This window comes from Anabaena cylindrica UHCC 0172, assembly GCF_034931625.1.
GTDB classification, from domain to species: Bacteria; Cyanobacteriota; Cyanobacteriia; order Cyanobacteriales; family Nostocaceae; genus Anabaena; species Anabaena cylindrica_A.
On sequence record NZ_JAYGGY010000022.1, the window covers coordinates 1 to 57226 of the forward strand.

At 38.6% G+C, this 57226-nt stretch carries 63 protein-coding genes and 1 other RNA gene (1 of these 64 cut by a window edge); 34 read left to right on the forward strand and 30 right to left on the reverse strand.

From position 1 onward, the window contains the following. Positions 1 to 60: 60 nt before the first annotated feature. Positions 61 to 276 carry an addiction module protein gene (locus tag VB713_RS08215; RefSeq protein WP_323311132.1) on the reverse strand — a complete coding sequence of 72 codons (216 nt, stop codon included), beginning with the start codon at positions 274 to 276 and terminating at the stop codon, positions 61 to 63. 196 nt (positions 277 to 472) lie between these two features. Here VB713_RS08215 and VB713_RS08220 point away from each other — a divergent pair, with 196 nt between their 5' ends. Both VB713_RS08220 and VB713_RS08225 read left to right on the forward strand, forming a co-directional pair. Next, entirely contained in the window at positions 473 to 736 is a 264-nt protein-coding gene (locus tag VB713_RS08220) for a type II toxin-antitoxin system ParD family antitoxin (protein WP_027401152.1), read from the forward strand. Between the two features lie 2 nt (positions 737 to 738). Then, positions 739 to 1005 (forward strand): type II toxin-antitoxin system RelE/ParE family toxin, encoded by a 267-nt coding sequence (locus VB713_RS08225; protein WP_323311076.1) that lies wholly within the window; start codon positions 739 to 741, stop codon positions 1003 to 1005. Positions 1006 to 1423: 418 nt separating this feature from the next. Here the strand turns inward: VB713_RS08225 and VB713_RS08230 are convergent, their stop codons facing one another. Then, positions 1424 to 1699, reverse strand: a complete 276-nt coding sequence (locus tag VB713_RS08230; RefSeq protein ID WP_323311077.1) for a type II toxin-antitoxin system PemK/MazF family toxin — start codon at positions 1697 to 1699, stop codon at positions 1424 to 1426. Next, positions 1693 to 2007, reverse strand: coding sequence for a hypothetical protein (locus VB713_RS08235; protein WP_323311078.1), 315 nt, complete (start codon positions 2005 to 2007; stop codon positions 1693 to 1695). The genes VB713_RS08230 and VB713_RS08235 overlap by 7 nt, the downstream gene beginning before the upstream one ends. A 337-nt stretch (positions 2008 to 2344) precedes the next feature. Here VB713_RS08235 and VB713_RS08240 point away from each other — a divergent pair, with 337 nt between their 5' ends. From VB713_RS08240 to VB713_RS08250, 3 genes are all read left to right on the forward strand, one after another. Continuing rightward, a complete protein-coding gene (locus tag VB713_RS08240; protein WP_323311079.1) occupies positions 2345 to 2599 on the forward strand; it encodes a DUF2281 domain-containing protein in 255 nt (84 codons plus the stop codon). 105 nt (positions 2600 to 2704) lie between these two features. Continuing rightward, complete coding sequence (locus VB713_RS08245; RefSeq protein ID WP_323311080.1) at positions 2705 to 2863, forward strand: hypothetical protein; 159 nt, start codon at positions 2705 to 2707, stop codon at positions 2861 to 2863. Between the two features lie 233 nt (positions 2864 to 3096). Continuing rightward, positions 3097 to 3333 (forward strand): ribbon-helix-helix domain-containing protein, encoded by a 237-nt coding sequence (locus tag VB713_RS08250; protein WP_323311081.1) that lies wholly within the window; start codon positions 3097 to 3099, stop codon positions 3331 to 3333. Positions 3334 to 3414: 81 nt separating this feature from the next. Here the strand turns inward: VB713_RS08250 and VB713_RS08255 are convergent, their stop codons facing one another. Next, complete coding sequence (locus VB713_RS08255; RefSeq protein ID WP_323311082.1) at positions 3415 to 4317, reverse strand: NAD(P)-dependent oxidoreductase; 903 nt, start codon at positions 4315 to 4317, stop codon at positions 3415 to 3417. Positions 4318 to 4401: 84 nt separating this feature from the next. Next, positions 4402 to 5145 (reverse strand): tetratricopeptide repeat protein, encoded by a 744-nt coding sequence (locus VB713_RS08260; RefSeq protein ID WP_323311083.1) that lies wholly within the window; start codon positions 5143 to 5145, stop codon positions 4402 to 4404. Between the two features lie 321 nt (positions 5146 to 5466). Between VB713_RS08260 and VB713_RS08265 the strand changes: the two genes are divergently transcribed. Continuing rightward, positions 5467 to 6432, forward strand: a complete 966-nt coding sequence (locus tag VB713_RS08265; protein WP_323311084.1) for a protochlorophyllide reductase — start codon at positions 5467 to 5469, stop codon at positions 6430 to 6432. Positions 6433 to 6659: 227 nt separating this feature from the next. Further along, positions 6660 to 8012 carry a pentapeptide repeat-containing protein gene (locus VB713_RS08270; protein ID WP_323311085.1) on the forward strand — a complete coding sequence of 451 codons (1353 nt, stop codon included), beginning with the start codon at positions 6660 to 6662 and terminating at the stop codon, positions 8010 to 8012. Between the two features lie 44 nt (positions 8013 to 8056). Here the strand turns inward: VB713_RS08270 and VB713_RS08275 are convergent, their stop codons facing one another. The 4 genes from VB713_RS08275 to VB713_RS08290 form a co-directional block, all read right to left on the reverse strand. Beyond that, complete coding sequence (locus tag VB713_RS08275) at positions 8057 to 8800, reverse strand: retron system putative HNH endonuclease (RefSeq protein WP_323311086.1); 744 nt, start codon at positions 8798 to 8800, stop codon at positions 8057 to 8059. Then, on the reverse strand, positions 8797 to 10107 hold the full coding sequence (locus VB713_RS08280) for an AAA family ATPase (RefSeq protein WP_323311087.1): 1311 nt from the start codon (positions 10105 to 10107) through the stop codon (positions 8797 to 8799). The genes VB713_RS08275 and VB713_RS08280 overlap by 4 nt, the downstream gene beginning before the upstream one ends. Before the next feature lie 253 nt (positions 10108 to 10360). Beyond that, positions 10361 to 11125 (reverse strand): type I methionyl aminopeptidase, encoded by a 765-nt coding sequence (gene map, locus VB713_RS08285; RefSeq protein ID WP_323311088.1) that lies wholly within the window; start codon positions 11123 to 11125, stop codon positions 10361 to 10363. Further along, positions 11122 to 12129 (reverse strand): Gfo/Idh/MocA family oxidoreductase, encoded by a 1008-nt coding sequence (locus VB713_RS08290; RefSeq protein WP_323311133.1) that lies wholly within the window; start codon positions 12127 to 12129, stop codon positions 11122 to 11124. The genes map and VB713_RS08290 overlap by 4 nt, the downstream gene beginning before the upstream one ends. A 492-nt stretch (positions 12130 to 12621) precedes the next feature. Between VB713_RS08290 and VB713_RS08295 the strand changes: the two genes are divergently transcribed. Then, positions 12622 to 12915, forward strand: a complete 294-nt coding sequence (locus VB713_RS08295) for a ferredoxin (protein ID WP_323311089.1) — start codon at positions 12622 to 12624, stop codon at positions 12913 to 12915. A gap of 207 nt (positions 12916 to 13122) precedes the next feature. On the opposite strand, the gene VB713_RS08300 is transcribed toward VB713_RS08295, so the two are convergent. Further along, complete coding sequence (locus VB713_RS08300) at positions 13123 to 14724, reverse strand: SpoIID/LytB domain-containing protein (RefSeq protein WP_416242417.1); 1602 nt, start codon at positions 14722 to 14724, stop codon at positions 13123 to 13125. A gap of 186 nt (positions 14725 to 14910) precedes the next feature. On the opposite strand from VB713_RS08300, the gene VB713_RS08305 reads away from it, so the two are divergent. From VB713_RS08305 to VB713_RS08320, 4 genes are all read left to right on the forward strand, one after another. Beyond that, entirely contained in the window at positions 14911 to 15174 is a 264-nt protein-coding gene (locus VB713_RS08305; RefSeq protein ID WP_323311091.1) for a sulfiredoxin, read from the forward strand. A gap of 108 nt (positions 15175 to 15282) precedes the next feature. After that, on the forward strand, positions 15283 to 15771 hold the full coding sequence (locus VB713_RS08310) for a Dps family protein (RefSeq protein WP_323311092.1): 489 nt from the start codon (positions 15283 to 15285) through the stop codon (positions 15769 to 15771). Between the two features lie 51 nt (positions 15772 to 15822). Then, positions 15823 to 16482: a nucleotide exchange factor GrpE gene (gene grpE, locus VB713_RS08315; RefSeq protein ID WP_323311134.1), complete on the forward strand. Its 660-nt coding sequence runs from the start codon at positions 15823 to 15825 to the stop codon at positions 16480 to 16482. 444 nt (positions 16483 to 16926) lie between these two features. Continuing rightward, on the forward strand, positions 16927 to 17253 hold the full coding sequence (locus tag VB713_RS08320) for an STAS domain-containing protein (RefSeq protein WP_323311093.1): 327 nt from the start codon (positions 16927 to 16929) through the stop codon (positions 17251 to 17253). Here VB713_RS08320 and VB713_RS08325 read toward each other — a convergent pair. The 4 genes from VB713_RS08325 to VB713_RS08340 all read right to left on the reverse strand — a co-directional run bounded on the left by VB713_RS08325 (position 17250) and on the right by VB713_RS08340 (position 21020). Further along, positions 17250 to 18386 carry a PP2C family protein-serine/threonine phosphatase gene (locus VB713_RS08325; protein ID WP_323311094.1) on the reverse strand — a complete coding sequence of 379 codons (1137 nt, stop codon included), beginning with the start codon at positions 18384 to 18386 and terminating at the stop codon, positions 17250 to 17252. The two genes, VB713_RS08320 and VB713_RS08325, sit on opposite strands and share 4 nt — an antisense overlap. Positions 18387 to 18638: 252 nt before the next feature. Continuing rightward, on the reverse strand, positions 18639 to 19406 hold the full coding sequence (locus VB713_RS08330; RefSeq protein ID WP_323311095.1) for a DUF1350 family protein: 768 nt from the start codon (positions 19404 to 19406) through the stop codon (positions 18639 to 18641). Positions 19407 to 19739: 333 nt separating this feature from the next. Continuing rightward, positions 19740 to 20459, reverse strand: coding sequence for a hypothetical protein (locus tag VB713_RS08335; RefSeq protein ID WP_323311135.1), 720 nt, complete (start codon positions 20457 to 20459; stop codon positions 19740 to 19742). A gap of 192 nt (positions 20460 to 20651) precedes the next feature. Then, positions 20652 to 21020, reverse strand: coding sequence for a hypothetical protein (locus VB713_RS08340; RefSeq protein WP_323311096.1), 369 nt, complete (start codon positions 21018 to 21020; stop codon positions 20652 to 20654). Between the two features lie 277 nt (positions 21021 to 21297). Between VB713_RS08340 and VB713_RS08345 the strand changes: the two genes are divergently transcribed. From VB713_RS08345 to VB713_RS08365, 5 genes are all read left to right on the forward strand, one after another. After that, positions 21298 to 21666 (forward strand): hypothetical protein, encoded by a 369-nt coding sequence (locus tag VB713_RS08345; RefSeq protein WP_323311097.1) that lies wholly within the window; start codon positions 21298 to 21300, stop codon positions 21664 to 21666. A gap of 94 nt (positions 21667 to 21760) precedes the next feature. After that, positions 21761 to 22117, forward strand: a complete 357-nt coding sequence (locus tag VB713_RS08350; RefSeq protein WP_323311098.1) for a YtxH domain-containing protein — start codon at positions 21761 to 21763, stop codon at positions 22115 to 22117. A 117-nt stretch (positions 22118 to 22234) separates the two neighbouring features. Next, a complete protein-coding gene (locus VB713_RS08355) occupies positions 22235 to 22786 on the forward strand; it encodes a DUF948 domain-containing protein (RefSeq protein WP_323311099.1) in 552 nt (183 codons plus the stop codon). 274 nt (positions 22787 to 23060) lie between these two features. Further along, positions 23061 to 23870: a TPM domain-containing protein gene (locus VB713_RS08360; protein WP_323311100.1), complete on the forward strand. Its 810-nt coding sequence runs from the start codon at positions 23061 to 23063 to the stop codon at positions 23868 to 23870. A gap of 211 nt (positions 23871 to 24081) precedes the next feature. Beyond that, complete coding sequence (locus VB713_RS08365; RefSeq protein WP_323311136.1) at positions 24082 to 24711, forward strand: precorrin-8X methylmutase; 630 nt, start codon at positions 24082 to 24084, stop codon at positions 24709 to 24711. A gap of 160 nt (positions 24712 to 24871) precedes the next feature. Here the strand turns inward: VB713_RS08365 and VB713_RS08370 are convergent, their stop codons facing one another. Next, on the reverse strand, positions 24872 to 25549 hold the full coding sequence (locus VB713_RS08370; RefSeq protein WP_323311101.1) for a phosphate ABC transporter permease: 678 nt from the start codon (positions 25547 to 25549) through the stop codon (positions 24872 to 24874). A gap of 128 nt (positions 25550 to 25677) precedes the next feature. Then, positions 25678 to 26514: a 4-hydroxy-tetrahydrodipicolinate reductase gene (gene dapB, locus VB713_RS08375; RefSeq protein WP_323311102.1), complete on the reverse strand. Its 837-nt coding sequence runs from the start codon at positions 26512 to 26514 to the stop codon at positions 25678 to 25680. Positions 26515 to 27183: 669 nt separating this feature from the next. Here dapB and rnc point away from each other — a divergent pair. Both rnc and VB713_RS08385 read left to right on the forward strand, forming a co-directional pair. Then, a complete protein-coding gene (gene rnc / locus VB713_RS08380; RefSeq protein WP_323311103.1) occupies positions 27184 to 27906 on the forward strand; it encodes a ribonuclease III in 723 nt (240 codons plus the stop codon). Positions 27907 to 27954: 48 nt separating this feature from the next. Next, entirely contained in the window at positions 27955 to 29010 is a 1056-nt protein-coding gene (locus tag VB713_RS08385) for a Gfo/Idh/MocA family oxidoreductase (protein ID WP_323311104.1), read from the forward strand. 45 nt (positions 29011 to 29055) lie between these two features. Here the strand turns inward: VB713_RS08385 and VB713_RS08390 are convergent, their stop codons facing one another. Beyond that, the gene (locus VB713_RS08390) at positions 29056 to 31056 is read right to left on the reverse strand and encodes an ATP-binding protein (RefSeq protein ID WP_323311105.1); all 2001 of its coding nucleotides are present in this window, start codon (positions 31054 to 31056) and stop codon (positions 29056 to 29058) included. A gap of 724 nt (positions 31057 to 31780) precedes the next feature. On the opposite strand from VB713_RS08390, the gene VB713_RS08395 reads away from it, so the two are divergent. From VB713_RS08395 to queF, 7 genes are all read left to right on the forward strand, one after another. Beyond that, a complete protein-coding gene (locus VB713_RS08395; protein WP_323311106.1) occupies positions 31781 to 32965 on the forward strand; it encodes a GNAT family N-acetyltransferase in 1185 nt (394 codons plus the stop codon). A 106-nt stretch (positions 32966 to 33071) separates the two neighbouring features. Then, a complete protein-coding gene (locus VB713_RS08400) occupies positions 33072 to 33455 on the forward strand; it encodes a DUF4346 domain-containing protein (RefSeq protein WP_323311107.1) in 384 nt (127 codons plus the stop codon). 332 nt (positions 33456 to 33787) lie between these two features. After that, positions 33788 to 34054: a YciI family protein gene (locus tag VB713_RS08405; protein ID WP_323311108.1), complete on the forward strand. Its 267-nt coding sequence runs from the start codon at positions 33788 to 33790 to the stop codon at positions 34052 to 34054. Positions 34055 to 34092: 38 nt separating this feature from the next. Beyond that, positions 34093 to 34189: signal recognition particle sRNA small type (gene ffs, locus VB713_RS08410), an RNA gene on the forward strand. Positions 34190 to 34214: 25 nt separating this feature from the next. Beyond that, positions 34215 to 34598, forward strand: a complete 384-nt coding sequence (locus VB713_RS08415) for a phasin family protein (RefSeq protein WP_323311109.1) — start codon at positions 34215 to 34217, stop codon at positions 34596 to 34598. A gap of 157 nt (positions 34599 to 34755) precedes the next feature. Next, positions 34756 to 35181, forward strand: coding sequence for a hypothetical protein (locus tag VB713_RS08420; protein ID WP_323311110.1), 426 nt, complete (start codon positions 34756 to 34758; stop codon positions 35179 to 35181). Between the two features lie 42 nt (positions 35182 to 35223). Then, on the forward strand, positions 35224 to 35646 hold the full coding sequence (gene queF, locus VB713_RS08425; protein WP_323311111.1) for a preQ(1) synthase: 423 nt from the start codon (positions 35224 to 35226) through the stop codon (positions 35644 to 35646). Between the two features lie 98 nt (positions 35647 to 35744). On the opposite strand, the gene VB713_RS08430 is transcribed toward queF, so the two are convergent. Then, positions 35745 to 37886 (reverse strand): NHLP bacteriocin export ABC transporter permease/ATPase subunit, encoded by a 2142-nt coding sequence (locus VB713_RS08430; protein ID WP_323311112.1) that lies wholly within the window; start codon positions 37884 to 37886, stop codon positions 35745 to 35747. Between the two features lie 170 nt (positions 37887 to 38056). Here VB713_RS08430 and VB713_RS08435 point away from each other — a divergent pair, with 170 nt between their 5' ends. The 6 genes from VB713_RS08435 to VB713_RS08460 all read left to right on the forward strand — a co-directional run bounded on the left by VB713_RS08435 (position 38057) and on the right by VB713_RS08460 (position 40842). Continuing rightward, the gene (locus VB713_RS08435; RefSeq protein ID WP_323311113.1) at positions 38057 to 39649 is read left to right on the forward strand and encodes a hypothetical protein; all 1593 of its coding nucleotides are present in this window, start codon (positions 38057 to 38059) and stop codon (positions 39647 to 39649) included. Positions 39650 to 39834: 185 nt separating this feature from the next. Further along, on the forward strand, positions 39835 to 39996 hold the full coding sequence (locus VB713_RS08440; RefSeq protein WP_323311114.1) for a hypothetical protein: 162 nt from the start codon (positions 39835 to 39837) through the stop codon (positions 39994 to 39996). Between the two features lie 22 nt (positions 39997 to 40018). Then, entirely contained in the window at positions 40019 to 40174 is a 156-nt protein-coding gene (locus VB713_RS08445; protein WP_323311115.1) for a hypothetical protein, read from the forward strand. 21 nt (positions 40175 to 40195) lie between these two features. Then, on the forward strand, positions 40196 to 40351 hold the full coding sequence (locus tag VB713_RS08450; protein WP_323311116.1) for a hypothetical protein: 156 nt from the start codon (positions 40196 to 40198) through the stop codon (positions 40349 to 40351). A gap of 30 nt (positions 40352 to 40381) precedes the next feature. Then, positions 40382 to 40528, forward strand: coding sequence for a hypothetical protein (locus VB713_RS08455; protein WP_323311117.1), 147 nt, complete (start codon positions 40382 to 40384; stop codon positions 40526 to 40528). 155 nt (positions 40529 to 40683) lie between these two features. Next, a complete protein-coding gene (locus tag VB713_RS08460; protein ID WP_323311118.1) occupies positions 40684 to 40842 on the forward strand; it encodes a hypothetical protein in 159 nt (52 codons plus the stop codon). Between the two features lie 114 nt (positions 40843 to 40956). Here VB713_RS08460 and VB713_RS08465 read toward each other — a convergent pair whose 3' ends face one another. The 8 genes from VB713_RS08465 to VB713_RS08500 all read right to left on the reverse strand — a co-directional run bounded on the left by VB713_RS08465 (position 40957) and on the right by VB713_RS08500 (position 50532). Then, positions 40957 to 43083 (reverse strand): NHLP family bacteriocin export ABC transporter peptidase/permease/ATPase subunit, encoded by a 2127-nt coding sequence (locus tag VB713_RS08465; RefSeq protein WP_416242418.1) that lies wholly within the window; start codon positions 43081 to 43083, stop codon positions 40957 to 40959. A 290-nt stretch (positions 43084 to 43373) separates the two neighbouring features. Further along, on the reverse strand, positions 43374 to 43595 hold the full coding sequence (locus tag VB713_RS08470; RefSeq protein ID WP_323311120.1) for a hypothetical protein: 222 nt from the start codon (positions 43593 to 43595) through the stop codon (positions 43374 to 43376). Between the two features lie 97 nt (positions 43596 to 43692). Beyond that, positions 43693 to 43881: a hypothetical protein gene (locus VB713_RS08475; RefSeq protein ID WP_323311121.1), complete on the reverse strand. Its 189-nt coding sequence runs from the start codon at positions 43879 to 43881 to the stop codon at positions 43693 to 43695. Between the two features lie 234 nt (positions 43882 to 44115). Continuing rightward, the gene (locus tag VB713_RS08480) at positions 44116 to 45564 is read right to left on the reverse strand and encodes an NHLP bacteriocin system secretion protein (RefSeq protein WP_323311122.1); all 1449 of its coding nucleotides are present in this window, start codon (positions 45562 to 45564) and stop codon (positions 44116 to 44118) included. A gap of 47 nt (positions 45565 to 45611) precedes the next feature. Continuing rightward, the gene (locus tag VB713_RS08485) at positions 45612 to 46313 is read right to left on the reverse strand and encodes a serine/threonine protein kinase (protein ID WP_323311123.1); all 702 of its coding nucleotides are present in this window, start codon (positions 46311 to 46313) and stop codon (positions 45612 to 45614) included. A gap of 53 nt (positions 46314 to 46366) precedes the next feature. Beyond that, positions 46367 to 47734 carry a cytochrome c biogenesis protein gene (locus VB713_RS08490; protein WP_323311124.1) on the reverse strand — a complete coding sequence of 456 codons (1368 nt, stop codon included), beginning with the start codon at positions 47732 to 47734 and terminating at the stop codon, positions 46367 to 46369. A 2-nt stretch (positions 47735 to 47736) separates the two neighbouring features. Next, complete coding sequence (locus VB713_RS08495; RefSeq protein ID WP_323311125.1) at positions 47737 to 48477, reverse strand: cytochrome c biogenesis protein CcdA; 741 nt, start codon at positions 48475 to 48477, stop codon at positions 47737 to 47739. 387 nt (positions 48478 to 48864) lie between these two features. Beyond that, positions 48865 to 50532: a SulP family inorganic anion transporter gene (locus VB713_RS08500; protein ID WP_323311126.1), complete on the reverse strand. Its 1668-nt coding sequence runs from the start codon at positions 50530 to 50532 to the stop codon at positions 48865 to 48867. Between the two features lie 490 nt (positions 50533 to 51022). On the opposite strand from VB713_RS08500, the gene VB713_RS08505 reads away from it, so the two are divergent. Then, the gene (locus VB713_RS08505) at positions 51023 to 51466 is read left to right on the forward strand and encodes a YidH family protein (protein WP_323311127.1); all 444 of its coding nucleotides are present in this window, start codon (positions 51023 to 51025) and stop codon (positions 51464 to 51466) included. Between the two features lie 157 nt (positions 51467 to 51623). Here the strand turns inward: VB713_RS08505 and VB713_RS08510 are convergent, their stop codons facing one another. Further along, on the reverse strand, positions 51624 to 52541 hold the full coding sequence (locus VB713_RS08510) for an AAA family ATPase (RefSeq protein ID WP_323311128.1): 918 nt from the start codon (positions 52539 to 52541) through the stop codon (positions 51624 to 51626). 398 nt (positions 52542 to 52939) lie between these two features. Between VB713_RS08510 and nifJ the strand changes: the two genes are divergently transcribed. Then, positions 52940 to 56527 (forward strand): pyruvate:ferredoxin (flavodoxin) oxidoreductase, encoded by a 3588-nt coding sequence (gene nifJ / locus VB713_RS08515; RefSeq protein WP_323311129.1) that lies wholly within the window; start codon positions 52940 to 52942, stop codon positions 56525 to 56527. Positions 56528 to 56607: 80 nt separating this feature from the next. Here the strand turns inward: nifJ and VB713_RS08520 are convergent, their stop codons facing one another. The 3 genes in view from VB713_RS08520 to vap15 are tightly spaced (at most 32 nt apart) and all read right to left on the reverse strand, a layout consistent with a single transcriptional unit that may run on beyond the window. Next, entirely contained in the window at positions 56608 to 56748 is a 141-nt protein-coding gene (locus tag VB713_RS08520) for a hypothetical protein (protein ID WP_323311130.1), read from the reverse strand. Positions 56749 to 56753: 5 nt separating this feature from the next. Further along, entirely contained in the window at positions 56754 to 56990 is a 237-nt protein-coding gene (locus tag VB713_RS08525; protein ID WP_300006370.1) for a UPF0175 family protein, read from the reverse strand. Between the two features lie 32 nt (positions 56991 to 57022). Next, positions 57023 to 57226: the 3' portion of a type II toxin-antitoxin system VapB15 family antitoxin gene (gene vap15 / locus VB713_RS08530; protein ID WP_323311131.1), read on the reverse strand. It continues 45 nt past the right edge of the window; 204 of the gene's 249 nt are visible here — the last part of the coding sequence; its start codon lies off the right edge, out of view; it ends in the stop codon at positions 57023 to 57025.

Genomic DNA, 57226 nt, shown 5'->3' on the forward strand with positions numbered 1-57226 from the left:
AAACTGGTTTACTAATTGCTGTTACTGTACCTCATAACAGCGGGAAGTGCTGTATATTAACTAACGATTAAATTTTTGTTTCACTTCCTCCCAGCTAGAAACTTGATGAGGATTTTGATAATAAAGTTCTAAACGTCTCTCCAATTCCTGTTTTTGAGCATCACTAATAGTTACATCATCAACATCTACAGTGATACTATCCCAAATATCTTGGACTAATTGGATTCTTTCAGCAATACTTAATTGTAAAATGTTTTGAGGTAGTAAGTTCTCCATAAATCTTCCCACTTGAGTAGACAATATTTTCATTTTAACTCATCATTAGCAAGTAGGTTAGGTTGAAACTAAATTTGGTGATTTTGAAAACTCATTGATTAATATTTACAATACTTTACAAATCATCACTGTTATCATGACAGAAAATGACAGAAACTGCCATACTATAGAAAAGAAGATTCACTGAAATCACATTATGAAAAGTATGAATATTTCCTTACCTGACACCATGCGCGATTATATAGAAGAACAGGTAGCGCAAGGTGGTTACAGCAGCGTTAGTGAATATTTTCGGGAATTAGTGCGACAAGACCAAAAACAGAGAGCAAACGAACGTCTACAAACCATGCTTTTAGAAGGATTAAACTCAGGAAATGCAACAGAAATGACTGCACAAGATTGGGAAGATATTCGTCAAGCAGTTCGTGAAAAAACTAACAAACGTCAAAGTGCAATTTAGCCATGATGTTTGCAATTAAAAAAAGACCTCAAGTTATCCGCGATTTGATAGATTTAGCAACCTATATAGCAGAAGATAGTTTAGACGTTTCTGACAGCTTTTTACTAGCAGCAGAAACAACATTTAAACAATTAGCTCAAACTCCAGCTATGGGAAAAATCTGTCAATTTTATCATCCCAATTTAGCAGATATTCGACAACAATCTATCAAAGGATTTAGAAAATATCTCATTTTTTATCGTATCACTGTAAGAATTCAGGTGAAGTGATAAGATCCCCGACTTCTTTTATTTATTATCTCCATAAATGATAAATTGATCTCAGAAGTCGGGGATCTGGGTATCAACAAGTGCTATAGCTGAATACTTACGTATCACTGAATCAGAAGTTGATATTTTGCGAGTTATTCATGGTGCAAGAGACATTGAAACAATATTAGATGAGGATTTAGAAATATAAGTTAAGTAGGTTGGGTTGACGCAAGTAAACCTAACAATACAATACCCACCATTAATAACACACTTATTGCAACCCAAAAACCCTGTATCTGTTGACATCATATCATCCAACCATCACAGATACACCTGGAAATATTCACCTATTTTAAATTCACTAAACCCAAACTAATCTGAATTGCTTTATCTACCTGTTCCATTGTGACTGGTTCCAGAACACCCAACCGTTTAATTAATCTTTAGAACGAATTTGATTAAGAAGTGCAACAGAATCAACCTGTAAACCTCCTTCTGGTACTTTAATTAGCACCTCAGTAGGATACAAAGGTTCTGTAAACTGAGAAGTAAGAGCAGCTACAATAGTTATAGGACTATATTGATTAGAAACGTCATTTTGTAAAATTAAAGCTGGTCGTGTTTTTTTGATTTCTGAACCTATAGTTGGATCAAAATTAACCAAGTAGATTTCACCACGCTGGGGATAGATTATTTTTCCTTTACTTAACACGCTTCCTCTTCCAAATTAAACCACTCTTCAACTAATCCTAAATCACGTTCTGCTCTTTTGATAGCTCCTTGCTTCAACTGTTCTTTGATATTACTAAATTTACTATAATTACTATTTACATATTCATCACCGACTAATTGAATTTCTTTTTTAGTTTCTTCATCTTCTTGCCAATTTTCCTCTTCAGCATCAGCGATTGCTTCATTAAGAAGCTGCGAAATCTGCCGTTTGTCTGATAAACTTAGCGCATTTAAAGAATTAATCAGCAACTCCATTGGAATGAATATATTTAATCCAGTTTGTGACATGGTTCTTATCATGATGCGATCATTGTTCTACATTATATCAAATGATGGTGAATTAGTCTCTAAAAACCCTGTATCTGTTCACATTATCTCACCCAACCATTACTAGCGATTACTGGGGCGATAGCGTTCGCGGAGCGTCCCGGAGGGAACTAGCGCTGCTGCAAGCAGTTCGCACCTGAAAACCTTACCCTGTATCTGTTTACGTTATCTCACTCAACCATTATTAGGGATTAATGGGGCGATCGTGTAAATATTCACCGCACTTGAGAACTATCACCCAGGGCGTAGTTTATAATAAAATCATGCCGAAAAAATTTACTCAATTGAGGAGTTAATCATGGTAATAAAAATTGCAGAAGTATCTAAAGATATTGACACCTTACCAGAAGAAGCCCAAATTTTACTACTAGATTTTATTCAATTACTTAAAAAACGTTATCCACAACCAGAAAATCATCATCAAGAAAAAAGTATCTATGAAAAATTTGATGAAATTGGATTAATTGGTTGTTGTGCTGTGGAAGAAAATTTATCAACCACATATAAAGAAGTTTTATATAATACATTACCAAACAAATATGATCATAGTTGATACAGGATTTTGGTTAGCTCTTATTGATCAAAAAGATACATACCACGAAACAGCAAAACAAGCTTTAATTTAGAGCCTCACCATACTCCGCAAATTATTAAATTAATGGAAAGATATGCTAATTTGCCAATGGATTTAGCTGATGCTTCCCTAGTAATTTTAGAAGAAGATTTGGGACATGGGCGAATTTTTTCAGTAGATCAGCGTGACTTTAACACCTATCGTTGGAAGCAAACTTATCCTTTTGAAAATTTGCTATTTTGAAGTAATTACCTGTATCTGTTAACATCATCTCACTCAACCATCACTAGGGATTGATTACTAGAGCGATGCCTCCGGTGTTCGCGTAGCATCTCGAAGAGAGCAAAGCTATCATGTAAATATTCACCTCACTTGAGAATTATCACCCGAACTAAATCAAATCTTATATTTACAAACTACTAGACTAAAAATATCAAATTAGGCTATGCTACTTATAGTATGACTGTGGGTAGGATATGGCTAAAATCTCAATTTCATTGCCAGATGAACTACTAAATTACATTGACCAAAAAGTTGAAAACCGTAGTGCGTTGATTGAAAATCTCTTGAAACAATGGCAAGAAAAACAACAAGATGAAGCACTAGTCGCAGCTTGCGCTTTGGTTGATGAATTAGAATTAGGTTGGGAAAGTGAATGGCAAAACATTTTGCGGAGATATCTTAGTTTAAACAGCAATCAGCAGCAGAAATAGTCAAAGAGATTTATGATAGCCGTACTATTTCTAACTATGATATTAGCTTATAAATTATTTATTAGATTGGGACTATATAAGTTACATTTTATCAAAAAAATCAGATGCGTTTCTCCTGGTGCAATATATTTCTAATTCTTCTCTCACAGATAATGGTTGATAACCTAAAGCAAAAGCTTTTGAACTATCTAAGGAAACATCTTTTGGTCTGGGTGCTGCCATTTTTATATCAGTTTGCAAACATGATTTTAATTTATCAGTAGGAAGTTGCAAGACTTCAACTAATATTTTACCAAATTCATAACGGGAAATTCTTTCTTTCCCTCCTAAGTGAATTATACCGTTAACTTTTTCTAATGCTAATAACAAACCTTTGGCTGCTGTATTTGCGCTAACTGGTGTCCGAAATTCATCTATAAATAAACTAAGTTTTTTTCCATTTTTCAATGTTTTGATAAATGGCTGAATAAAGCTTTTAGCTGTGGGTGTTTGTTTCCCAAACATTAATGGCATTCTACAAATTGCTGCTTGGGGATATACTTTTAATATACCTGTTTCGGCTTGTATTTTTTGCTCACCGTAAATGTTGACAGGTGATACTGTATCTGTTTCTTTATAAGGTGGTTTTAATCCGTCAAAAACTAAGTCGGTAGATGTAAATACTAATGGTAAAGAATTGTCTGCACAAAGTCCAGCAAGATTACATGATGCTGTAACGTTGATTGTATAGGATTCTTGGGGATGAAGTTGACAATAGTTAGGTTGAGATTGGGCTGCTGTGTGAATTACTGCATCCGGTTTGATATCATTGAATATATTCTTTAATTCCTGAAAGTCTGTTAAATCAACTTTCAAGATTTTGATATTAGGAATTTCTAGAAAATGGGTTGAATATGCACCATACACTTCCCATTTTTGTTGTGCTAATTGGCAAAGATGCCAACCGAGAAAACCACTGACACCAGTGACTAGGAGTTTCTTCATATCTCCTAAATATAATCAATTACGTTTTTTCAACCTGATAATACAGGTTTTGTTTATGTAAATGCAAGAGATAAACAAGTATCTTTATTTTAATAATGCCTGAAAGCGTTTCTCATTTCTGACTTTATCAAAATCTGAGTCGGTTTTGGCTAATTGCTTGTACTTATCAGGAACGAGTTGAATGGCTTTTTCTAGGTTTTCAATTGTTAATTCAATGTTGTCTTGTAAAGCATAATTACAGGCTTTGTTGTAATATGCTTGATGTAAATTTGGTTTGAGGCTGATTGCTTGATTATAAGATGCTAGGGCTTCTTTGTAGCGTTGCAATTTTGTCAACGCAATGCCTCGATTTATCCAAGCTTCAGATTTGTCTGGGTGAATTGCGATCGCTTCGTCGTAGGCTTTAACTGCTTCCTGGTAACGGTTTAGGGCAGTTAGAGCGTTTCCCTTATTATACCAAGCTTCATTTTTATTTGGTCGGATAGCGATCGCTTTTTCGTAAGATGCCAAAGCTTCTTCATAACGATGTAAAGCTGTTAAGGCATTACCCCGGTTAACCCAGGTTTCTGGACTGTCGGTTTTAATAGCGATCGCTTGATCATAGAATGATAATGCCTCTTTGTAACGATCGCCATCTAAAAAACTATTGCCTTGATGTAACAATTTATCAGCTTTTTGGCTATCCTTAACTTCTGTTAATAGTTGAGTGACATTACTTTCTTGTACAACTTGTTTGGTATTTTCTGCTGATGATATTGCCAAATCACCACAGCCAATTGTCAAAAAACTCATAAACCCACAGGCAATAAAGCATCGCCGAATAACCATGCTGCACCTACACAACTCATAAGATGATGTTAAGACTTTTTGATATTTAATAATCGTATCGAAATCAACCAAAGTGTTATTATTATCTTTTGTTTTATTGAGGAAAAAATGAAGATTCGGATAAGTTCTATTTAAAGCCTATGTATCATATCATATTTAGGTAGAATTAATCAATTAATTTACTTAGAGGCCTGTTCCATAACTGTTACCTATTGCTGACACCAGGATATAGGTCATAATATCTCCTATGTCTGCTAGTGATCATGTTGTGAGAACATATAAAAATAAAAACTCAACTACAGTCAACGCAGTCTGAACAGAATGGAACAACATCAGAAGTCAACCGTCGTAATTACGGGCGCATCCTCAGGTGTCGGTTTGCAAGCCGCAAAAGCTCTAGCTCAAACTGGTAAATGGCACGTAGTAATGGCCTGTAGGGATATCTCAAAAACAGAACAAGCAGCCCAAACAGTGGGAATACCACAAGACAGCTATACAATAATTCATATTGACTTAGCCTCTTTAGACAGTGTTAGGAAGTTTGTGCAAGATTTCCGCGCCACTGGTAAGCCATTAGATGCTTTAGTTTGCAATGCGGCAATATATATGCCTTTAATTAAGGAGCCGTTATGGAGTCCAGACGGATACGAGTTAAGTGTAGCTACAAATCACCTCGGCCATTTCCTTTTGTGTAACTTGATGTTAGAGGATTTGAAGAAATCATCAGCTTCAGATCCTCGACTGGTTATTTTGGGAACTGTAACACACAATCCCAAAGAGTTAGGTGGAAAAATTCCCCCCCGTCCAGATTTGGGCAACTTACAAGGCTTTGAAGCAGGATTTAAAGCACCCAATACCATGATTGATGGTAAGAAATTTGAACCCGTCAAGGCTTACAAAGATAGCAAAGTTTGCAATGTCCTGACGATGAAGGAACTGCACCGACGCTATCATGAATCTACCGGTATTACCTTCAGTTCTCTTTATCCTGGATGTGTAGCGACAACAGCCCTATTCCGTGACCACTATCCATTATTCCAGAAACTCTTCCCGCTATTTCAGAGGTATATTACTGGAGGGTATGTGTCAGAAGAGGATGCTGGTAAACGAGTTGCAGAAGTCGTTGCTGATCCTGCATACAATGAATCTGGGATGTATTGGAGTTGGGGGAATAGACAGAAAAAAGATCGTAAATCTTTTGTACAAGAAGTTTCCAACGAAGCCAGCGATGATGATAAAGCCAAACGTTTGTGGGAACTGAGCGAAAAATTGGTTGGACTGGCTTAAAAAATTCTTTTTTGTTTTCTCAAAATAAACTTACACCCCTAGCACTCTGAGATTTAAGATAATTTCAGGGTGCTACCCTCTTATCAGAGTCAGATTTATCTTCTTTCTTCTCTTTCTTCTCTTCGCGTCTTTGCGGTTCATTTCAGTATTTTCCTGACTCCTGACTCCTGACTCCTCAAAGTACATTTGTTAATCTTGGTTAGCAAAAGTATGGGAAAATAGAATGTATGACGATTGAATCTAATTCCTCTCATCCACCTCAACCAGAACCCAAATCGGACGATGACTTGCAACCAGATGACTTTGACGGTGGTGCAGGTGAAAATGGACTAACAGCAGAAGGGTTGGCTGCAAAACAAGTTTTGTCCGCAATTTCGTATTTGCAATCTTCCCAAAATACAAATGCCCTGAAACGCACTACATCTAACTTTAAAGAACAGTCTAGTCAAAATATTATAGTTAAACCAAGGGCATTAATTTTCACTTTATTAGCGATCGCTCTCACTTTTATTGGTATTGCTATTAATAACTCGTTTCTAGGCATCTTGGGAACTCTCATAACCTTGGTTTTATCTATAGCCATGCTTTTACCTTGGCTGCAAGATATCATCCAAGAATGGTTTTCTCCCCAAGATAGAACGGTTTTAGTCGGTTTTATGGGTGTATTAGTAGGCATTGCTGGCATCTTTAGATTTTTTGGATTTAGTGATAATCTCCTGCGTTGGGGACGGAGAATTAACTGGGATGCTTCGGGAACTTTAGCTGAATGGTTCGGTGCTTTAGGGCAAATTTCCATCGCTATCATCGCCGTTTATGTAGCTTGGCGACAATATGTGATTTCTAAAGACTTAACAATTCAACAAAACTTGCTAACAGCCCAGCAAAATATCATTACCCAACAGCAAACCATAGATTCCTACTTCCAAGGTGTTTCCGACTTAGTGCTAGACGAAGAAGGATTATTAGAAGATTGGCCACAAGAAAGAGCGATCGCAGAAGGACGCACTGCCGCTATATTTAGTAGTGTAGATGGTAGTGGTAAAGCTAAAATTCTCCGGTTTCTCTCCCGTTCTAAGCTGCTCACACCATTAAAACGCGATCGTCGTTTAGGTAGAGCCATTCTCGACGGTATCGGTGGCTACGCTGAAGACCGATTAGAAGGTGTCCGCGTCATCGACTTAGGAGTAATGTTAGCAGGTTCAGACCTAGCTGAGAATGATCTACGTTGGACTGATTTAAGTGAAGCTAATCTAGTTCGTGCTAATCTCAGCGGTTGCGACTTAGTTAAAGCCAACCTATCCCGCACCATTTTATATGATGCCAATCTCAGCCATGCTGATTTAAACGGAGTGCGTTTATTTTACGGTTCAGTAGAAAAAGCCACACCCCGCAGTCGCACCCACCCACCAATATATGAAACAGGTGAACACACCGGCGCAGTCGTCGAAAATGCCGATTTCACCAACGCACAAAGAATGTCTGAATCAACCCGTTACTACTGCTGCGCTTGGTGTGGTGAAAAATCCAGAGGAACAATTCCCGGTGGTTGTGAAGGAATTCCTAATAAATTGGGACGTTAAAATAATTCGTAATTAAAATAATTTCTATGCTGCGACAAAACAGATTAACCTAAATAAGAAATATTAGTAAGGTGTTTTTCTGCACCTGCACCTAAAACCCAGCGATAAGTTGTGAAGAACCGAGGCCAATTATCTGTACCATCACCAAGATATTCGGCTGCAACTTTCTCTTCTAAATCATTTATATCAATTGTCTCATCATCAAGTTCTTTATTAATTTCGTCAATTATAACTAATCGTTGATCCTTCAATCGTAGAACATTTAGTCCCAGGATATCAATAGTAAACTGAACATTTTCAACAGGAATCCCAACCTTTAAACAAGCGATTTCATCAGGTCTAATTTCACCATCTTCACTACTGAATTTGAATAAACGTAATGTTGGTAAAGTTAGAGGATTTAATAATTTATTATCAGGGATGTCACCATCCTTTTTTTTACCACAACATGGTGAATTGTTTAGCAGTTGTAAATTTTCTAAATCATCATCTTTCATTCCACCTGGAGGAAGACAGATACCAAGCATATTTTGCCAATCTAGATCATGATTATTTTCTTTTGTTGATTGGTTACGAGGCATAAAGTGTTCAACAGAGCGATTTTTTTCATGAAGAGACATTTCACAGTAAGCACAAAGTCCTTTTTGATCAGATGCTAAAGTATCACGAATTGCATTCAAAGTTTCTCTATTCTTTTTTAAATCACTCCATCGTCTGAACTGAGAAGAATATTGCTTTCTATACTCTTTAATTTTTTCCGGTTCTGGGGATTTACAAACATTTTTCACACTGCATTCCTCCGTTCCAAGCGACGGATTTGCATATCGGCTCTAGTCATATCTGGATCAAATGATTCCCAATCTTGTAATTCTTGTTTGAGACGTTTTGCTTCCTCTAATTGACCATTATCAATTGCTTCAAAAAGTTGTGTAAGTGTTCTTGATTCTTCTGTATCTGGTCTTAATTCATTTAACCCTAAAACATTTCTCACAATATCTGAACTTTTCCTCCCTTTGGTAGGTTCAGGACATGGTTTTATTTGATAATCTTCTAATATCCACACCTGATTTTGTTTTACAGTTGTTACAACTTCAGGACTGTGAGTTGTAGCGATAATTTGAGTATTGGGAAATACCTTCTTTAAATCAGGAATAATCTTCTGTTGCCAAGTTGGATGTAAATGCAAATCTAACTCATCAATCATTAAAATTGCTTCTGCTGCTAACGGGTTTTCCATTTCTGGATTAGCTTGTGCTAAACGCCGAGCAAAGTCCATGACTAACGCCAACATATTGCGATAACCTGCACTTAATTGACTGAGTAAAAGTTCTCTTTTTTCTCCTGTTTCCATTGTCCATTCAACCATGAGCTTTGCAGATGTTGCACCTGAAAAATAAACGCGAGCATTGGGAGCAATAATGGTAGAAATAGCTTTTCGTATTTGCTTTAAATCTGGAAGTTCAAAGTTAATATCTCGGCGATTTTTTCCTTGTCTTAATTCTTCATACTCTCGCATAAAAAACCAATCTACCATACTGACAAAATTGCCTATTGCATTGGCATTAAAGGCGTAATTTATCGCATCAAATCTATCCAAAACTTGATTTGAAATATTTTGAATATTGTCAATATTCGTTAAGTTGCGATTATATTTATAATAAGCTATTATAGAAAGTCTAGATTTTACGTTGTTACTTAGAGTAGAATAAAGCTGTTGAGTTCCTTTTTGTGAAACAAACGAATAGCCACTGATACCTATCCTTTCGTTATCATGAATAGCAGGTATATTTTTGTAGATAATTGTCCAATCTGGAAAACCTGTAGCTGATACAGTAAATTCTGCCTCTGTTTTTTGTTCATTGTTCTCTTGCTTGGCTGGCAAATCTTGCTTCAAAACAGTTAATGCTTCTTGTTTTTTACCTACAATTTTTTGAATTTGAACTACATACGGGAACATTGCCGCAGCAATACCATCCAATAACGCACTTTTACCAGATCCATTATTGCCAACAAATATATTGATATCGGGATCTAGGTTCACTTCCAGATGCTCGAAGCAACGGAAATCTTTGATAATAACTCGTTGAATATGCATGGATTTATTTCACCTAGTTAATCTGCTATCAAAGAATTTAGGAGTCAGGGAACAGTCTATAACTGATAACTGACCCATCACACCTAATAAATAACCCAAGTTGCTAGTCATCTAGTTGAGGCTAGTAATTGCTGATAAAATCCCAGTTTTAATCCTGTTCATCCTTAAATCCTGGAAATCCTGTTCGCGAAGCGTGGCGTTAGCCATATCAGACAGTTTCCCTAACTAGCAACTTACGTTAATAAATAGCAGCTTATTCCAGTAAAGTCAGGATTTCCACACCATCTTCTGTCACTGCTAATGTATGCTCAAATTGAGCGGATAGTTTGCGATCGCGCGTTACCGCAGTCCAACCATCATTTAACATCTCCACTTCATAGGTTCCTTCATTAATCATCGGCTCAATGGTAAACACCATTCCCGGTCTTAAACGCTTACCCCTACCCCTAATGCCATAATGGGGAATATCCGGTGCAGTGTGGAAAATATTGCTAATACCATGTCCCACAAAATCCCGCACCACAGAAAAGCCTTGAGCCTCAGCATACTCTTGAATAGCTGCACCAATATCTCCAATCTTCGCATCTGGATTCACTTCCGCAATACCTAAGCGCAGACACTCTTCTGTTACTTCTACCAATTTTTGCACCTTGGGCGCAGATGTACCGACAATAAATGTCTTGGAAGTATCGCCGTGATAACCATCGACAATCGGTGTCACATCAATATTGATAATGTCACCTTCCCTTAAAATTTGTTTAGCATTAGGAATACCGTGACAAATCACCTCATTCACACTAGTGCAAATCGACTTGGGAAAACCTTTGTAGTTCAGAGGGGCGCTTTTCGCACCATGCGCTTGTGTCCAACGTTCGGCTTCATCATTGAGTTGAAGAGTACTCACACCCGGTTTTACCAAAGGTTCTAAATGTTGTAAAAGTTGCGCTGCTAAATGTCCAGCCCGACGCATTTTTTCTATTTCTCGCTGGGATAAAATGACTATTGGTGCAGTTTTCATGACTCTTTTGTTAAAAATATAGTTAAACCTGTTTCTGCGGCTCTGCGTGCAGCATCTGCTACTTTTAGCGTATATAAACTTTGTTCCGGGGTGACATACAAAGCAGTTCCATCAAAAAGATGATCTAATACCATCTTCGTATCTTTAGCAAACAATCCCCGACGAGTACCCAGATCAATCAATTTTGTTTCCTCTGCCTGTACTAAAAATCCTGTGTCACCATCTAGAATTAACCCCCCTTTTTCGCCGTTAATTTCAAATTTGCGTTCTGACTGCCATAGACTTTCACCTTTACCATAAATCACTTGGGCTAACAACCCATTGGTAAAGCACAATTGCATCACGCATAAGCAGGTTTGATAATAATCTGTCTCCGTCTCCCAATATCGGTGGTGACAATTCACGCTCAAGACTTCGCCAAACAAATCAGTCAGCCGATGTAAGCGAGAAAGAGCGCCAATTAAAGGAAAACCGAAAAGCTCATGGTTATATGTCCACTTACGCGGTGCTGGATGCTGGGGGTTAACTGTGCTGTAGCGGATATAAAATAAATCACCAAGTTCGGCTAAATGTTGTTTTAAAGCTTCATGCCAGCCACCCAAAAGTTCAATATGTTCGACGTGCAGCAGTTTATTTTTTGCTTTGGCTAAAGAGATTAGTTCTTGAGCTTCTTTGACATCTACAGACAGGGGATACTCGACAATTACGTTTTTGTCGCTAGAAAGGGCTGCATGGACGATTTTACCATGATCACGATTAATCGTGGAGATGACAACTAAATCTATATCTTCCCGTTCTACTAGCTGTTGCCAAGAATTCATCATCTGAGTTTGATATTCTTGAGCAAAAGCTGCTGTCTTTCCGGTAGTATGTCCAGAAATTGCGACTAAATGCGATCGCTCATCTTCCTGTAATGCTTTAGCCCTGAGTTTTGCCGCATACCCAGTACCGACTAAACCCACCCGCATAGTTCTATTAGCCAAGTGTGCATCGGAGTTATACATGATGTTCCGTAGTTCTATTTGTTGGGTTTTTGGCTGGACAAAGTTAACTTGGTCACTGTAAAGCACACTGACGTACTAATTACAGTGCCATCAATGCCATAGGTATTCTATCAAAAAGCCAGTCTAAAGCATTTTCTCAGACGTGCTGAGTCCTGAGTTATGAAGTCAGCAGTTTCTCTGCCAAACCTGCACTTAGCTGACAATTTTACTTTTTTACTCATAACTCGTTACTCAGCACTCGTTACTGTTTGATACCTAAAAAAGTTTTTTTTGCCATCTATCTAGTCGAGGATTTTACATAAATAAAACTTATTAGTAACAAGTAACTAAATTTCATTACTAATCGTGGTCAATTTTCGGTTACAACGTTTAATTTTTCCCGTAGTATCAGAATTAAAGCAAATCGAAATCACCAGCTAATCCTATAAGACTAGCTGTGGGCTTTGCTTTAAGATAACTTATACTGCCGTTTTCACAAGAGAGGATTACTCAATGGCTACTTACACCGTAATACTGAAAACTCCCGACGGTGAACAAACGATTGAATGTGCTGATGATACCTATATTTTAGACGCTGCTGAAGAAGCAGGTCTTGATTTGCCCTACTCCTGTCGTGCTGGTGCTTGTTCTACCTGTGCAGGTAAAATAGTTTCTGGTACAGTTGACCAATCTGACCAATCATTTTTAGATGATGATCAGATTGAAGCTCAATATGTATTGACCTGTGTTGCTTACCCAACTTCTAACGTGACCATCGAAACCCACAAAGAAGAAGACCTTTACTAAAAGTAAAAGTATTGACCTCCTTCCCCCGCTATTATGCTTGTGCTTTCATAGTGGGGGATTTGCCCATCCCACAAGACATCAAAAACCTATCACTTGACCAGATTCAAGACTATTCTTACCTCCTCCTAACTCCTAACTCCTGACTCCTGACTCCTGACTCCTGACTCCTTCTAATTCTTCCTCCTGACTCCTGACTCCTATCCCTAATTATTTTGTCAAGAAGGGTTTAATCTCATTACTGAGCATTTTTACTTGTGTGCCAGGATAATAAAACTGGAGAATTTTGGTACTTGACCAACCTAGTTTTGCTAAACTTTGAGCGCCTGTTTGACTCAAGCCAACACCATGTCCTAGTCCACCACCGATAAAAGCATATCCCCACACATTTGGTGTACCTTTATTTAGGGGTTGCAAATAAAAAAGTGTACTGCGGGGAGCAGCAAAGGCACTGCGAACTTCATCTTTGTGCAGTGTAAAAACGCCAATATCTGTTTTTATAGCCAGATCCAGAATCCGTCCGCTTTCGCTCCGCTTGGTTATTGCTATGGCCTCAATCGTTTTGAATTTGGCATAGGGACTCTTTTTCACTAGCAAAAATTTCTGTAAATCCTTAGTAATATCTTCTAGGCTGGTTTGCTTGTTCCAGCGGAACACATCCCAAGTACTTTCATTAAATCCTTCTTCCAGGTTAATAAACTGCCGGAAATTGTTCTCGTCGGCTAAACTCTTTTCAGACAAAGACCAAATATTTGTAGCTGCATCTACTACAGGCCGCAGGTAAGGACGATCTTCTCCATTCCAGACATCGCTAAATGAAGCAGTCACGCCACCTGTGGTAGAAGAATAGAGTGCGTCTACTAACTCGTTATTATAAGTGAGTACCATTCCTCTTGTTGCCGCGATCGCTTGATCGGTTGTCTTCGCCACTCCATTCAGCCCATCATAAACCTGGCAATGAGTATCAGCACACAATTGGTAATCATCAATAGCGAACCGACGTAAATTCCTAAGCGCATAGGTACGAGCAATAATTGCCTGTGATTCTAAAGATGTTTTGGGCGCACTTGTGCCAATTTCATAAGGCAAAACCCCACGCAAATAAGTTTCTAGTGGCACTTGATTGACTAAGGAGTAAGTACCATAGGCATTGGGTTGTAATTTCATCCTTCCAGCATAAAGACGAGCATTCCCGGCTTTTTCCCCTTGATTTACCCGAATCAAGTTTTTGTCGGTGCTAATTTCCAGATCATTCTGGCTATATCGTTTGTCATTTACTACCCAACTCACTCGCGGTACTTGTTTGCGAATTTGGGTATCTAGGTAGGGTAGTTTTTGTCCAGAAGTTTGTATACTTTGCAATAACAAACGCCGTACTAAAGGAGTGCTATAAACATCTCTTTTAGCCCATACTTGCCAGCGTTCTGGTTGAGCTATTTCTACTTCTATTCCCTGAGAACGCCAGTTGTTAGCGTTGTCTTCTGCTGTTTCAAAGGTACGGAAGTTGCCCAAAACGACTACTTCGTCGATTTTTGGTTGAGGTAAGGTTTCTATGACTGTTTCTAGTTGGATGGGGTTAGCAGTGACTAGTGTTCGTTGCTGATTACCCACTTTCCATTTGAGCTTGATGCGATCGCCTTTTGTCGGTGTCAACTTTAGTTTAGCCGTGGGTGTCGCTCCAAATCGTTGAACAATCCCAATTTTTAGCTCCACATCTTGATTATTGTTCACAGGACTTGATGCCGCAGTCAGTCCCAATAAACAAAAGGTTGTCAGTATCTTGTAGGAAGAACGCCAAAAAAAGATTTTCATGAAAACTCTATTTTGCTCCCATAGTGAAGCTTCGGGGCAGGTCGAACTTTGCTTTATAACGCTTTTATTGTATTGCACACTCAATACCATAATATCATTTACCTGTTTTACGTCAAACACTTGCAAGTTAAAGTCATAACGACTATGATTTAATTACGGACATAAAACAAAAGAGCGAAATTGCTTATGGTGAGAATTCAAGAAATTCTCTTAAATCAAATTCAACGGCCACTACCACATCAGAACGATCCCCAGAAAGTAAAATTCTTAATGGCATCAATTGCTGAAATTGGGCAACAAGAACCAATAGATGTCCTAGAAGTAGAAGGACGTTATTATGGCTTTTCTGGTTGCCATCGTTATGAAGCTTGCCAAAGTCTAGGAAAAGAAACCATTCTAGCTAGAGTCAGAAAAGCTACTCCCAGTGTTCTCAAAATGCACTTAGCTTAAAAAGTTGCCCGCATATATCTCATAATTAAACGTGTTGAGTCAGAAAAGTAGATATTGCAATACATCTGTACATAGTTTGATTTGATTAATTATTTGGAGCCAAAAATTATGTCATCTTCAGCAACAAAAAATATCAATATCGGTATTGATGACGTTAGTAGAGCCAAAATTGCCGAAGGTTTATCTCGCTTATTGGCTGACACCTATTCACTGTACCTGAAAACTCATAATTTTCATTGGAACGTCACAGGGCCGATGTTCCAAACCTTGCATCTCATGTTTGAGACACAGTATACAGAACTAGCTTTAGCCGTTGATTTAATTGCCGAAAGAATTCGCGCATTAGGCTATCCCGCACCAGGAACTTATAGCGAATATGCCAAACTGAGTTCTATTCCTGAAACTCCAGGAGTTCCTAAAGCGCAGGCAATGATTCACCTATTAGTAGAAGGACAAGAAGCCATAGTCAGAACTGCACGATCTATCCTCCCATTGGTAGATGACGTAAATGACGAACCTAGTGCAGATTTGTTAACTCAAAGAATGCAGGTGCATGAAAAAACTGCTTGGATGTTGAGAAGTTTACTCGAAGAATAAATATCTGATAATGGGGTATAATAGGTAACAATGCCTTATACCCCATGCCTTATGCCAAATGATGACTTTACCCAAAAGTTGCAAAGTTTAATGCAACGGGTAGGTATTCCTAGTTTTAAATCTCTCAGTCGTGCTGCTGGTGTTTCCGAGCGGCAAATTTTGCATTTACGACAGGGAAAGCTGGAGCAGATGCGAGTTGGGGTGCTGATCAAGCTATCAAAAATCTTACAGATATCATTAAGTGAATTAGCAGCAACTTTTTCTGATGTGAGTTCCACGGTTAACAATCAGTACGCAGATACTGATACAAAATTATTACAAGAAATTGCGGATTTAAAAAGTGAGTATCAGCGAATTGTACTGAAACTGGAACAACAGCGCGAGTTATTACAGCAAGAATTTCAGGAATCAAGTTTGCAAATATTGGAGTCTTTATTATTGTTCTGGCCTGCGGCAGCACAGAAAGCAAAGGATAACCCCCAGCTAGAAGCTATCAAAATGGTACCTTTGGTGCAGAAGCCTCTTGATCGATTATTGCAAGATTGGGGGGTGGAAGCGATCGCTACCGTAGGTGCAGAAATACCCTATAATCCCCAACTACACCAATTATTGGAGGGAACAGCAGAACCGGGCAAAATAGTGAAAGTGTGTTATATTGGATACCGTCATGCTGGCAAACTACTTCATCGAGCTAAGGTAATTCGTCTATAGTTTAGCGATTCTCTGTAAGGATTCAGGATACAGAATATTTGATATAGCAGGGAACAGAAGAGAAAAATATTCTTCCTCCTGAACTCCTGAACTCCTGAACTCCTGAACTCCTGAACTCCTGAACTCCTGAATTCTTACGATTCTCTCTGATGTTGATATTCATTAAGTCAAATTGATTCAACAACAATTCAATATTAACTACTAATTTATGCTCAATCAATTAATAGCAATAATTGAGTATTTATAAGTTTATAATTAACAATTTTGTATGAATTTTCAACCAAAAAAACTAACTTATTTATTTGCAAATTTATAATTGATAACCTATTATTTTCATCACGAAAAATTTATGTAATTTAGATAAAGAGTATTTTTTTAATTTCCTATTTTGGTATATACTAGCTACAACAGAACATCATTGACATCAATCAGAGTAACCTAATTATGAGTCAGCAGGTGAAAGTTCTTACACTCAAAAAAAATTTAAATGCTGAAACTTCATCAGAATTTCAGCAAGATATTGCCAAAATTCTCGAAAGTGGCGTAAAAACTGTATTAGTTGATTGTCAAAATATCACATTTCTAGATAGTTCTGGGCTAGGCTCTCTAGTCTTGGCTTTTAAAACACTACGAGATGCTGGTACTAAAATGGTTCTCTGTTCAATTAATGAACAAGTGAGGATGATATTTGAATTGACTAGTATGAACGAGATATTTGAAATATTTCCCAGCCAAGATGCCTTTAATCAAATTCTACTCACCAAAAATTAATCGAACTTAATTTGTAAAATAGATAAATCGTCATCAAAGGCTTCTTTGGAGTTTAAATTGATTAGATAATTCAGTACATGATCAAGTTGGCAATCAACTGAATGCTGTAAACTAACTAGTAACTGAATTAATCCATCTAAACTCCAAAGAGTGCCATCTAATTTAGTAATCTCATATGCACCATCGCTAAAAATATAAAGACGACTAAACTCGTCAACAGTGCAAGTTCCATCAACATACTTTGCTTCAGGAAACATCCCCACTGGCATACCTGGTGTTTTCAAGGTTTTTATTTCCGTAGTCGTGGGAGACTTTCCAGATACTAATATTGCTGGTGGATGTCCAGCACTTGCATAAACTAACTGACGACTAATTCGGTTATAAACACCATACCAAATAGTAAAATATTTATCATTTTGATAATTGATTTGGAACGTATCATTTAAAGCTGTTAACACATGACTAGGTTGATAGTAATCCAGATCTTTTAGCGCACGAGAGCGAAGTAAATTCAGTACAGAAATAGAAGGAAGAGTCGCTCTGAGTCCATGACCCGCAGTATCTAATAGATAAATAGCCAAAGAATCAGAATCAAGCCAGTAATAATCAAAGCAATCACCCCCTAATTGTCGTGAGGGAATAAAACGATAATTAATAGCCACAGGTGTAGATATAGGCAAAGGCAAAAGGGAGGTTACATATTCTGCCGCTTCTGCTAATTCTGTTTCTAACAATAACTTTTGGGTTTGTATATCTCGGTTCAACTGATGTAAGCGTAATCCTGCTCTTACCCTAGCTTGGAGTTCATTTTGCTCAATTGGTTTAGAGATAAAATCATCAGCACCAGCATCTAGTCCCTTAACCCGATCTGCGACTGAATCTAAGGATGTTAATAAAATAAAGAATGTGGTAGATAAATTAGGATCTTTCTTAATACGATTGCAGACTTCTAGTCCATTTAAACCGGGCATCATCCAATCGCAAATAATTAAGGCTGGAGGACAAGCAAGCGCTTGCAAAATTCCCTCCTGTCCATTACTGGCAGTGATTACTTGATAACCCTGTTTTTCCAACATTCTTTTCAGGAATATCTGTATTGAGTAGTCATCATCAATTACTAGAATTTGAAACATAATAAATGGCGTACACAATCAATATTTTATACAAAAATAAAAATACAGTGATGAACAATTTGTTAGTAGTGTTTTATGATTGTGACTACTAACCTGATTGAAAAACTTTTCATTTTTAATGATCTATGATAGTAGAATTCAGGAATTAGGAGCCAAAGCTTTATTGAGCATAAATTTGAGTTGGGATAAAATTTTAAAACTTATGTACCTGGAATAAGGCGTAATTTGCTCCCGTTTTGGAGATAATTAAAATTATGACTGTGATAGAGGGTTTAGCCAGAAAACTAGGGCTTTTTTAAGATGATTTAAATCTCGATATACTTCTTGTTTAAACCATTGTCCTAAAGCATCAAAAGGAGTAAAAGAAGTTCCTGTTTGCCATTTAATTTCTTGACCTAATGGAGTGGTGTGATTTCCAGATAAAGTTTGTAAAGTCACCATTTCTGGAAAGCGATTTTGTAAGATTTTGGTTATTGTTACTGATTGATCAAGATTATCATTGCTAAATTTTATAATTAAATTACGCCGGATATGATAAAGTTCTTGTACAAGTTGGTTGGTTTCTAAAGGTGTTGGTGTAAACTCAATCGCCAAGGTAGAATTTAATTGTTCTACTAGAGGAATAGCTTCCTTAGCGGTGTAGTTGTTAAAGGAAATGAGAATATTCCCAGCACGTTCCACTCTAAAAAGGCTACCAATGAGCAAATGGAGTTTGCAACCCATACTGTGTCCAACACCATAGGTAGGGAGATATAGCTTGCGTATTTCACCAGAATCTTGCAAGCGTTCTAGGGTTCGTTCAAATTTAAGTAGTACAGATTGAGCGATCGCTCTATGATCTAAGGTATTGACAAAAGGCGTAGCTATAACAACATACCCTTTAACGGCCAACTCCTCTAGTAACCAACGGTAAGTGAGGTGAGGTGCAGTAGCGACAAATGCACCCCCCAAGAAATGGATGATACCGATGGGATTGCGGGGAATAATTACCCAATTACCTCTGATTTCTTTCCAGTCCATGCCAATGTGCAAACGCTTACTTCATATTCTTTAATGTTACTCTGTTCCCGCCAGAAGATTACCTAATAATGATGGAGAGGGTGTAATCTTCTAAAAATATAAATATATGGTTAGCTTCACCAAACAACTGTGCCGGTGCATACTAGACAAACAAAAACGGCAAAAATTTCGCTAAAAACAGCAAAATAATTTATTCTACAAATACAGTTACTGCTTATATCCCTATATAAAGGAATAAAGGAAAAAGTAACTTAGTCAGTAATGGATTAGAGATATGGGAAATTGACTTGAAGAATTTCCGGATCTATAAAAATTGTCTATGTATATTTAGTTTTAACCATGACTATGCAACTTTCTCATTTCATACTGCACATCTAAAGCAATTTGTAATGCCTCATTTAATAATCTACCATGCTCACTAGCTTGTTCAGTAACCTGCATGGATGTTAAAGTTGCTAAATTATTAGCAAATAAATCTGAATTATTGAGAATAAAGTTTTTATTTTCCCGTAAAATTTTCTCTGTTTTCAAAGCCCGAATTAAATCTGATTTAGTAAGCTTTAAAGCTTCAATAACTTTCTCTCTTTGCTTTATAGCTACTTCTGGATTGCCTGCTGCTTCTATTTGGTCATTAATATTTATAGCTTTAATAACATCATTATATCTTTCTACATCATTCAGTAAAATTCGTAGAGAATTCGTTATATTAGTTTTAACAAATTCACGTTTATTTATCCAAAGCAAATATAATATAGTTTGGATGATACCTCCAACCCAAACACCAAACCAAAATAATAATAGCCAAGATGGTATTGTGATCCAAGCGGCAAATAATTTTACAAGCAGATCAAATAAAAGATATGTAAATGCAAAAATAGAACAGCTAATAAAAATTACAGTAGCACCCTCAGAACCTTTGATTTTATCCAGTAAGTATTTCCCTAACTTCTGGATATTATTCGTAACAATGATCAATTCATTATTAACAGGTAAATTAGTCAATTTTTGCAATTCATGATTAGTAATTTCCAATCCCTCTAAATCATCCCGCACAGCTTGCCAATCCTTCCCATTATAGTAATTTAATCTAATATAGCAATCAAATTTTGGGAATGGTAATTGGAATAGCATTTTGTTAAAAATTTATCTAATTTAGAGAAAATTAGCTAAAAGTAAAATTTTTAGTCCAATTTGTCAATAATACCTAGGACAGATGACAAAAAACATGGATAATTGTAATTTAAGTCACTTTTTGATGAGGGTGAATAAATAGAATCCAGCAACAATAAACATAAATAAAATAGTAGTAGAATATACTATTACATCCCTTAAGATAAATAATATCCAATCTTTTCTAAGTTCCTGTTTAAATTTTAGTTCTCGCAACTTGCGCTCAAGTTCCACATCTTCTTGTGTAGATAAATTGACAATTCCATTAGCATATATATCATCAATCACTTCTGGTGTGCCAAAAGTTTCTATAAAGCCTTCTATCTGTTGATTTTCCTGGCTAGAAATAATTGGCAAGTTGTCATAGTTGAGGTTTTTGATTTCTTTTTTGATCACCTTTTTGACAATTTTGAATATTAATGATTCCAAGCTTTTTTCTGTCATATGTGTTGGAATTGAATATTTTCTAATAGAATTATTTTTTAAGTGTAGTTTAACTGGAGGTCAAACAACTGAAGTTGAAGCTACAGAGATAAGATAATCAGATCAAGGATAAAAAATATTCTTACTTGTAATCAGCAGCATTTGTACTTGGAATATAAAAATTAAATCTAATTATCAAGAAATTATAAATTACCACTCTTGTATTTCTTTTTACCATAAAAATATGCCAGTATGATGAAATCAGTGCCAAGTCACGCTTATTAGAGTAAAGGTAAAAATGGTAACTGTAGTTGTCCTGATTAACATCCTCATCTCCCTGATACTCCTCTATGTAGCTCGGCAAGTGTGGCGAATCAAACAAAAACTGGGAATCATTGCAGATAGGTTGAACAGCTATGAACGTGTTAGCCATTCAGTTCTGTTTACAGCACCAGAAAGTATTTATACAGGTTATCAGGAAATTTATAACCTCCGCCAAAAACACCAAAAGGTTAAACTGCAAATTCAACAAATCCAGCAAATTCTCAACCTTGTCGTTCTAGGCAGAAAAATCTGGCAGCGCTCTTTTTGGCAGCCAGATTCTACCTCCAGAAATAAAAATAGCTCCACTCATCAGCTAATCAATCAAAGCAACTTCACAGACTGATATATTGTCAGCAGAGAATGACTAGATCAAATCCCTCACTATTGCCAGGGGATAAAACCCACCTAAAATGGGTGTAAGGAGAGAAACAATAAAGATGTCTAATAACCGTTCTGGATTATTTATTGGCGGTTTGATGCTGGGAGCTACTATCGGTGCTTTAACCGGTTTGCTTGCTGCTCCACGCACAGGGCGCGAAACACGTAAACTTTTAAAAAAATCTGCCGATGCTTTGCCAGAATTAGCAGAGGATCTATCAACCAGCGTACAAATTCAGGCAGATCGTCTTTCTGCCAGCGCACTGCGAAACTGGGATGACACTTTAGAGAGATTGCGGATAGCGATCGCTGCTGGTGTAGATGCTACACAACGCGAAAGCGAAGCCCTACAACGGCAAAATCCCGCCGATCCTGAAAACACGGATTCTCTAACTCAGCAACTAGAACACTCTTGACACTCCCCCTACGAAAAGGATGGCTGTGGCTTCCTAAGTCAACCATAACCTCAAGGGTTTTCAGCTTACTTTAAGATAAACAGCATAACCGTGATTGACCCTCTGTTTTGGCTGGGAATGTCCACCCTCCTAGTCGCTGCTAGTCTAACTGCTGTCCTGGTGGCTTTCATACCCGCCTTGCAAGAGTTAGCACGCGCTGCTCGCAGTGCCGAAAAGTTCTTTGATACTCTCTCACGGGAGTTACCACCCACTCTCAACGCCATCCGCAACACTAGTTTAGAACTGACAGACTTAACTGATGATGTTAGTGAAGGTGTCAAAAGTGCTAGTCAAGTGGTTAAACAAGTAGATCAAAGCCTAGATAGTGCCAAAAAACAAGCTCAGAATATTCAAATCAGCACACGCAGCCTCGTAATAGGTGTTAAAGCTGCGTGGAAAACCTTCACGCGCCAAAAACCTGCTAGACGTAGCCCAGAACGCTTACCCATGAATGAAAAATCAGAGCTAACCCTGCGAGAGCGAGAAGCGTTGAGGCCAGAAAATAGGCGCACACAAACGGAATTATACCGCCCCAATCATAGTTATAGTGAAGCTATTAATTGGGAAAGTGATTTTAATGATGAAGATTTAATTTCAAAATCTGCACCTTCAGAAGATTGGTCTGATTGACAGGGATTGGGTATGGGGTATTGGGGAGAGGATATTTATTATTGATCTGCCCTTGCCTTCGGCTCCCTACCTCTTCTCTGTCAGCCTTCGGACGTTCTACTCCTGCGGAGAAGCAAGCTAAGAGTAGCATCCCGGAAGCCTGTTACCAATTACCCTTTGCGTAGATACCTTAGATTAGAGTAAAGTAAAGAAGTGTAAAGAAGTATCATTTTTCCCGTACTCTTTTAAAACAACTTGTTTCACTTCTGCCGTTAATATTCGTATAAAAAATTCCATGCAGCTTTGTTTTTGGCGACGATTTTTAGTATCCATTGCAGTATTTTGCTTCACCGCGTCAATTTGGGCGCTGCAATCTCCATCAGCCCTAGCTTATGAAAATCCTGACTTACTACCCAACATATTTACCCCAGTTGTTGATTTAGCTAAAACGCTTCCTGACCCTCAAGAAGAAAAGCTAGTCCGAGAATTAGAACAATTTGAAACAGATACTGGCTGGAAATTACGAGTATTAACCCAGTACGATCGCACTCCAGGTAGAGCAGTCATCAAATATTGGGGTTTAGATGAGAAAAGCATTCTCTTAGTTGCTGATTCTCGTGGTGGCAACATTCTCAGCTTTAGTGTTGGTGATGCGGTTTATGAATTTTTACCCAGGACGTTCTGGATTGAACTGCAAACCCGTTTTGGCAACCTGTACTTCGTGCGCGAACAAGGGGAAGACCAAGCCATCCTACAAGCCTTAGATTCAGTCAAAGGCTGTTTACTCAAAGGTGGTTGCAACGTCGTTCCCGGACTACCAAGAGAGCAATGGATACTGACCCTGATTACCTCCGCTATTGGTGGGGTGATTTGTGGCTTTGCTGCTCAACCCCGTAATAATAAACAAGTGTTTGCTTGGCAATGGGCTTTAATTTTCTCACCTTTGTGGGGAATTTTGTTTATTGCCTTCGGTATTGGCCCAGTTGTTACCCGCACAAGTGATTGGGTTCCTTTGGTTCGTAATATTTCGGCTTTTTTGATTGGTGTTTTGGTTGCTTACCTATCTCCAGGTTTCAGTCGTCCTTCTTCCAGTACTGAGTCCTGAGTACCGAGTACCGAGTACTGAGTCCTGAGTACTGAGTACCGAGTAATGAGTAATGAGTAATGAGTACCGAGTACCGAGTAATGAGTAATGAGTAATGAGTTAGGGAGTTCTTCCCCTGCTCCCTGCTCCCTGCTCCCTGCTTCCTGGCTTCTTACTTCTTCCTGCCTTCTGATGATAAGCTGAAAGCTAATATGTGAGAAGCTTAACAGCGATGGAATGGCACGTAACTGATGCTCAAAGCTTGGCAATCATTGATAGTGAAATTGGCGATCATGTCTTTTCACCAGCAGAGTATGAGATAGTCCGGCGAGTAATATACGCCACGTCTGATTTTGAGTACAAGTCTTTGATTCGTTTTTCGGAACACGCTTTACAAGCAGGAGCCGCAGCACTAGCGGCACGTACCACAATTGTGGTAGATGCGCCTATGGTACAAGTAGGTATTGCCTATGAAATTCAAAACACCTTTGCCAACCCGGTGTATTGCAGTATGGAAGCGCTGACACGTCCACAAAAAGAAAAAACTCGTTCTGCTTGGGGAATTGAAACTCTTGCCAAGCGTTATCCAGAGGGAATCTTTGTGGTCGGTCAAGCCCAAACTGCACTGACCGCATTGGTAGATTTAATTGAAGCTGAAGAAATTCGACCTGCTTTGATAATTGCCACTCCAGCGGGATTTATCAATGTTGATACTGATAAAGAACGTTTGCAAGAATCTTTAGTACCTTATATTACTATTGACAGTCGCAAGGGTAATGCAGTTGTGGCAGCTGCAATTGTCAATGGTTTGGTTGATTTAGCTTGGCAAGCCTACGGACAAGATAGGAATGGGGGGAATTGAAGGCAGGGGGCAGGGGCAGGGAGCAGGGGGCAGGGGGTAGGGGAGCAGAAGACAGATAGATATTTGTCTATAGATTCAGCAAAGTTTTACATACTCTCCCCAACTCCCCAGTCTCCAGTCTCCAGTCCCCAGTCCCCAATCCCCAATCCCCAATCCCCAATCACCTTTCTGGACGACGACGACGTGGTTTTTGCTGTTGTCCTTCACGTAAGCGAAGACTGACTTCATTAAATAAATCTTCTCGCACGTAGGGATAGTCACTGACCCATAGGTTACGACTGGGAATGTAGATGTTGCTAAATTCTTCGATGCTGCTTAAATCTGGGCGATTTGACATGACGATCATTTCTGCGATTTGACCACGTGCGATCGCTTTATGGGCAGGACGTAATGGGGCATCAAACTCGACAGTAAATCCTGTGTCATCGCCTATTTCTAGGTTAATACGTTTTTCGCGGTTTTCGATAATTACCAAATCGCCTTTGTTATTGACGGTTTCTTGTTTACCAGTCAATTTGTCTGTAATCCACCAATCTAGGACTCGTCCACGAAAAAAGCCGCTGTACTTATAACGACGGCATTTTGCATTGCGTGTACTAGCTTGAAATACGGGATACCAGAGCCAAAAAAAAGCGCTAAATACCCCGAAGATGAATATTACACTAAAGTCCAACTTAAACAGGAGTTGTACTAGCAGAATCACAACTACGGTCACTACAGAAATTAATAGTCTCTGCAAAAAACTGGCAGACTTGCCCCAATAGTACTTGTACTGTATCCCGGTGGCAATAAGGGGCATAATTTGTTCAAATTTTGACCGAGTTAGGGGAACTAACATGAGTTATGAGTGATGAGTTGTGAGTAATGAGTACCGAGTTGTGAGTTGTGAGTACCGAGTTGTGAGTTGTGAGTTAACTTTTTTATTCCTCCTGACTCCTGACTCCTGACTCCTGACTTCTTCCTTCTTCAAAGTATTTTTTCTAATCCATATACTAATGACTTTAACTGGTTTACTTTGCGAATTGCTAGTAGGACTCCGGGCATATAGCAGGAGCGATCGCTTGTATCATGGCGTAAGGTGTAAATTTGCCCTGCTGCGCCAAAGATCACTTCCTGATGGGCAATTAGTCCTGGTAAGCGGATACTATGAATTCTAATCCCTTCATCGACTAAACTGCCTCTTGCTCCGGCTATTTTCTCTGTTTCTTCGACTTGAGGCGTGTTGAAGGTTTTACCTAATTCTGCTAATAATTGCGCTGTTTGAATAGCTGTACCGCTTGGTGCGTCGGCTTTTTGGTTGTGGTGGAGTTCGATAATTTCTACGTGATCAAAATACTGAGAAGCGGTGACTGCGGCTTGTTGTAGCAATACCATACCAATGGAGAAATTAGGAATCAGCAAGCAACCTGTACTTGCTTTTTCGGCAAAGTCTGTTAAATGTTGAATTTGTTCGGGACTTAAACCTGTGGTGCCGACAACTGGACGAATACCATAAGCGATCGCACTCCGCACATTATCATAAACTGCATCAGGATGGGTAAAGTCTACCATCACCCCAGGAGCCATCTGCCTTTCACCTGCCACATAGCCCAACATCGGCTCTAGTTGATTGGTAATTGGCACTTCTAAAGGTTCGCTTAAACCTGCCAGTTCTCCTGCGTCTTTGTCTTGATGTTCCGGTGAAGTATCAAGAGCGCCCATTAAAATCATATCTGGTGCTTGAGCGATCGCTTTGATTACTTCACGTCCCATTTTGCCAGCTGCACCGTTGACAATAACCGGGATAGTAGATTGATTAGTCATATTTCCATAAATGCGTTTTTAGTCATTTTACTTATATCTTGTAACAGTCCCAACAATTGGCCAAGAGATTATTTGAACTACTTGCAGCAGTCCCTACCCTCAGAGGATGTTTTCTACACAGTTTACTATGCTTATTTTGTTTGATTTATCAAATTCAGATTATAGCAAATTAAATGAGAACACCTAGTTATTTGAGGTAGATTTTCAACGAAATTTAGGAACTACCGTGAAGAATTTATTAACAGGTAATGTGTTGGTTAATAAAGGGAAAATTTATCAATTGCACTAAAATTAAATTGCATATCTAGTGTAATTATTCAGGATAGAAAATATTCCCAGTCATAAGAATAAAGGCTTTTCGATTCAAATTTAATGATTTTAATTAAATCTCGCTGATCTCTATTCTTCATTTCACGAGCATTCTGACTCCTGACTCCTGACTCCTGACTCCTGACTCCTGAATTCTTACTATCTAGTTAGTATAGGGCAGGGCAATGGTGAATAGTATTAGAATCCGGCGATTTTATGAGAGTTCCAAGCCTATTCCAAATTCTACAAATTGATGAAAATACTATTACAGTAACTTTGTTAACAAAAAACTGATTTATATGTATACTTTATTTTAATGCTAAGTTAAGAGTTATTATCCCTTTTTTCTACATTTACTGAATGTCCCGCGTTTATCCTCGCCGTCAACGGCAACTTGAAAGTTTAGTTCAAAAGTTAGGTTTATCAACAGATAGTCCGATCAAGTGGCCATTGCTTGACTTGGCACTAACTCACGCCACTGTTTCCGACTCGGCAAATTATGAACAGTTGGAATTTGTGGGCGATGCGGTGGTACGGTTGGTGGCGGCGGTGATGTTATGGGAACATTACCCAGATTGCTCAGTTGGTGATTTTGCGGCTATTCGTTCAGTATTGGTGAGCGATCGCATTCTCGCCCAATTAGCAAGAGGATATGGTTTAGAATTATACTTACTTGTTGCTGGTAGTGCTACCGCTGATCATGTTGGTCAAGAATCACGTCTCGCAGATGCTTTTGAAGCAGTTCTGGGGGCGCTTTATCTCAGCACTCATAATTTAGAACTAATTCGTCCTTGGTTAGATCCCCACTTCCAAGAACTAACCACAGAAATTCGCCTTGACCCAGCTCGACTTAATTATAAAGCGGCTCTACAAGAATGGACTCAAGCGCAATTTAAAGTTTTGCCAGAATATAGAGTTGTGGAAGTTAATCAACCCCATCGCACTCATGAGCGTTTTGTCGCTGAGGTTTGGTTACATGAAAAAATGTTAGGAAAAGGTAAGGGACGCTCGATTAAAGCCGCTGAACAGGCTGCTGCTAAAATAGCTTATTCGGCAGTTACTGAAGAAGTGACTAATGAATAATGACTAATAACTAATAACTAATAACTAATAACTAATGACTAATGACTAATGACTAAAATTAAACTTGCAGTTATCGGTGTTGGACGTTGGGGAGTGCATTTGCTCAGAAATTTTCTGGCACATCCCCAAGTGAATATAGTGGCGGTAGTAGACCCGCATTTAGAACGATTGATGGTTATCAAAGAACAGTTTAATTTAGATGAAAATATATTATTAACAACCAATTGGCAGCAGGTGAAGGAGGTAGCTGGACTAACAGCAGTAGCGATCGCAACTCCAGCTATCACTCACTATGCCTTAATTAAAGACTCTCTCCAACATGGATATCATGTTTTAGCAGAAAAACCCCTCACTCTTGACCCAGAAGAATGCTGGGAACTTTGTCAATTAGCTAAACATCAGCAATTGATACTCATGGTTGACCACACTTATTTATTTCACCCAGCAGTAGAAAAAGGTCAAACTGTAGTTCAAGCTGGTCAGTTAGGCGATTTACGCTATGGTTATGCTACTCGTACCCATTTGGGGCCAGTTCGGCAAGATGTTGATGCACTGTGGGACTTGGCTATTCATGATATAGCCATCTTTAATACTTGGTTAGGTAAGTTACCTGTGAAAGTGCAAGCAACGGGTACAGTATGGCTACAAGGAAGTGGAGAAATAGCAGGAAACACGACATCATCTGAAACTCAAGGTTTAGCTGATATGGTGTGGGTAACGCTGACTTATCCAGATAATTTTCAAGCATATATTCATCTCTGCTGGCTAAATCCTGATAAACAGAGACGCTTAGGGATTGTCGGTAGCAAGGGGAGTTTGATTTTTGATGAAATGTCTCCTTTATCACCTTTAACCTTGATACATGGCGAGTTTGAGCAACAGGGACATCAATTTATGCCAGTGAATCAATACCAGGAAGTGCTGGAACTAGAAAAAGGTGAACCATTGGGACGAGTGTGCGATCGCTTTATTACCTCTATTTTCCACAATACACCTTCACTCATCTCCTCTGGTTGGGTAGGTAGAGAGTTAGTGGAAATTCTCACCGCTTTGACAAAATCTCTAAATCAAGGCGGAAAAATTATCAAAATAATTCCTAATTAAGTCCCAATAGCCGCTATCATGACCTTTTCAGGCTTATTTTCTGCCTTATTTACCAGCAATGTGCTGAATATCTGGCGTTGCATTCATCTCTCCCTTTGAAGAAGCATAAATATTTGCAGGTTGATCTTGCTGCAAGTTAGAATAACCACTTCCTTTCATTTCATTATTACCTAAATCTCCCTTTTTCTCAGAGGTCGGTAATAGAGATATATCAATTAAAGGTAAGATAATTTGCACCGTTGTACCTTGGAAAGAACCCAAACTTTCCAGAGTAATTTTTCCTCCCATCAATTCGATTAAATTCCGAGAAATCGCCAATCCTAATCCAGTACCTTCAAACTTGCGTGCGCTTGTGCCACCTACCATCACAAAGGGACGGAATAGTTTATGTTGCTGTTCAGGATCAATACCTATACCTGTATCTTTTACCGAAACTATGACATAAAAGCTGCCATTTATCTGCTGAATATCGGTACTAATTATAATGCTACCTTGGTCTGTGAATTTAGTAGCATTACCAATAATATTAATAAGAACTTGTTTGAGTTTTCCCTTATCTGCCTTAACTGGTAGCAGTTCATTACCTAGCTCGCATTTTAATTGTAATCCCTTTTGCTGCACATTAAGTGATTGTAAATTAATCACCTCTAATAATAATTGACGTAATTCCAGAGGTGCTATCACAACAGAAAGTTTACCTGCTTCAATTTTAGAAATATCCAGTAAATCGTTAATAATACCTAATAAATGAATTGCTGTGTCATCAGCTCGTTTGAGAAATTCTAATTCTTCTTCTCGACTATCACACAAATCATCTCTAACTAAACGAACACAGTTAATAATAATATGCAGTGGGTTTCTCAATTCATGGGAAGTTGTCGCTAAAAATTGACTTTTAACTTGGTTAGCTGATTTGGCTTCTTTCCAGGCTATTTCTAACTCTTCTGCCCAAGCTTTTAGTCGTTCAACCATTTGATCTAACGCTTGAGCTAGTTGATTAAACTCCCGGATTTTAAAGTTACGGGGAATTGGTTGTGCAGCGTGGTGACTGTGAATATTTAAAGCATAGTCTCTGAGTTCTTCTACAGGCCTCGCTAAATAGGGAGCTAAATACAAAGATGCCAATAAACTTGTGCCAATTAAACCAACTGTTAAGACAATGAGGATAAGTTTGATTTCTTCTAATCCATACAATGCATCTTGAACACTAGCAACAGCTAAAATAATCCATTTTTGTTGCTGCTGTTGTGTTAGGGGATTAGGAATCGCTGTATAGCCGGCAATTGATTCTTTATCTTTTGGTAAATTCAACTTGATTGAATCATTATTTCCCTTAATGGCATTTTTTATTAAATTTTTTAGTTCTTTAGCATCTGAATAATTTTTAATATTAGTTCCCACCCTTTCTGAAGATGGGTGTGCCAAAATAGTACCATCTTCAGCAATAACTACTAAAGAACCTATCAGAGAGCCTGTCTTATTTTCAATTTGTTGGTGTAATGTGGTCTGGAGAATTAAGGAGTAAGCTAAATTTCCTCTTTGATTATAGACTGGGGCTGATAAAACTAATTGCAGTTGATTTTGGCTGTTTCGTTTCCCTGTTGTTCCTGGCTTGGGTGGTAAAATAGCTGTAATTTCAACTTCATCATTAGTAAAAGATAATGGTACTTTATCAATTATTTTATCGCCACAACTACTAGCAATAATTTTGGCTCTTTGGATATTCTTGAGTTGAATACAATCAATTTGGGTTGGTAGTTGTTGCGCTAACTGAGTGAGAAATTTTTGGGCTGGGGTTGATAAACCAGACTGAATAACTCTTGTTTGACTAGCACTCAGTAAATTAGTTTTTAGTGCTGCAATCGCATCAGTAATTTTTTCCCCTTTATAGATAGCACTCTCTGTTAAATTTTGCCGAGCAGTATTCAAGAGGCTGGAACGTGCTTTATTTAATGCCGCCATTTCCCCGATTAATAAAACTGGGACAAATAGCAGCAATATTTTGGTTACTAAAATTCGCCGGAAAGACGATTGAAATTTAGCCATCGAGTGTCTCACTTCGCATCTGCAAACCACAACAACAAAGATATGTAATTAGATCGGCTAAATGAGACATTGTATTAATTTATGAAAACTTTATTGTAACTTTTAGAAAATATCAAACTGTGATTTGGTAAAAAGAAACTTAATATACCAAAACTATAATTAAGTAGATTTAATTTAATAATGATTTGTGTGGTATATCTATCCGTAAGAATTCAGGATACAGAATATTTGATATATACTGCCAACGGGTGAAATCTGGACTTATGTCATACTGTTCGCGTAGCGTGGCGTAGCCATACGTAACGTAGTGCAGCGTTCGCGTAGCGTGCCGTAGGCTCTAGTATCTCGGAGATTCTTCACTTCGTACCCTACGGGAAGCAAGCTACAGAATGACACTTTTAACCCGTTTTTAGTATAGCTTTAGTGTTTATAGGCTTCATGCCTACAGCACAACACTTGCAGTATTACGTCCAATACTGCTGCAACAGAGAAAAAAATAAATCTCCTCAGCCAGTTCATATAGTATTTTCAAGTTCTGGAAACCTCAATCCGGTTAAATTCTTTCAGTAACTAGTTTGTTAAATGCTGGTTAGTCACAAACTGCGAGAAGTTCAGCAGTTGATCAAAAAGTATTTTGGCATGATCGGCTGCAACAATCAGTATGATGGATTACGCTAAAAAAAGCATTTGCTAGATATTCAAAGTAGATATTTAAACCCACACGATGGTAAAACAACTCAAACCTAACTATTCTGTCGTTTGGACTAACAAAATTGCCGAAGTTCCCCAAGCAGCCTGGGATGATTTGGCTATGCCACTGCAAACCCCATTTTTAGAGTGGGAGTGGCTGAATAATATGGAAACCTCCCATAGCGCTACGGCAAATGCAGGTTGGTTGCCAAATCACCTGACATTATGGCGAGATAGAAGCTTAGTTGCTGCTGCTCCACTTTACCTGAAAGGGCATAGTCAAGGAGAATTTGTCTTTGATCATCAGTGGGCAGAGTTAGCTTCTCGCATTGGGGTGGAATATTATCCGAAACTTTTGGGAATGGCACCCTTTACTCCTGCGGAAGGCTATCGCTTTTTAATTGCACCTGGGGAGGATGAAGAGGAAATCACGGCGATGATGTTGCATGAGATTGACTCTTTTTGCCTGAGAAATGGCATTTCTGGCTGTCATTTTCTTTATGTTGATCCCCAATGGCGACTTGTGTTAGAACGTCAAGGTTTTACGGCTTGGTTGCACCATAGCTATATTTGGGAAAATTCTGAGTTTAAAACTTTTGATGATTATTTGGGAGTATTCAATGCTAATCAAAGACGGAATATTAAGCGGGAACGGAAAGCTGTAAATAAGGCTGGTTTACGTCTGCAAGCGTTGACTGGTGAGGAAATTCCGAAGTCGCTGTTTCCGTTGATGTATGATTTTTATGCTGATACCTGCGATAAATTTGGTTGGTGGGGTAGCAAGTATCTCACAAAGCGGTTTTTTGAGCAGTTATATACTAATTATCGCCATCGGGTAGCGTTTTTTGCTGCCTACAGTGAACAAGATGATCGTCAACCTGTGGGGATGTCCTTTTGTTTATTTAAGGATGATAAACTGTATGGGCGATATTGGGGGAGTTTTCAAGACATAGATTGCTTACATTTTGATGCTTGCTATTATGCACCAATTGAATGGGCGATCGCTCATGGTATCCAATCTTTTGACCCTGGTGCAGGGGGTAGACACAAGAAACGGCGAGGGTTTCCGGCTAAACCCAATTATAGTCTCCACCGCTTTTATAACAATCGTTTAGGGCAGATATTGCGTCCCTATATCCTGGAGGTGAATCAAATGGAAGCAGAGGAAATGAAGGCAATGAATGCAGAGTTACCTTTTGTTGGCAGGAGTCCAGAATAAAAATATAGTTCCATCTGGTAATTTTTAAGGAAAAGGTACCTTAAGAATTACACTGGAAATGTAATGTAAAAAAACTGTTCAAATAATTTCTCTTTTTAGAATTGATATGGATTTAATAGTTGATGATTTAGCGGCAATTGATAATAAACTTTCTCAGCGTCATATTGACCTTGATCCCAGTGGATATTTCATTATTTATGTGGATGAAAATGCGAGGTTAATTTATGCCAAGCATTTTACAAATGTGATTGATGAACGTGGTTTAGCTGTAAATCCTGAAACAGGTCAGGTAATTCCAGCACGGGGAAAAGTGGAGAGAATTCACACTACGGTATATTGTGCGCGGACGGCAAAAGAATTGTGTGTGAAGATTTTTGAGGAAACTCAACCCTGTCCGGTAACGATGTTAGACCATGCAGCTTATCTGGGGCGAGAATTTGTCCGCGCTGAATTGGCTTTGGTGACAGGAAAGGAATACGTGCAGGATTAGGAATTAAGGATTGGGAACAGTTATCAGTTATCTCTGGTTACTGTTCACAGCCTCCAAATCATGCCAACATCTTGAAAATGCATATTGTAATAATTGCATAGAAATAAATATTCGTAATCATTTTTTAATTAAATTTTGCTCAACAGCAACACAACAAAAAAGGAGACTCTGATTTAGTCTTCCAGCGTTTACCGTCGTGAAGCAGTAGCGTTGCTATAGGAGTTTTGGAAAACGCATATTTAAATTCTGTCGATATCCATTGTCATGATCATGCAAAGAGGTAAAAATCAAGGATATGATAAGTTATTCCCAATTCCAAATGTAAAATTGATATGCCTTGGTTTGTAAAGATTGAAGCAGGTCTAGTGGATAAACCCACCTTTGATCAATATGTACCCGCCCACACAGCCTATGTACAAGACTTGATAGATAAAGGACACAAAGCTAAAACCGGCTATTGGGCGCAACGAGGAGGGGGAATGATGCTGTTTGAGGCAGCGTCAATGGATGAAGCACAAGCTATAGTTGCTGGTGATCCCTTGGTACATAACGGTTGTGTCACTTATCAGCTTCACGAATGGCGAATTGTTATGGAATGACACACAATTACCGAATTTTCATGTTATGATTACTTATAGACCTGGATCTATGCAACTTCAACGCCCAAATTTTGTCAGGACCGGAAGGTAGCAGCAATAAGGGATGCTTGTGGTAGGCGTAGTCTCCGGGTCGCCCCATTTTTAGGAGCGCTTTGCAGCAATGCCTGGTTTTGGAGATATTGTTCAAAAAGCTTTTTACCTCGGTGTAGGCTTGGCTTCTTACGCTGGTGAGAAAGCAGGGGGGAAATTAGCCGAACTGCGATCGCAAGTCCAAAAACTGGCTGATGAGATGGTGGCTAAGGGCGAAATGAATACAGAAGAAGCTCGTCGTTTCGTCGAAGATATGATGAAGCAAGCCCAACAACCCCAAGCACCTGGTGATACACCTGAAAAAACAGCCCCTTCTGAACCTCGTCGCATCGAAATCTTGGAGGTAGATGAAGAAGCAACTGTCAAGCAAGAACCAACTGGAAATGTTGATCATTTACGTCAACAAGTACTAGAATTGCAACAAAAGTTAGAGCAACTCAAAAGCGATCAGTAAAAAATTACTTTTTACTTTGAGGACTCAGCAAAAGTTGTCAGTTGGCGATGACGCTATATGCACAGCTTGTTTTATGTGCATTCCCTATTTTTTACACTAGCACTTACAAGCAGGTATATCAAGCATCCTGTTTGTAGCCATTAAGGCAGTTAAGCTTATGGAACCGTGGCAAAAAGACGTAGTTGAAATCATCGAAACTGTGGCTGATGAAGTAGAGAGCTTCTTCCTAGTAATGAATGATATGGTAGATTCATTTTTTGAACTGACGGAAGAAATTACCGAACAGATACACAATAGCATTGCTGCTGACATTGACCAGTACTTACAGGAATTAGCTGAACCGCTTTTGGAAATTCACTGGGAATTGGAAGACGTGGCAGAAGATGTAGATCCCGGCTTTCCTTATGCAGTTGAACCTACAATAGAAAAAAATGCCGCTTGTATGGGTTGTAGCAACTATCATGGACAAGTTTATAGCGGTAACTTGCTAGTTTGTGGTATGCATCCTCACGGTTGGGATGATGCAAATTGTCCAGACTGGGAAAAAAGTACTGAGTACCTAGTACCGAGTAATGAGTGTTAAGTTAGTAGTTATGAATTTCCGCGTTTTTCCAAGAATAATTTTATGAGTAATACTTTACCTGAGACTATTACCCCAGCAAACCCAGAAATGAAATATGGTGAACGCGAGATTGCAGAAGGGAAATTAATTACATTCCCTAACCCGCGTGTGGGTAGACGCTACGATATTAATATTACCTTGCCGGAATTCACCTGTAAATGTCCATTTTCTGGTTATCCTGACTTTGCGACTATTTATATTACCTATATCCCTGATGAACGGGTGGTAGAATTGAAGGCTTTGAAGCTGTATATTAATAGTTATCGCGATCGCTATATTTCCCACGAAGAAACAGCAAATCAAATCCTAGATGATTTTATCGCTGCTTGTGATCCCTTAGAACTCACGGTAAAAGCTGATTTTACTCCTCGTGGGAATGTGCATACAGTTGTAGAAGTAAAGCACAAAAGAAAAATTGTGTGTTAACACAGAACTTTTTGTAGTGAGGTCTAAATATCTCAACTTAAAGCTGAAGCCCTCACTACAATTCAATTTCAAAATTTTTTACCTTTTTCATTCAATTTTTACGTCATCTGTCGCGCCATCAAATCAGCAAATAATCCCTTCACCGCCGCCAACTCCTCAAAATTCCCCACCTGGACTATCTTCCCAGCTTGCAGCACATAAATCCTCTCTGCATGACGAATGGTACTTAGGCGATGGGCAATCACTATACGAGTTACCCCCAATTGTTCTAAACTATGAGTAACGATCGCTTGAGTCCGATTATCTAACGCAGATGTTGCTTCATCAAATAACAAAATCTCTGGTTTATGTACTAAAGCACGGGCAATAAACAACCGTTGTCGCTGTCCCCCAGAAAGATTGCCGCCGCCTTCGGAAATAATAGTATGTATGCCCATCGGCATCCCTTGAATATCATCCGCTAATCCCGCCATTTGCAAGGCTGTCCAAGCTTGATCTTGGGTGATAATTGCGCCTCCAGAAATATTTTCCCAAATTGAACCACTCATAATTCGTCCATTTTGCAGCACTACCCCCAACTGTCGCCGCACCGCCACAATATCCAATCCTGACAAATCTCTACCGTCATAAGAGATTATTCCCTCTGTTGGAGTTTCAAATCCTAACAGCAATCTGATAATGGTGGATTTGCCACTTCCCGATGCTCCCACAATGGCAATAAACTCCCCAGCTTGGGCTTCCAGGGTGATATTATCTAAAACTAAAGCACTATCCGGGCGGTAGCGAAAGCAAACTTGGTCTAATTTTAGTTGCCCGGAAAGCTTGCCGGGATGGAATTTGTGAGTATCAACTTCTAGCTTTGTCTGCAAAATGGGTTGGGCGCGTTCCCACAAAATGGTGATATCTAAAATATCAATAAAGGTGTTGCTTAATCGGGTGGCGCTGGTGATAAATATAGCAAAGGCGGTATTAAACGCCAGAAATGTACCAGTAGATAATCCTGTTTCCTCCGTAGACTGTCTCATTAAAGATGCACTTAAGCCAAACAGCAGCATGGCACTGATTACTGGCAGCATAAAATTAAAAGCGGTGAGGATATCTTCCAGTAACTGAGTACTCAAGATGAGTTTTACCTGCTGAGTGTATTTTTTTGCCCAACAAGCAAATGCTGCTGATTCGGCAGCCGCAACGCGCAATTTTGAAACCCCACTGATTAACTGCACAGTCAGCCCAAAAATTTCTCCCGAAAGCTGTTGCAGAGGACGCATTTTTTGGCGGGTAATCAGACCGGATACAGTAGTAATTATGACTGCAACTAACGCCACTGAAATGGCCACTAACGCTAGAGGGAAACTATAAATGAACAATAGTCCCAAATTGAGGAGAGAGAATATACTTGTAAATAGCGATCGCAAAATACTCCCACTCAGTCGATTGCGAATTTGAGTAATTGCGGAAACCCGATTGTGTAAATCTCCTGTAGAATACTGACTGAAAAAAGCTGGTTTGAGCTTCAGCAATCGATCCCAAACGGCGGCTTGAGTATCAACACTAACATGGGTTTGCAATCTGAGAATGACAAAACTTTGAGCCAATTGGAATATCATCACCCCAAAACTACTTGCTAACAACCCCAAACCCATCTGGATTAATAACTTGTGGTTCGCATCGGGTATTGCATAGTCGATCAGAATACCTGTAATCTGTGGCGTAAACATTCCCAACAAAGTAGCAATTATTCCCACCCAGAGGATTTTCAGCAAGTCTGCGGTACTACCTCTCAGAGCAAATTGCAGCATATCCAGAACTGTAATTTCTTTATCTGGTAAAGGGCGATAAAAGGTGTAGGCAATAGGGGCAAGTTTGGCGACGGTGTGGCGATTTACAGGGGTGCGTGTCAATTCTACTGGGTCAAGTATCTCATATTTAGTAGCTTTAACAGGTAGGAGAGCAACAGGAAGATGATCTTCTTCAGTAAAAGCCAGGAGAGAACCACAATCTGTTTGCCACCAGTTGGAGGTGAGGGTGATTTGACGAGTACGGAAACCAGAAGCGCGGGCGATTCCCTCTAGGGTTTCATGGACTCCGTTGAGATTTTCAGATTTGGCAGCAGGACGAATAGTTATCCCCAATGCTTTCCCTACCGCACCCACAGCAATGAGTAGGGGAGTTTCTCCTTGGGGAAGGTTAGCGGTGGGATTGAGGATTGATGCTAGTTCCCGTAGGGCTTTTTCTGTCATGTGCCAGGGAGTTTTATTATGTCCTGAATTTTACCAGATTGATGAATAATTCTGTTCCAGCAAATATTTTTTTACCGTAAAAAGCGGATAGTGCATAAAACTATCTTGTCTGACGTATGTAGAGAGAGAGGGAATTAAAACCCAGAACATAATCCTCAAAGATTAATAATATGAAAAACAACCATCAAAAATCAATTCGTCGATTTATTACTGTGGGTATTACTTCTAGCATTTTGCTAACTCCTGCAATACCTTTATTAACTAATTTAACATCAACTGCATTGGCAAGTACTACCTACTTATTCCCCGGTCGTGCAGAAGATTTACAATCAGGTGAATACTGGTACAGACGCAAAGAAATTCATGGTACTGGCAGTCAAAAACTCGGTTATGATTTGACAGCAATTCGCTTTGATAATCGTAGTAAAAATTGGACTACTGACAAACCTGGAACTGACGGTAGCAAAAACGAACATAAGTTGATTTACGGTCAGCCAGTGTATGCAGTTACTAGTGGTAAGGTAATTAAATGTTGGCGTAATGCACCAGATAATCCTGCACCAGGAAAAAGTCATCCAGGTCGTACATCGAATCCAAAGACAATTTACGGTGGTGGAAATCATTTAACAGTTGATGTTGGCAATGGAGAATTGATTCTCTACGCACATCTAAAACCGGGTTCAATTCCTCAATCTTTATGTCCAATTTCCCAGCAGTTCGTGACAGATGCAAGCAATGATTCGGAAAGAACTTTACCTCCTGCTCAACAAGTAACATTAAAAGCAGGTCAGTTTATTGGAAATGTTGGAAATGGTGGTTCATCGAGCGGACCACACTTACACATTCATAAAAGCAAAGGTAATACTCCTTTATCTCTACCTTTTGCGAGTGTATGGACAAAAAGTATCGAGACAAATCAAGACTCAGATAAAGATTGGAAACGTCTGACTAATCAAGGATTACCACCTGGTAAAATTGCCATTTTGCCTGATTTTTCTAAAGGTAATAAAGAAATTGCTCGACATGGTATTCCTGCCAGTGAATATCAGTTCGTTTTTGACCAAATCACCAAATCAGGTTATCGCCTAGAGTGGATTGATGGTTTTAGCGTCAACGGTAAGATTTACTTCAATGCTCTATTTCATCCTAATAATGGAATTGAATGGACATCTTTTCATAATCTCACTTCATCTCAATACCAAGCTAAATTCAATCAATATACCAAAGCTGGTTATAGACCAACTCAGATTGAGAGTTATCTGAATGGTAATACAGTCTTGTATGCAGCGATCTTTGTTAAAGAGAATGGATCATCATTTACTGCTTATCATGGTCTATCTGCCGATGAACATCAAAAACGAATTGATGATTTGACTAAAAATGGCTGGCGACCCAAAAATATTTCTGTTGTTTCTATAAATGGGAATCGTAGCTACGCTGCACTTTATGAAAAGACAAATATTGGTAGCTTTGTGGCTAAATCTTTTTTGACTTCCGCACAGTATCAACAATTGTTTAATGAAAACCAACAACAGGGTCGTCAAATTGCATATCTCAACGCCTACCAACACAATGGTCAAACCCGTTTTACTGCAATTTGGAACTCGGTAACTCAAGGCACGTTCAAGGCACGTCATGATTTGAGCAGTCAGCAGTATCAAAATGAGTGGGAATCTGCACAGAATAGCAGTCTTCTTACACGGAATGTCACTGGTTATGTAGATGGTAATTCCGTTAGATATGCAGGTGTTTGGAGAAAGTAAATTTAGTAATGACAAATGTCATGCTTAAGTGATGACATTGATCCGATGCGCTTTCCTATCACCTCAGATTAGACTAATACTATCAACTCAACCAAAGCCCAAGTATTGGAATACATTCTTCCAATGCAAGAAAACAAAGAGAGATTATATACATTTAGTAAATTATCCTCAGAGAAAATAAGACAATGAATACGAAAAAAATCCAACCCCTTAACCAAGAAATACAACACACTCAAGAATCTGTAAAATTGCAGACTCTTACTTTAGAGCAACTCAATGGTATTTCAGGGGGTGGAGATGTTAGTCTTGCAGACTTTCATTTTGTTATAGAGAATGGCAGAAAATAATCTATAGGTGGCAGTTAATAACATGAATAGCCAAACAACAAAAACACATCCACAACAACCAATTGTTAATAAATTTTCACAATTGCAGCTACTCAACTTAGAACAACTTAGCAAAGTCGCTGGTGGTCCACTTGAAATACGCGAATTACATATAAAAGTTGTAGTTAAAGATCAATAATTTCTTGGAAGAATCAAACCAATGAACAAGACTAATCCAAATCTCAAAAAACAGCAAAAAGCTGGAAATATCAGCCTCTATAAACTCCATGAAGATGAACTTAGTCAAGTTACTGGTGGCAGTTTATCTGGATTCGTGAAGTATAGCAACGTGACTCTCAAAAGAGGCCTTGTTTAAAAATCAGTAACCTTTGGAGAAATCGAACCAATGAACAAGAAAAACTTCAACCCCAAACAACAACGAAAAATTGAGAAGATTAGCCTTCCGAAACTCCATGAAGACGAACTTACTCAGATTACTGGTGCTGGTAGTGATAGTGAATGGCGATATGTGCCTGTACGAAGGTATTTATAAAATATAGACTCTTACCCTAGAGCAACTTAATAATATTTCAGGGTGAGAGACAAGCTGTCCAAAACAAAGCTGTAGCAATAAATAACTTTCAACAGTTTGGACTCGCAGCACACTAATTGGGTAATATCACCCCACAATAGATTGAGGTCAAGAAAATGACAAATAAACAACAAAAAACCAACACATCCAACAAAGATCAAGTCAAGAAAGCCACAAGGTGTCAACAACTTCAATTGGAACAACTTGAGGATGTAGCTGGTGGAAAACCTTCAGAAGCCTACTTTGTCAGGTGTGATAGAACGACTATAACGTAAGTCAATAGTTCACTTTTCTTTCCCTGAGAGAAACTATGTTTAATCCACTCTAACCTATTGTTAATTTTCTTAACAATAGGCTTTTTTTGACATTAATAATTGAGCAGTGATAGGCTAACTTTCTTCTGAACGAATCAACCTCTCATACACTCCTCCTTCCTGCCATAATTCTTCGTGAGTACCGCGCTGCACAACTTTTCCAGCTGCCAAAACAATAATCTCCTCACAATCCCGAATGGTACTCAAGCGGTGGGCTACTAGAATACAACTACAGTTGCGCTGATGCAGATTTTCGACAATAATCTGTTCTGTCTGGGCATCTAAAGCCGAAGTAGCTTCATCCATTACCAAAATTGCCGGATTTTTCACTAAAGCACGGGCAATTTCTAAGCGTTGTCGCTGTCCGCCACTCAAATTTCTCCCACCTTCCAGCAATTCCCCATCGTATCCCCCCGGAATTGCCATCACAGTTTCATGAATAGCCGCATCTCGACAGGCTTTGATAAGTTGCTCATCGGGAACTGTAGCATCCCATAAGGTCAAATTATCCCTTACTGTACCCCCAAACAAAAAGATATCTTGTTCCACTAGCGATAGGGAACTTGCTAAAACTTCTCGTGGAATCTCGTTTCTGGGAGTTCCATCTAGGAAAATCTCACCCTCCCAGGGTTGATAAAGTCCGCAGATAAGTTTAGCTAGAGTAGATTTTCCTGAACCACTCGCACCCACTAAAGCTACTCTTGTTCCTGGTTGCAACGATAAACTGAAGTCTTCAATTAACGGTGGATCAACATGGGAATAACCAAAGGTGATATTCCGTAATTCCACATAACCCGTTAATTTTTGAATTTTGGATTTTGGATTTTGGATTTCTTCCCTTGTCTCTACTTCTGGATCTAGGGAATTACCTAACACATCATCTAAACGATTCAAATCCCCTTCTAATTCCTGAACGGTAGTACCAAAATCTAACAAGGTATTAACGGGTTGCTGAAAACTCAACATCAAACTTTGAAATGCCACTAACATCCCGATACTGAGGTTTCCATCCATAACTCGCCAACCCCCAACTACTAAGATAAACATGGAGGTTAAAGAGGTGAGTAAAATAGGCAAAACGCCTAATATCTGATTTGAAACTTCTAATTCTTGCTGGGCGCTAACGGCTTTGGCATAATATCCAGACCATCTGGTAAAAAAATCCGACTCCAATGCCGATGCTTTTAATGTTTCCATACTCTGAAGCGCCGCAATACTGACTCCATCGGCTTTTCCCCAATCTTGCACTAAGCGCATATTTGCATCTGCTCGATATCTGCCTACCCACTGCAAGGCTAGTCCATTGATGGCGGCAAAACAGATACCAATTAAAGTCAGTACCCCGTCATAGGTAAACATCACTACAGCGTAGAATAATATCATCACTGCATCAATGACTGTGGTTGCTAATTGGCCAGAAAGTATCTGAGCGACTTTATTATTCAAACTGGCACGATTGCTGACTTCTCCCGCATATCTTTGGGCATAAAAATTTACAGGTAATCTGAGGATATGCCACATAAAGCGCGTGGACATTCCCACAGCCAGTTTTATTCGCAGTTTTCGCAAATAGTGCAGTCGCAGCAGGGTTAACAGTCCTTGAAACAAGGTGGTGATGAACATCCCTAAAATTAAGGGACGTAGCCATTCACTGCGATTTTCTACTAGCACCTGATCTACAAATATCTGACTGAAGACGGGAATTGCTAAACCGGGTAGTACCAGCAAAAATCCTGCCAAAATACAGTACAAAATTGCGCCAAAGGAACCCTGCAAGCGATCGCTTAAGGAAAGGATAATACTAGGTTTACGTCCTCCCTTCAGGAAGTCTGCTCCCGGTTCCATTACCAACACAACCCCAGTAAACCCCTGATCAAATTCCTCCCAATCAACTCTGCGGGGGCCTGTAGCGGGGTCATTGAGGAACACCCAATTTTTACTCAACCCTTCTACAACTAGAAAGTGATTGAAGTTCCAAAAAACGATGTAGGGGGGAGATAATTCTTGCAGCTGTTCTAATTGTTCAACTTTGAAACCTGCGGCTTCCATTCCGTAGCGTTTAGCAGCAAGAATCACATTAGAGGCTTTGCTCCCATCACGGGAAACCCCGCATTCAATCCGCAGTTCAGCTAAAGGAACAATGCGATCGTAGTAAGCAAGTATGATTGCTAAGGAAGCTGCACCGCATTCGACTGCTTCCATTTGTAAAACAGTAGGGGTTCTAATACGCACTTTTGGGCGGTATAACGGGTAAATTCAATTCGATAGTATCAAAAATCTTGCTGTCTCAGGCAGAGAAATTATCGCGCAAAAGTCCTACGTAAACGTACAACCAGAGGAAATGCCACAGGACGTAGAAAAGGTATTTTGACCTTTCGGAATGCTCTGCGGCTAATTACTTATTCAGGCAATAAATCTTGATAAAAGACTGTATTGCTCATGTGTTAGAGTTGGAATCACTGTGAAAAGAAGAAATGATAATAGTCCCTAGTCTAATTTAAGTTGTCATGACGTTGTAGACGTGGCGCTTCCATTCCATCAGGACCCCATGAGTAAGTCCAAGGACCACCAGGTGAACCAGCTGGCACGCCAAATGGGTATTCATTTATACCGGAGCCACCAGAAACTTGTTGAAGATTGCTGTCATTGATTTGATTTAACAATGTAGACGCTTGCTCTAGTTTGCTTGTCTTTTTGGTTTTTTGTAGCTTCATAGTTTTGGTTCCTAAGTTGTTGCAGAATGAACATCTCTCATTCCTGTGCTTGTCTTCAAATACGAAGATGTTATCTTCGGAAAAGTAAGCAATTACACTATTTGTAGACAGTTAGACTACTTTTCCAAGCTCCGTCAGTGCAAGTAGTAGTAGTTTGTCCTGCTACCGACGTATCGCGTGTGCAAGTGATGACACCACCTACAACTTCATGTAAATCGTCGATTGGATTTAACAATGCAGATGCTTGCTCTAGTTTGCTTGTCTTTTTGGTTTTTTGTAGTTTCATAGTTTTGGTTCCTTAATTGTTGCGGAATGAATATCTTTCATTCTTGTGTTTATATTCAAATACGAGAATGCTGTTTTCGGAAAAGACTGAAAATTTTAGTAATAATCCGAAAAAATAGTCTTTAAAACATTTGCTATATATAGATTATAGAAATTTAGATAGAGGCTAATCAAACTGCTAAATTCATTAATTTTCCGAAATAATTAAGTTTACTACTGTAGAAAGTTAAAGACTTCAATTAATTCCACTCCACTCTCTTAAAATTGGGAGTAAAAAGGTGATTGGTGCTGTTTCTTCTACCGTGACTTTAGCTGTAACTGTTGTCCCCAATGTTAATTTAGTATTCGGACCATTGGAAGATGACCATTGATAACCACTAACAGTTGAGGGGTTAAGATTCAACTTAGCCATGATTTCAATTTTGCTACCTTCAGATCCAATTAACTTATTAACTACTTCTGAATTACCAACTACAGAAGTTGCTCCTTCTCGTGTAATTGGTAATGGAGAAACAGCAACCACTTCACCAACAATACTGCCAAATCTTTCCCGTTTAATAGTATCTGGTGTGACTAAAATCTTCATTCCCGGTTGAATTTGTTTACCATCTGCAACTGCAAAATAAACCACACCAGATTCTAAACCCTCATTTTTTTGATCTGTCATTTGCATCGTTCCTAAACGGGTTCCAGGTTCAACCACCTGCCCAGCAGCAGCAGTTATTTCCACAATACAGCCTGTTTGTGGACTTTTAATTTGACTATTATCAGCAACTCTTTGTTCTAATTGAGCAATTTCTCGTTGCACATCTTGAAGTTCTTTATCTCTAGTTTGAGTATTTTCTAAATTATCTTGTTCTAGTCGTTTATTGCGAGTTGCTAATTCTTCTAATTCCGCTTGAAATTTAGTAATTTCATTGAGATTATTGAGATGTTTTTGCTGAGTTTCTACTTCTTGGAGTTGTAACTGTTGCAATTGTGATTGAATATTGGTGATAGATTGCAAGGATTGACGATATTCTTGTTCTGCTTGCAGCAAGGTATCTTGAGAAATAGCTCCAACTTGGATTAGCTGTTGTCGATTTTGCAGTCTTGTGGCGAAAATTGGTGCTAATTGTTGAGAATCACGCAATTGTTGCTGTAAGCTAGTCCGCTGTTGTTGAATTGCAACCAACCCTTGTTTTTGCAATATAGGTGTGAGAGATTGAGAATTTTGTAATTGTTGCTGTAAACTAGCACGTTGAGATGCGATCGCATCTTTTTCCAAACTCGTCCTTTGTATTCTCACCAAACGAGTTTCTAAATTTTGTTGTCGCAACTGAGTTAATTTGCCCTGTCGCTGTTGGAGTTGTTGCCGTTCTTCTGATGGATCAACTGATGCTAACACTTCATCTTTTTTTACACATTGTCCATCTCGAATATTCAGAGATTTTAACTGCCCAGAAATTGGTGATTGAAATTGCAGAATTCGCCGGGGATTAATCAGTACACCCTGACCTGTTACCGTCATGGGTAGCCTTCCCAACACACTCCAGAGCAAACCCAAACTCACCAAAAGCCCTAACATACCTAATGGTAGCCAGTCTTGTGGTTTGACGACCTGCACAACCCGGTCTAGCTGTTCTGGGGAAGATAACCGTTCTAATGATTTTTTTCGGAATATGTGTTCTTTTCTATCCAACATGGCAGGAGTTAAGAATCACAAAAATTGCATTTAAAAAAATATCCCCATTAATTTTTGAGTGATTTTTGACGAAGTAATTTGTCAATAAATTTAAATACATTAGCTGCAAAAGAATTTACTAAACGGTAGGTTTTGCGAACCATATTTAAAAGTGAATAAGGTACTCGTAACCGCAAAGGATATAAAATAGGTAAATATAGAAAATAATAAGCCTTTTTCAAATTATCCCATTTTGAGCAGTGTTCCTGGTGCAGAAAATCAGAAATATCAACAACTAAACCTCTCCCCTCAGACATCATCACATTTTTACCATGAACATCATGTGGGTAAAGTCCACGAGTCAGCGCATAGTCTAAAGCACTATCAATATCTCTGATTACCTGGGGAGGAATACGCAAACCTTTGTGAAGACAGTCATAAAGGGTAACACCATATAATCTTTTTAAGACTAAAAAACCTTCTTGAGCATAAAAACACTCAGAAAAAGCCGGGTGGGAACCAAGACGACTGTAAACTTCTAGTTCCTCCTCAAACCCAGGACGACCGGGTGCATAAATTTTAACCACCAAGTTCGGGTATTCGGGATGATAAACCACTGCTGCGTAGTTTCCTGTACCTAGTAGTTGCCAAGGTGGGGGAATATGGCGTACTTGTGCTGGGTTGTGAGGATGGACACTTTCCACAATTAACTGTGGGATCAGTTCTTGGTGAATACTTGCAATCAGTGACTGAATATTGGATTTATTCATAGGAATAAAATACACCACTCAATTGCTATTATGCCCCAATGATGAAGAAAAAGTTATTTTTTTACTGGGTTAGTCAGTTGATCTAAAATCCCTAAAACCTCTCTTTCAAAAGCAACTTGAGCGCGGTTAGTCTTACCACCTACATAGAGCATATCGCCTTTTTGTAAAGCCCAAACTTGGGAATGGGAAAAATAACTCATCACTACACCCAACATCAGCAAAGCAAACCCTGCATAAACAATGGGAATACCAGGATCAAATTTAATTTGTAACCCTGTACTACCAACAACATCAAGGATTTTCAAATTGATTCCATTCACAGGAATAGACATTCCTGCACGAACAGTATTAATTAACTTACCTTGAGCATCATAGATTAATACCATACCTTGCAAATCTTTCGCCAGCAGAGATACACCTTCACTTAAATCAGGTTTAGTGGGAATCCAAGTTCCCCAAAGTCTACCTCTACCTTTGGTGTCTAATTGCGCCATTGGTAATTGAAAGATTGGACTTTTATTTAATCTCACATGGACGCTAGAAATTCCCCAATCAGTTTGATAAAAAACTACGCCATGATAACGCAGAGGTTGGTTAACAAAAATCTTCTCATGGTCAACTTCTTTACCTTCATTATTCAACACAGATAGATCAGAATAAAATTGGTCAATTCCTCCTGTAGGAGTGTAATCAATCCAAAAACGATTAACACGCACAGACCAATCTTTTAACACATCTTGAGATGACCAAGGGCCAGCATCAATTAGATTTTTGACTTGAAAAGTTTCACCACTAGAAATCATTTCTTGAGCCATAAAACCTGTCATTGCACCCCAAATTCCCCCTAGGAGGATAGCGACGATGCCAATATGGACAATAATTGGCCCTATGCGACCGACTATACCTTTACGGGCGTAGAGAAGATCATCTTTTTCCTGAAATATCCGATAGCGTTTTTCCTGTAATATTGGCGTGAGTGACTGCAAAGAACTGGTATCTAATTCTGCACTCAAAGCTAATTTTTTAAATTGTCTAGGTTCTTCGTAATATTTCCAGCGTTGTGCAGCTTTTAAGGCTGGTAATTGCCGGGTAAAAGTGCAAGCGGTTAAACTTGTTCCAAATAAAACTAATAAAGCTAAAAACCACCAAGTTCGATATACATGATCTAACCCTACAACTTGAATTACTTTCCAAGATAAAAAACCAAATAAAGCTGGATGTTCTGGGTAATTAGATTGATAAAATGCTGGCAACTGTCCCTGTTCAATTACAGTACCACTAATGCTAAATACGGCAATTACTAATAACAGGATAATTGCTAAACGTAAGTCAGTTAATACAGGCAAAATTTCACGCCGGAGAAATCTTCCAGGTATTAACCACCAACTTAGTTCTGTGGATGTTGTATTATCTAAAGTCATACCTATAAACTACCAATGGGGATGCGAGAAAGTAAAGAAAACACACCAAATCCTACTAATAATGCACCGCTGATAGGATTAATCCAACCAGACCAGCGACGCAATTCTAATAGTTTTTTAATTGATGCAGTAAATGTACCTGCTAAAATTAATGGGGCTACATATCCGGCTGTGTAAGAAAGTAATAAAACAGCACCTAAAATTAAATCTTGGGTATTAGCAACCCAGCCTAATAAACTAGCTAAAACAGGTGTGCTACAAGGTGAAGCGACTAACCCAAATGTTAAACCAATGGAGTAGGAACGGACTCCGGGTGGTAAATCTTGGGAAATCCAATTTGTTTCCTTCAAAGATGGAAATTGTAGAGGTAGGGCTTCTAATAAATTCAGCCCCATAATAATAGCAATAATGCTGACAATAATTGGTAAACCAATTCCCACTTGACCGTAGACTTTTCCAACTAAACCTGCTATGATTCCCATCCCTGCTAATGTGGTTGCTAATCCCAAAGCAAACCAAGTAGATTGTACGGCGGCTTGTAAACGGTTTTTGGCTTCATAACCACCGATATAGCCGATGGTAATCGGTAACATGGATAGCATACAAGGTGTAAGGCTGGTAAGCAAGCCAGCAGCAAAGATGATGCCAATACTTACGACGCTGAGGTGGGTGAGTTGGTTAGCAACAAGGGTGTTGGCAAATTGTTCAAGTTCGTAAATTCGAGTTTGCAGAGTTTCTACCATGGTTATGTGTGTGGGAATGCTTGCTCTGCTTGCATTTTAGCTTATTTTGGGTTGTGAGGTGGGATAAGTGGTTCTCAAAAAACCTTGTTAAATAAAGGTTTAGGAGTTACGCATTGCCGAAAATGACGAAAAAGGGCTAGTACCGCCGTGAAGTCAAAAGTCAAAACGAATACAGCGTAAGTTTTTCAGAGATTTAGAATAGTTGGTTTATTTACGCTGTTCTGTACTAGTAGTCTGTCAAGAACTAATTGACGAATAAAAAAATCTTCCTTCTTCCTTCGCGCTCTTTGCGTCCTTCGCGGTTCGTTTCTTCTTTATCCGTCAAAATATCTTTGACAGACTACTAGTAAAGCAGGCATTTCACCTGCTTTTGTTTAATGACATAAATTATATAGAATCAGAATTCATCGCTATAGGTTGAAGACATTTTTTAACTTCAGGGCTAAGGGAACAAATAGCGTCTGTAGTTGTTTCAAAACAGTTTGATAAACCTATTTTTGCTAATAATCCTGACCGTTGTAATAGCTGTTGGACTTGGGGTTGTAAACCGGTGAGAATCAAACGGCAATTGTGGCGTTTTAAGTCTTGGTAAATATCTTCTAGGGCTACTAATCCAGTGGTGTCCATATTTGGCACAAACCGTAACCGTAGAATCAAATATTTTACTTCTGGTTGTTCCCGGAGGAAAGTAACAAATCTTTCCGCAGCACCAAAAAATACAGGGCCATCTACGCGATAAACGGCGATTTCTTTACCTAATTCGAGGGGAATACCGGGGGGGAAAACTTCGGTTTCGGGAATTTTGGCTAGGCTTAAATCACTCATGCGTTTGATGAACAAAGCACCAGCGGCAATTAAACCGATTTCTACTGCGAGAACTAGGTCAAACAAGATTGTTACCAACCAGGTGAGAATCATGATAGCAAAGTCAGAGTAGGTGGCACGAAATAGTAAGCTGATGGCTTCCCACTCTATCATTCGCAAGCTAACTACCATGAGAATGCCCGCTAGTGCAGCTAGGGGAATCTGTGCAGCTAGGGGTGCTAAAGTTAAGATGATGATGGCTAAGGCCACGCCATGAATTACCCCAGAGAGTCGGGTTTTGCCACCAGAACGGACATTGACAGCTGTTCTAGCGATCGCACCTGTAGCGGGAATACCACCAAAGAATGGGACAATGATGTTGGCCAAGCCTTGACCAATTAATTCGCGATCGCTATTATGTTTCTCACTCACGGTCATGCCATCAGCCACCACAGCCGACAACAATGATTCAATACTCCCTAAAGCCGCTAAAGCTAAAGCGGGATTAATGAGTTCACGAATCAGACTCAAATCATTCCAGTGGGGAATAGTTTGTAACATTGGCAAAGACTGGGGAATAGCCCCAATTTTCGGCACATCCAGATGAAAATAACTGGCGATACCAGTTGCCAACACTAACCCCACCAAAGAGCCTGGTATTGTATTATTAATTTTAGGCCAGAGTACATTTCCTGCGATCGCTACCACTACTAACCCCACCGCAGCCCAATTTACCGCTTCTATATGACTCGCAGTTTGCCAAATTCCTGGCAAAAAATGGTCACTGCGGGGTAGTTTTAAACCAAAGAAATTATTTAGCTGACCACAAAAAATAATGACCGCGATACCATTAGTGAACCCTGCTGTCACCGGATAGGGTATAAATTTCACTAGCTGTCCGAGTTTAGTCACCCCTAAAGCAACCTGAATAACTCCAGCCATTACCCCAGCAATCCAAACCTTCTCAATACCGTACTTGGCGACAATTCCCACCAAGATGACGGCCATTGCACCCGTAGGGCCTGTAATTTGTACTGGTGATCCCCCAAAGATTGCCGCTATAATACCCGCAACAATAGCAGTATATACACCCGCCTTTGGTTCCACACCGCTTGCTACTGCAAAGGCTAATGCCAAAGGCAAAGCTACCACAGCCGCTGTCAGTCCTCCTGTTAAATCACCACGCAGGTTACTAAACAAACGACTAATCTGGAAAATATGCGGTTCTTGAATGGTTTTAGATTGTGTCATATTGTTCAATTAAACTCTTGTACACAATTTGTAAATTGATGCAGAGATAGTAGATTGATTTTTTAAATATAGGAAAAAATATCAAGTTCAAAAAATTTCATCTACTTTTAAAGTCCCGCAGATAGCTTAACATCTATAAATAGGAAAGCAAAATTATTCTGCACATCTCATTTGCCTCTGTGTCTTATCCAATCAAGTATACAGCATTAAAAATACGACATTAATTTTACACAGATACTTAAGATTCACCAGTAAACTAACATTAGTAAATTCTCAGTATAGTTATACTTTCTTCGTGGGGATTTATTCATGAAATTGATAACATAGCAAAATTATTCCACCGCTGAATACTTTCTCTCCTTGACCACCTATGTTATTTAACTGATTGATAGATCGGTGATTTTTTTGAAAATTGCTGGCACAATTGCAACTTATAAATTGTTATGTTATGCCTACATCACTGTTCTATATTAGATAATTAAGGAATTTTATGAGCAGTAAATTGCCTAATATTGATCGTATCCGAGAACATCAAGCAAATGAGCGAACTTTTTTAGCTTGGTTACGTACTTCTATTGCCTTAATTGGCTTTGGTTTTGCAATTTCTAGATTTGGTATATTTTTACGTCAAATTAACATAGCTTTTACACAACAAGAACCTAGTGTAAACCCATTAATCAACTCTGAAAACTTAGGCATTTTTTTAGTAGTATTTGGTATTCTTACTATTGCTTTAGCAGCATGGAGATACAATCAAGTTTTTTGGCAAATTGAAAAAGGTGATTATAGACCTAAACGTTTACCAGTTTTGATTATGACAGGAGTAGTTATGATTTTTGGCTTACTCAGTCTGCCTTTACTTTTAATACGAAATCAAATACCCCAGCGTCCGTCTACTGCACCTAAACAAAATCAATCTTTTCATATTCGTTAATTTCAAGACTTACACAACTGGCACATTATGACGGTGCGTCAGATTTTAGAAATCTGTTTATTTGTAGGATTTAATGACTCCTACGTCGTCACGCAAGCTATCAAGTCTGACGCACCCTACAATTTAAAATTTACTGCTATATTATTTATTGAATTATTTACGCTATATCTTCCCAAGTAATTGTCATCATCATTTCTTTGTTGACTTCATTTATTTTCACCAATCTGTTAGCTTGTCTTTCAATTGTTTTCTCAAAAATATTTCTGACAAGTCTACCATTACCAAAATTCTTATTTTTTTCATTATACAACTTGGTGAAATGTTGCAGTAGTTTTTCTTTACCTCTTGGGGTTATTCTATAATGCTGTTGCTTACATATTCCCTCGAAAATATTTAATAGTTCTTTCGGTTTATAGTCTTCAAAGTAAAAATATCTATTAAATCTAGACTGTAAACCAGGATTAGCATCAATAAAATGCGACATTTCATCACTATAACCAGCAACAATTACAACTAATCTATCTCGATAGTCTTCCATTCTTTTTAATAGAGTATCTACCGCTTCTTGTCCAAAATCCTTTCCTGAACCTGCTGGTGCTAGTGCGTAAGCTTCATCAATAAATAAAACTCCATCTAATGCTGATTTCACAACTTCATCTACTTTTAAAGCTGTTTGTCCAACATATCCCGCAACCAAACCTGATCTATCAGTTTCCACAAGATGTCCTTGGGAAAGTATTCCTAATTCTTTGTATATTTCACCCATTAAACGTGCAACTGTCGTTTTACCAGTTCCAGGAGGTCCACAAAATACTGAATGTAGAGAAATAGAAATATTAGGTAAACCTTGTTCTTGCCGCATTTTCTGAACTTTGAGAAAATTGATAAAAGTGTTGATGTCATTTTTGACATTTTCCATTCCCACAAGATGATTTAGCTTATTGATAACATGATCTAGTCCTTCAGATTTAGAATTATGATTACCTGTACTATTCACCTTCTTACTTTCAGGGATATTTAACTCTCTCTTCATGCGTTGTAGTTCAGCTTCAATATCATGATCTCGGTAAGTCATAATTTATATTATTTGAGTGTAAATGCAGAAAAAGCTAACTTAATCATACCTCAAACACTTAAAATATTCCCAACTACCCTCTCAAATAACCTCAGCGAATCTCTGCGTTAAAAAACCTCCCGCACCTCCACCCCATGATAATCATCAAACCTTTATAAATCAAAGATGATAAATATTGAGTACAACATTAATATTGATATAGATAGGATATTTAGCACCTGCTAAAATGTAAAAGATTGGCTACAAGTCAAAATAATTAGTAGTTTATAATTCACAATTCATAAAAATGTAGAAAATATCACAAATTAACTTCCTGACTTTAGCTATTTCTAATGCTTATATTTTTGGTTTCTCTGCATACAGTTTAAACAACCAGAGAAGAGACAGGAAGAAAAATCATGAACAAATCTTTTGCCACAATTGATGGTAATGAAGCCGTTGCGCGTGTAGCTTACAAATTAAACGAAGTAATTGCTATTTATCCTATTACCCCATCTTCGGCAATGGGTGAATGGGCTGATGCTTGGATGTCAGAAAATAAACCGAATCTTTGGGGTACTGTTCCTAGTGTTACCCAAATGCAAAGTGAAGGAGGGGCTGTTGCTGCGGTACATGGTGCATTACAAACAGGTTCACTAAGTACAACTTTCACCGCTTCTCAAGGGTTGTTATTAATGATTCCTAATTTATACAAAATTGCCGGAGAATTAACAAGTGCAGTAGTTCATGTTGCAGCCCGCGCTTTATCTACACACGCTTTATCTATTTTCGGTGATCATAGCGATGTCATGGCTGCAAGGGCGACTGGTTTCGCTTTTTTGTGTTCAGCTTCTGTACAGGAAAGTCATGATTTTGCATTGATTTCTCATGCGGCAACTTTAGAAGCGCGTGTGCCATTTATGCACTTTTTTGATGGTTTTAGAACATCCCATGAAGTACAGAAAGTTGAATTATTATCAGATGAAGATTTACAATTTTTCATTCCCCAATCTTTAATATCTGCACACCGTCAACGCTGTTTAACACCAGATAAACCAGTATTACGAGGAACAGCCCAAAATCCCGATGTTTACTTTCAATCTCGTGAAGGTGCAAATCCTTATTACAATGCTTGTGCTGAAATTGTCCAAAATATCATGGATAAATTCGGAGAACGCACAGGTAGATATTACAAACTCTATGAATATCATGGCGCACCAGATGCAGAAAGAGTAATTGTAATTATGGGTTCTGGTTGTGAAACTGTACATGAAACGGTAGATTACTTAAATAATCAAGGAGAAAAAGTTGGAGTTTTAAAAGTAAGACTTTATCGCCCTTTTGATGTAGCCAGATTTGTAGAGGCTTTACCTAATAGTGTCCAATCAATTGCCGTTCTTGATAGAACTAAAGAAGCAGGAAGTGCTGGAGAACCATTATATTTAGATGTGGTGACAGCTATTTATGAAGGCTGGAAAAAAACCACATTCCCGAAAATAGTTGGTGGTAGATATGGACTTTCTTCTAAAGAATTTACTCCGGCAATGGTGCAGGGTATTTTTGATAATCTGACTCAAATTAAACCCAAGAATCATTTTACCATTGGCATTAATGATGATGTAACTTTCACCTCTTTGAATTTTGATGCTAATTTCTCTACAGAACCAGATAATGTGGTTCGTGCAATGTTCTACGGTTTGGGTTCAGATGGTACAGTTGGTGCAAATAAAAATTCTATCAAAATTATCGGTGAAGGAACAGACAATAACGCCCAAGGTTACTTTGTTTATGATTCCAAAAAATCTGGTTCAATGACAGTTTCTCACCTGCGGTTTGGTTCTGGAAAAATTCGGTCAACTTACCTAATAGACAAAGCTAATTTTATTGGTTGTCATCATTGGGGCTTTATTGAAAGCATTGATATTTTAAAGGCTGCTGCACCAGAGGCAACTGTGTTGTTAAATAGTCCTTATGATGCTGATCATGTTTGGGAAAACTTGCCCTCAAGAGTTCAACAGCAAATTCTTGATAAAAAGCTGAAATTGTATGCTATTAACGCTAGTCAAGTCGCCAAAAATAGCGGCATGGGTAGAAGAATTAACACTATCATGCAGGTGTGTTTCTTTGCTTTAGCGGGAGTTTTACCAGAAAAAGAAGCAATTGCTAAAATCAAACAAGCCATAGAAAAAACCTACGGTAAAAAAGGTGTAGAAGTTGTCAATATGAATCTACAAGCCGTAGACAACACCTTAGAAAATTTGCATGAAGTAGGTAATAGGTCATTAGTAATAGGTAATGAAGGAGAAAATAAATTATCAATTCCCAAACCCGAATTTGTGCAGGATGTTCTTGGTAAAATCATGGTATGGGAAGGTGATGATTTGCCTGTCAGTGCTTTACCTGTTGACGGAACTTTCCCTAGTGGAACTGCAAAATGGGAAAAACGCAATGTTGCGGAAGAAATTCCCGTTTGGGATGAAGATGTCTGCGTTCAATGTGGTAAATGTGTGATGGTATGTCCTCACGCTGCTATTCGTGCGAAAGCTTATGAACCTGGAGAGTTAGTCAACGCACCTATCACTTTCAAATCAACTAACGCCAAAGATAAGGATTTTGCTAACCAAAAATTTACCATTCAGATAGCCCCAGAAGACTGTACAGGCTGCGAAATTTGCGTGAGTATCTGTCCTGCCAAAAATAAAGCAGAACCCACCCGCAAGGCGATTAATATGAGTCCGCAGTTACCATTGCGGGAACAGGAACGGGAAAATTGGGATTTCTTTTTGAGTTTACCAAATCCCGATCGCACAAAATTGAAGTTAAACCAAATTCGTCAGCAGCAATTACAAGAACCATTGTTTGAGTTTTCCGGTGCTTGTGCTGGGTGCGGAGAAACGCCCTACCTTAAATTATTAACACAATTATTTGGCGATCGCTCACTCATTGCCAACGCCACCGGTTGTTCTTCCATTTACGGTGGAAACCTCCCCACAACTCCCTGGAGTCAAAACGCAGACGGAAGGGGTCCAGCATGGTCCAATAGTTTATTTGAAGATAACGCCGAATTTGGTTTTGGTTATCGTCTCTCCCTCGATAAACAAGCACAATTTGCAGTGGAATTAGTGCAACAACTCAGCAGTGAATTAGGGGATAATTTAGTTAATGACATTCTCAATGCTGAACAAAAAGACGAAGCTGATATTTGGGAACAACGAGAAAGAATTAAAATTCTCAAACAAAAAATAGAAGAAATTACGAACGCAGATGCACACAGATACACGCAGATAGAATCAAAAAATATCCGCGTTAATCAGCGTTTATCTGCGTTTGAAAATCTCAAATCTCTCGCTGATTATTTAGTCAAGAAAAGCGTGTGGATAGTTGGTGGTGACGGTTGGGCTTATGACATTGACTTTGGTGGAATTGATCATGTTTTAGCCAGTGGTAAAAACGTCAATATCTTAGTCATGGATACAGAAGTTTATTCTAACACAGGCGGGCAATCTTCCAAAGCAACTCCTAAAGCCGCTGTTGCTAAATATGCGACTGGTGGAAAACCTGCACCAAAGAAAGATTTGGGTTTAATGGCCATGACTTATGGTAATGTTTATGTAGCGAGTGTGGCGTTAGGTGCGCGAGATGAACATACACTCAAAGCATTTTTAGAAGCGGAAGCTTTTGATGGTCCCTCGTTAATTATTGCCTACAGTCATTGTATTGCTCACGGTATTGATATGACCACCGGTTTACAACAGCAAAAGGCATTAGTAGAGGCAGGAAGATGGTTATTGTATCGCTATAATCCGGCATTACAAACACAGGGAAAAAATCCCCTACAATTGGATATGAAAGCGCCTTCTGAATCGGTGGAAAAATCAATGTATCAAGAGAACCGATTTAAGATGTTGACGAAGAGTAAACCAGAGGTTGCGAAGTTGTTGCTAGAACAAGCGCAAGCAGAAGTTAATGCAAGATGGGAAATGTATCAATATTTAGCGAATAGGTAATGGGTAATGGGTAATTGATAATGGGTAATTGGTTTTTACCTGTTACTTATTATCATTCTCCAACAATTGATAAAATACGATTATAATGAACCTCCCCATTGCGTTAATTCTTGAAAAACGGCTGATGATATGATAATTTCTCCATAAAGTTGTTCTAATAATTGGATTTTTCCTATAGCTGATAGATTAGTAATAGGTGAAGTATTGCTAACTATGATCATAAATTTTAGATAATTCCCAAGTTTTTTAAATCAACGTCTAAATCAGTTTCATCATAATGAATATTAATGTTTCTGATGGCTAATTCATTTTGAAATTGTAGTAAAGGCATTTTAGCAAGTTGGGATGCTTTACCGATACTAATCTTTTTTCTTTCAAATAATAAGATAATCAATTCTAAAACTAATTCTTTTTCTGATAATCCACTTGCTTGGACAATATCTTCGGAAATGACTAAGCTCATTGATATCCTCCCGTTCACACAGACTAGAAAAATTATAGCACACAGGTAGATATTTGATCCTTTCTGTTATAAATTTGAGAACGGACAACTTCAACTTCTTCGGCAATTTCATCTAATGACAATTCATCAGTTTGAAATATTTCTAATAACTCTGTTAATTTATTATTCAATGTTTCTTTTTCTAACTCTTTACTAAGTAATAATTTTTCGGAATTAGATTGTTTAACTAAGCTAAG

Bases quoted from the DNA above. Each gene is read 5' to 3' on its own strand.
- VB713_RS08215 (WP_323311132.1), bottom strand. From the start codon at position 276: ATGGAGAACTTACTACCTCAAAACATTTTACAATTAAGTATTGCTGAA.
- VB713_RS08220 (WP_027401152.1), top strand. From the start codon at position 473: ATGAAAAGTATGAATATTTCCTTACCTGACACCATGCGCGATTATATA.
- VB713_RS08225 (WP_323311076.1), top strand. From the start codon at position 739: ATGATGTTTGCAATTAAAAAAAGACCTCAAGTTATCCGCGATTTGATA.
- VB713_RS08235 (WP_323311078.1), bottom strand. From the start codon at position 2,007: ATGTCACAAACTGGATTAAATATATTCATTCCAATGGAGTTGCTGATT.
- VB713_RS08240 (WP_323311079.1), top strand. From the start codon at position 2,345: ATGGTAATAAAAATTGCAGAAGTATCTAAAGATATTGACACCTTACCA.
- VB713_RS08245 (WP_323311080.1), top strand. From the start codon at position 2,705: ATGGAAAGATATGCTAATTTGCCAATGGATTTAGCTGATGCTTCCCTA.
- VB713_RS08250 (WP_323311081.1), top strand. From the start codon at position 3,097: ATGGCTAAAATCTCAATTTCATTGCCAGATGAACTACTAAATTACATT.
- VB713_RS08255 (WP_323311082.1), bottom strand. From the start codon at position 4,317: ATGAAGAAACTCCTAGTCACTGGTGTCAGTGGTTTTCTCGGTTGGCAT.
- VB713_RS08260 (WP_323311083.1), bottom strand. From the start codon at position 5,145: ATGGTTATTCGGCGATGCTTTATTGCCTGTGGGTTTATGAGTTTTTTG.
- VB713_RS08265 (WP_323311084.1), top strand. From the start codon at position 5,467: ATGGAACAACATCAGAAGTCAACCGTCGTAATTACGGGCGCATCCTCA.
- VB713_RS08270 (WP_323311085.1), top strand. From the start codon at position 6,660: ATGACGATTGAATCTAATTCCTCTCATCCACCTCAACCAGAACCCAAA.
- VB713_RS08280 (WP_323311087.1), bottom strand. From the start codon at position 10,107: ATGCATATTCAACGAGTTATTATCAAAGATTTCCGTTGCTTCGAGCAT.
- map (WP_323311088.1), bottom strand. From the start codon at position 11,125: ATGAAAACTGCACCAATAGTCATTTTATCCCAGCGAGAAATAGAAAAA.
- VB713_RS08290 (WP_323311133.1), bottom strand. From the start codon at position 12,129: ATGTATAACTCCGATGCACACTTGGCTAATAGAACTATGCGGGTGGGT.
- VB713_RS08295 (WP_323311089.1), top strand. From the start codon at position 12,622: ATGGCTACTTACACCGTAATACTGAAAACTCCCGACGGTGAACAAACG.
- VB713_RS08300 (WP_416242417.1), bottom strand. From the start codon at position 14,724: ATGAAAATCTTTTTTTGGCGTTCTTCCTACAAGATACTGACAACCTTT.
- VB713_RS08305 (WP_323311091.1), top strand. From the start codon at position 14,911: ATGGTGAGAATTCAAGAAATTCTCTTAAATCAAATTCAACGGCCACTA.
- VB713_RS08310 (WP_323311092.1), top strand. From the start codon at position 15,283: ATGTCATCTTCAGCAACAAAAAATATCAATATCGGTATTGATGACGTT.
- grpE (WP_323311134.1), top strand. From the start codon at position 15,823: ATGCCAAATGATGACTTTACCCAAAAGTTGCAAAGTTTAATGCAACGG.
- VB713_RS08320 (WP_323311093.1), top strand. From the start codon at position 16,927: ATGAGTCAGCAGGTGAAAGTTCTTACACTCAAAAAAAATTTAAATGCT.
- VB713_RS08325 (WP_323311094.1), bottom strand. From the start codon at position 18,386: ATGTTTCAAATTCTAGTAATTGATGATGACTACTCAATACAGATATTC.
- VB713_RS08330 (WP_323311095.1), bottom strand. From the start codon at position 19,406: ATGGACTGGAAAGAAATCAGAGGTAATTGGGTAATTATTCCCCGCAAT.
- VB713_RS08340 (WP_323311096.1), bottom strand. From the start codon at position 21,020: ATGACAGAAAAAAGCTTGGAATCATTAATATTCAAAATTGTCAAAAAG.
- VB713_RS08345 (WP_323311097.1), top strand. From the start codon at position 21,298: ATGGTAACTGTAGTTGTCCTGATTAACATCCTCATCTCCCTGATACTC.
- VB713_RS08350 (WP_323311098.1), top strand. From the start codon at position 21,761: ATGTCTAATAACCGTTCTGGATTATTTATTGGCGGTTTGATGCTGGGA.
- VB713_RS08355 (WP_323311099.1), top strand. From the start codon at position 22,235: ATGTCCACCCTCCTAGTCGCTGCTAGTCTAACTGCTGTCCTGGTGGCT.
- VB713_RS08360 (WP_323311100.1), top strand. From the start codon at position 23,061: ATGCAGCTTTGTTTTTGGCGACGATTTTTAGTATCCATTGCAGTATTT.
- VB713_RS08365 (WP_323311136.1), top strand. From the start codon at position 24,082: ATGGAATGGCACGTAACTGATGCTCAAAGCTTGGCAATCATTGATAGT.
- VB713_RS08370 (WP_323311101.1), bottom strand. From the start codon at position 25,549: ATGTTAGTTCCCCTAACTCGGTCAAAATTTGAACAAATTATGCCCCTT.
- dapB (WP_323311102.1), bottom strand. From the start codon at position 26,514: ATGACTAATCAATCTACTATCCCGGTTATTGTCAACGGTGCAGCTGGC.
- rnc (WP_323311103.1), top strand. From the start codon at position 27,184: ATGTCCCGCGTTTATCCTCGCCGTCAACGGCAACTTGAAAGTTTAGTT.
- VB713_RS08385 (WP_323311104.1), top strand. From the start codon at position 27,955: ATGACTAAAATTAAACTTGCAGTTATCGGTGTTGGACGTTGGGGAGTG.
- VB713_RS08390 (WP_323311105.1), bottom strand. From the start codon at position 31,056: ATGGCTAAATTTCAATCGTCTTTCCGGCGAATTTTAGTAACCAAAATA.
- VB713_RS08395 (WP_323311106.1), top strand. From the start codon at position 31,781: ATGGTAAAACAACTCAAACCTAACTATTCTGTCGTTTGGACTAACAAA.
- VB713_RS08400 (WP_323311107.1), top strand. From the start codon at position 33,072: ATGGATTTAATAGTTGATGATTTAGCGGCAATTGATAATAAACTTTCT.
- VB713_RS08405 (WP_323311108.1), top strand. From the start codon at position 33,788: ATGCCTTGGTTTGTAAAGATTGAAGCAGGTCTAGTGGATAAACCCACC.
- VB713_RS08415 (WP_323311109.1), top strand. From the start codon at position 34,215: ATGCCTGGTTTTGGAGATATTGTTCAAAAAGCTTTTTACCTCGGTGTA.
- VB713_RS08420 (WP_323311110.1), top strand. From the start codon at position 34,756: ATGGAACCGTGGCAAAAAGACGTAGTTGAAATCATCGAAACTGTGGCT.
- queF (WP_323311111.1), top strand. From the start codon at position 35,224: ATGAGTAATACTTTACCTGAGACTATTACCCCAGCAAACCCAGAAATG.
- VB713_RS08430 (WP_323311112.1), bottom strand. From the start codon at position 37,886: ATGACAGAAAAAGCCCTACGGGAACTAGCATCAATCCTCAATCCCACC.
- VB713_RS08435 (WP_323311113.1), top strand. From the start codon at position 38,057: ATGAAAAACAACCATCAAAAATCAATTCGTCGATTTATTACTGTGGGT.
- VB713_RS08440 (WP_323311114.1), top strand. From the start codon at position 39,835: ATGAATACGAAAAAAATCCAACCCCTTAACCAAGAAATACAACACACT.
- VB713_RS08445 (WP_323311115.1), top strand. From the start codon at position 40,019: ATGAATAGCCAAACAACAAAAACACATCCACAACAACCAATTGTTAAT.
- VB713_RS08450 (WP_323311116.1), top strand. From the start codon at position 40,196: ATGAACAAGACTAATCCAAATCTCAAAAAACAGCAAAAAGCTGGAAAT.
- VB713_RS08455 (WP_323311117.1), top strand. From the start codon at position 40,382: ATGAACAAGAAAAACTTCAACCCCAAACAACAACGAAAAATTGAGAAG.
- VB713_RS08460 (WP_323311118.1), top strand. From the start codon at position 40,684: ATGACAAATAAACAACAAAAAACCAACACATCCAACAAAGATCAAGTC.
- VB713_RS08465 (WP_416242418.1), bottom strand. From the start codon at position 43,083: ATGGAAGCAGTCGAATGCGGTGCAGCTTCCTTAGCAATCATACTTGCT.
- VB713_RS08470 (WP_323311120.1), bottom strand. From the start codon at position 43,595: ATGAAGCTACAAAAAACCAAAAAGACAAGCAAACTAGAGCAAGCGTCT.
- VB713_RS08475 (WP_323311121.1), bottom strand. From the start codon at position 43,881: ATGAAACTACAAAAAACCAAAAAGACAAGCAAACTAGAGCAAGCATCT.
- VB713_RS08480 (WP_323311122.1), bottom strand. From the start codon at position 45,564: ATGTTGGATAGAAAAGAACACATATTCCGAAAAAAATCATTAGAACGG.
- VB713_RS08485 (WP_323311123.1), bottom strand. From the start codon at position 46,313: ATGAATAAATCCAATATTCAGTCACTGATTGCAAGTATTCACCAAGAA.
- VB713_RS08490 (WP_323311124.1), bottom strand. From the start codon at position 47,734: ATGACTTTAGATAATACAACATCCACAGAACTAAGTTGGTGGTTAATA.
- VB713_RS08495 (WP_323311125.1), bottom strand. From the start codon at position 48,477: ATGGTAGAAACTCTGCAAACTCGAATTTACGAACTTGAACAATTTGCC.
- VB713_RS08500 (WP_323311126.1), bottom strand. From the start codon at position 50,532: ATGACACAATCTAAAACCATTCAAGAACCGCATATTTTCCAGATTAGT.
- VB713_RS08505 (WP_323311127.1), top strand. From the start codon at position 51,023: ATGAGCAGTAAATTGCCTAATATTGATCGTATCCGAGAACATCAAGCA.
- VB713_RS08510 (WP_323311128.1), bottom strand. From the start codon at position 52,541: ATGACTTACCGAGATCATGATATTGAAGCTGAACTACAACGCATGAAG.
- nifJ (WP_323311129.1), top strand. From the start codon at position 52,940: ATGAACAAATCTTTTGCCACAATTGATGGTAATGAAGCCGTTGCGCGT.
- VB713_RS08520 (WP_323311130.1), bottom strand. From the start codon at position 56,748: ATGATCATAGTTAGCAATACTTCACCTATTACTAATCTATCAGCTATA.
- VB713_RS08525 (WP_300006370.1), bottom strand. From the start codon at position 56,990: ATGAGCTTAGTCATTTCCGAAGATATTGTCCAAGCAAGTGGATTATCA.